The organism is Aurantimonas sp. 22II-16-19i (genome assembly GCF_002088275.1).
In the GTDB taxonomy this organism is placed as follows: Bacteria; Pseudomonadota; Alphaproteobacteria; order Rhizobiales; family Rhizobiaceae; genus Jiella.
On the sequence record NZ_AQQS01000001.1, the window covers coordinates 1 to 53,475 of the forward strand.

The 53,475-nt window shown below is 68.8% G+C and carries 57 protein-coding genes and 2 tRNA genes (1 of these 59 only partly in view); 26 read left to right on the top strand and 33 right to left on the bottom strand.

The window, feature by feature from the left end:
- Positions 1 to 306 precede the first annotated feature (306 nt).
- Entirely contained in the window at positions 307 to 534 is a 228-nt protein-coding gene (locus ATO4_RS00005) for a hypothetical protein (RefSeq protein ID WP_083589358.1), read from the top strand.
- A 106-nt stretch (positions 535 to 640) separates the two neighbouring features.
- Here ATO4_RS00005 and ATO4_RS00010 read toward each other — a convergent pair.
- Positions 641 to 714: transfer RNA gene (locus ATO4_RS00010), tRNA-Gly, on the bottom strand.
- 42 nt (positions 715 to 756) lie between these two features.
- A tRNA-Tyr gene (locus ATO4_RS00015) sits at positions 757 to 841 on the bottom strand.
- A 198-nt stretch (positions 842 to 1,039) separates the two neighbouring features.
- Between ATO4_RS00015 and ATO4_RS00020 the strand changes: the two genes are divergently transcribed.
- Positions 1,040 to 1,894: an RNA methyltransferase gene (locus tag ATO4_RS00020; protein ID WP_083589359.1), complete on the top strand. Its 855-nt coding sequence runs from the start codon at positions 1,040 to 1,042 to the stop codon at positions 1,892 to 1,894.
- 124 nt (positions 1,895 to 2,018) lie between these two features.
- Entirely contained in the window at positions 2,019 to 3,299 is a 1,281-nt protein-coding gene (locus ATO4_RS00025) for an FAD-binding oxidoreductase (RefSeq protein WP_083589360.1), read from the top strand.
- Positions 3,300 to 3,381: 82 nt separating this feature from the next.
- Here the strand turns inward: ATO4_RS00025 and ATO4_RS00030 are convergent, their stop codons facing one another.
- From ATO4_RS00030 to ATO4_RS00070, 9 genes are all read right to left on the bottom strand, one after another.
- Complete coding sequence (locus tag ATO4_RS00030) at positions 3,382 to 3,810, bottom strand: DUF2934 domain-containing protein (protein ID WP_210191000.1); 429 nt, start codon at positions 3,808 to 3,810, stop codon at positions 3,382 to 3,384.
- Between the two features lie 502 nt (positions 3,811 to 4,312).
- Positions 4,313 to 4,990, bottom strand: coding sequence for a phosphoglycolate phosphatase (gene gph, locus ATO4_RS00035; RefSeq protein WP_083589361.1), 678 nt, complete (start codon positions 4,988 to 4,990; stop codon positions 4,313 to 4,315).
- Positions 4,990 to 5,547: a thioredoxin family protein gene (locus tag ATO4_RS00040; RefSeq protein WP_083589362.1), complete on the bottom strand. Its 558-nt coding sequence runs from the start codon at positions 5,545 to 5,547 to the stop codon at positions 4,990 to 4,992. The genes gph and ATO4_RS00040 overlap by 1 nt, the downstream gene beginning before the upstream one ends.
- 128 nt (positions 5,548 to 5,675) lie before the next feature.
- Positions 5,676 to 5,882 (bottom strand): hypothetical protein, encoded by a 207-nt coding sequence (locus ATO4_RS00045; protein ID WP_083589363.1) that lies wholly within the window; start codon positions 5,880 to 5,882, stop codon positions 5,676 to 5,678.
- Between the two features lie 168 nt (positions 5,883 to 6,050).
- Positions 6,051 to 6,860 carry a formylmethanofuran dehydrogenase subunit C gene (locus ATO4_RS00050; RefSeq protein WP_083589364.1) on the bottom strand — a complete coding sequence of 270 codons (810 nt, stop codon included), beginning with the start codon at positions 6,858 to 6,860 and terminating at the stop codon, positions 6,051 to 6,053.
- Positions 6,857 to 7,756 carry a formylmethanofuran--tetrahydromethanopterin N-formyltransferase gene (gene fhcD / locus ATO4_RS00055; RefSeq protein WP_083589365.1) on the bottom strand — a complete coding sequence of 300 codons (900 nt, stop codon included), beginning with the start codon at positions 7,754 to 7,756 and terminating at the stop codon, positions 6,857 to 6,859. Before fhcD ends, ATO4_RS00050 begins: the two co-directional genes overlap by 4 nt.
- Before the next feature lie 8 nt (positions 7,757 to 7,764).
- Positions 7,765 to 9,405: a formylmethanofuran dehydrogenase subunit A gene (locus ATO4_RS00060; protein WP_083589366.1), complete on the bottom strand. Its 1,641-nt coding sequence runs from the start codon at positions 9,403 to 9,405 to the stop codon at positions 7,765 to 7,767.
- A 27-nt stretch (positions 9,406 to 9,432) separates the two neighbouring features.
- Positions 9,433 to 10,545: a hypothetical protein gene (locus ATO4_RS00065; protein ID WP_083589367.1), complete on the bottom strand. Its 1,113-nt coding sequence runs from the start codon at positions 10,543 to 10,545 to the stop codon at positions 9,433 to 9,435.
- Between the two features lie 86 nt (positions 10,546 to 10,631).
- Positions 10,632 to 11,000, bottom strand: a complete 369-nt coding sequence (locus tag ATO4_RS00070) for a 4a-hydroxytetrahydrobiopterin dehydratase (RefSeq protein WP_083589368.1) — start codon at positions 10,998 to 11,000, stop codon at positions 10,632 to 10,634.
- Between the two features lie 236 nt (positions 11,001 to 11,236).
- On the opposite strand from ATO4_RS00070, the gene ATO4_RS00075 reads away from it, so the two are divergent.
- The 8 genes from ATO4_RS00075 (at position 11,237) to ATO4_RS00110 (ending at position 19,092) form a co-directional block, all read left to right on the top strand.
- A complete protein-coding gene (locus ATO4_RS00075) occupies positions 11,237 to 12,247 on the top strand; it encodes a beta-ribofuranosylaminobenzene 5'-phosphate synthase family protein (RefSeq protein WP_083589369.1) in 1,011 nt (336 codons plus the stop codon).
- Between the two features lie 104 nt (positions 12,248 to 12,351).
- Entirely contained in the window at positions 12,352 to 13,248 is an 897-nt protein-coding gene (locus tag ATO4_RS00080) for an NAD(P)-dependent methylenetetrahydromethanopterin dehydrogenase (protein ID WP_083589370.1), read from the top strand.
- Positions 13,245 to 14,369 carry an ATP-grasp domain-containing protein gene (locus ATO4_RS00085; protein WP_083589371.1) on the top strand — a complete coding sequence of 375 codons (1,125 nt, stop codon included), beginning with the start codon at positions 13,245 to 13,247 and terminating at the stop codon, positions 14,367 to 14,369. The genes ATO4_RS00080 and ATO4_RS00085 overlap by 4 nt, the downstream gene beginning before the upstream one ends.
- Positions 14,366 to 15,337 (top strand): methenyltetrahydromethanopterin cyclohydrolase, encoded by a 972-nt coding sequence (gene mch, locus ATO4_RS00090; RefSeq protein ID WP_083589372.1) that lies wholly within the window; start codon positions 14,366 to 14,368, stop codon positions 15,335 to 15,337. Before ATO4_RS00085 ends, mch begins: the two co-directional genes overlap by 4 nt.
- Complete coding sequence (locus tag ATO4_RS00095; RefSeq protein ID WP_083589373.1) at positions 15,321 to 16,307, top strand: RimK family alpha-L-glutamate ligase; 987 nt, start codon at positions 15,321 to 15,323, stop codon at positions 16,305 to 16,307. The genes mch and ATO4_RS00095 overlap by 17 nt, the downstream gene beginning before the upstream one ends.
- A gap of 10 nt (positions 16,308 to 16,317) precedes the next feature.
- Positions 16,318 to 17,199 (top strand): triphosphoribosyl-dephospho-CoA synthase, encoded by an 882-nt coding sequence (locus tag ATO4_RS00100; RefSeq protein ID WP_083589374.1) that lies wholly within the window; start codon positions 16,318 to 16,320, stop codon positions 17,197 to 17,199.
- A gap of 239 nt (positions 17,200 to 17,438) precedes the next feature.
- Positions 17,439 to 17,948 carry a formaldehyde-activating enzyme gene (fae, locus tag ATO4_RS00105; protein ID WP_083589375.1) on the top strand — a complete coding sequence of 170 codons (510 nt, stop codon included), beginning with the start codon at positions 17,439 to 17,441 and terminating at the stop codon, positions 17,946 to 17,948.
- Positions 17,949 to 18,318: 370 nt separating this feature from the next.
- Positions 18,319 to 19,092 (top strand): NAD kinase, encoded by a 774-nt coding sequence (locus ATO4_RS00110; protein WP_083589376.1) that lies wholly within the window; start codon positions 18,319 to 18,321, stop codon positions 19,090 to 19,092.
- 28 nt (positions 19,093 to 19,120) lie between these two features.
- Here ATO4_RS00110 and ATO4_RS00115 read toward each other — a convergent pair whose 3' ends face one another.
- The 3 genes from ATO4_RS00115 to ATO4_RS00125 form a co-directional block, all read right to left on the bottom strand.
- Entirely contained in the window at positions 19,121 to 20,260 is a 1,140-nt protein-coding gene (locus ATO4_RS00115) for a DUF2336 domain-containing protein (protein WP_083589377.1), read from the bottom strand.
- A 180-nt stretch (positions 20,261 to 20,440) separates the two neighbouring features.
- A complete protein-coding gene (locus ATO4_RS00120) occupies positions 20,441 to 21,064 on the bottom strand; it encodes a flavin reductase family protein (RefSeq protein ID WP_083589378.1) in 624 nt (207 codons plus the stop codon).
- Positions 21,064 to 21,648 carry a nitroreductase gene (locus ATO4_RS00125; RefSeq protein ID WP_280940470.1) on the bottom strand — a complete coding sequence of 195 codons (585 nt, stop codon included), beginning with the start codon at positions 21,646 to 21,648 and terminating at the stop codon, positions 21,064 to 21,066. The genes ATO4_RS00120 and ATO4_RS00125 overlap by 1 nt, the downstream gene beginning before the upstream one ends.
- 176 nt (positions 21,649 to 21,824) lie before the next feature.
- Here ATO4_RS00125 and ATO4_RS28610 point away from each other — a divergent pair, with 176 nt between their 5' ends.
- On the top strand, positions 21,825 to 21,959 hold the full coding sequence (locus tag ATO4_RS28610) for a hypothetical protein (protein ID WP_280940471.1): 135 nt from the start codon (positions 21,825 to 21,827) through the stop codon (positions 21,957 to 21,959).
- Entirely contained in the window at positions 21,956 to 23,152 is a 1,197-nt protein-coding gene (locus ATO4_RS00130; protein ID WP_245308486.1) for a hypothetical protein, read from the top strand. Before ATO4_RS28610 ends, ATO4_RS00130 begins: the two co-directional genes overlap by 4 nt.
- A gap of 68 nt (positions 23,153 to 23,220) precedes the next feature.
- Here the strand turns inward: ATO4_RS00130 and thrS are convergent, their stop codons facing one another.
- The 6 genes from thrS to ATO4_RS00160 all read right to left on the bottom strand — a co-directional run bounded on the left by thrS (position 23,221) and on the right by ATO4_RS00160 (position 27,339).
- Positions 23,221 to 25,236 carry a threonine--tRNA ligase gene (gene thrS, locus ATO4_RS00135; RefSeq protein WP_083589793.1) on the bottom strand — a complete coding sequence of 672 codons (2,016 nt, stop codon included), beginning with the start codon at positions 25,234 to 25,236 and terminating at the stop codon, positions 23,221 to 23,223.
- Between the two features lie 367 nt (positions 25,237 to 25,603).
- Positions 25,604 to 25,780, bottom strand: a complete 177-nt coding sequence (locus ATO4_RS00140; RefSeq protein WP_083589380.1) for a DUF1508 domain-containing protein — start codon at positions 25,778 to 25,780, stop codon at positions 25,604 to 25,606.
- 86 nt (positions 25,781 to 25,866) lie between these two features.
- The gene (yidD, locus tag ATO4_RS00145) at positions 25,867 to 26,133 is read right to left on the bottom strand and encodes a membrane protein insertion efficiency factor YidD (protein ID WP_083589381.1); all 267 of its coding nucleotides are present in this window, start codon (positions 26,131 to 26,133) and stop codon (positions 25,867 to 25,869) included.
- Complete coding sequence (locus tag ATO4_RS00150; RefSeq protein WP_083589382.1) at positions 26,111 to 26,473, bottom strand: HepT-like ribonuclease domain-containing protein; 363 nt, start codon at positions 26,471 to 26,473, stop codon at positions 26,111 to 26,113. The genes yidD and ATO4_RS00150 overlap by 23 nt, the downstream gene beginning before the upstream one ends.
- Entirely contained in the window at positions 26,470 to 26,760 is a 291-nt protein-coding gene (locus ATO4_RS00155; RefSeq protein WP_083589383.1) for a nucleotidyltransferase family protein, read from the bottom strand. The genes ATO4_RS00150 and ATO4_RS00155 overlap by 4 nt, the downstream gene beginning before the upstream one ends.
- A gap of 132 nt (positions 26,761 to 26,892) precedes the next feature.
- Complete coding sequence (locus ATO4_RS00160) at positions 26,893 to 27,339, bottom strand: iron-sulfur cluster assembly scaffold protein (RefSeq protein ID WP_083589384.1); 447 nt, start codon at positions 27,337 to 27,339, stop codon at positions 26,893 to 26,895.
- A gap of 274 nt (positions 27,340 to 27,613) precedes the next feature.
- Here ATO4_RS00160 and folE point away from each other — a divergent pair, with 274 nt between their 5' ends.
- From folE to ATO4_RS00175, 3 genes are all read left to right on the top strand, one after another.
- A complete protein-coding gene (gene folE / locus ATO4_RS00165; protein WP_083589794.1) occupies positions 27,614 to 28,237 on the top strand; it encodes a GTP cyclohydrolase I FolE in 624 nt (207 codons plus the stop codon).
- A gap of 16 nt (positions 28,238 to 28,253) precedes the next feature.
- Positions 28,254 to 28,679 (top strand): phosphoribosyl-AMP cyclohydrolase, encoded by a 426-nt coding sequence (hisI, locus tag ATO4_RS00170; RefSeq protein ID WP_083589385.1) that lies wholly within the window; start codon positions 28,254 to 28,256, stop codon positions 28,677 to 28,679.
- Positions 28,680 to 28,784: 105 nt separating this feature from the next.
- Positions 28,785 to 29,783: a patatin-like phospholipase family protein gene (locus ATO4_RS00175; RefSeq protein WP_083589386.1), complete on the top strand. Its 999-nt coding sequence runs from the start codon at positions 28,785 to 28,787 to the stop codon at positions 29,781 to 29,783.
- Positions 29,784 to 29,946: 163 nt separating this feature from the next.
- On the opposite strand, the gene ATO4_RS00180 is transcribed toward ATO4_RS00175, so the two are convergent.
- Together ATO4_RS00180 and ATO4_RS00185 are read right to left on the bottom strand one after the other, a co-directional pair.
- Entirely contained in the window at positions 29,947 to 30,378 is a 432-nt protein-coding gene (locus ATO4_RS00180) for a CBS domain-containing protein (protein WP_083589387.1), read from the bottom strand.
- Between the two features lie 115 nt (positions 30,379 to 30,493).
- Entirely contained in the window at positions 30,494 to 31,243 is a 750-nt protein-coding gene (locus ATO4_RS00185; RefSeq protein WP_245308487.1) for a rhomboid family intramembrane serine protease, read from the bottom strand.
- Between the two features lie 589 nt (positions 31,244 to 31,832).
- Between ATO4_RS00185 and ATO4_RS00190 the strand changes: the two genes are divergently transcribed.
- Both ATO4_RS00190 and ATO4_RS00195 read left to right on the top strand, forming a co-directional pair.
- Positions 31,833 to 32,432 carry a PilZ domain-containing protein gene (locus tag ATO4_RS00190; RefSeq protein ID WP_245308488.1) on the top strand — a complete coding sequence of 200 codons (600 nt, stop codon included), beginning with the start codon at positions 31,833 to 31,835 and terminating at the stop codon, positions 32,430 to 32,432.
- Positions 32,433 to 32,512: 80 nt separating this feature from the next.
- Positions 32,513 to 33,124 carry a glutathione S-transferase family protein gene (locus ATO4_RS00195; protein ID WP_083589389.1) on the top strand — a complete coding sequence of 204 codons (612 nt, stop codon included), beginning with the start codon at positions 32,513 to 32,515 and terminating at the stop codon, positions 33,122 to 33,124.
- 163 nt (positions 33,125 to 33,287) lie between these two features.
- Here ATO4_RS00195 and ATO4_RS00200 read toward each other — a convergent pair whose 3' ends face one another.
- Both ATO4_RS00200 and ATO4_RS00205 read right to left on the bottom strand, forming a co-directional pair.
- Positions 33,288 to 33,818 (bottom strand): superoxide dismutase family protein, encoded by a 531-nt coding sequence (locus ATO4_RS00200; RefSeq protein WP_083589390.1) that lies wholly within the window; start codon positions 33,816 to 33,818, stop codon positions 33,288 to 33,290.
- 264 nt (positions 33,819 to 34,082) lie between these two features.
- Entirely contained in the window at positions 34,083 to 34,787 is a 705-nt protein-coding gene (locus ATO4_RS00205) for a GntR family transcriptional regulator (protein WP_083589391.1), read from the bottom strand.
- A gap of 186 nt (positions 34,788 to 34,973) precedes the next feature.
- Between ATO4_RS00205 and dctP the strand changes: the two genes are divergently transcribed.
- The 5 genes from dctP (at position 34,974) to ATO4_RS00230 (ending at position 40,821) form a co-directional block, all read left to right on the top strand.
- Entirely contained in the window at positions 34,974 to 35,963 is a 990-nt protein-coding gene (gene dctP / locus ATO4_RS00210) for a TRAP transporter substrate-binding protein DctP (protein ID WP_083589392.1), read from the top strand.
- Between the two features lie 112 nt (positions 35,964 to 36,075).
- Positions 36,076 to 36,618, top strand: coding sequence for a TRAP transporter small permease subunit (locus ATO4_RS00215; protein WP_083589393.1), 543 nt, complete (start codon positions 36,076 to 36,078; stop codon positions 36,616 to 36,618).
- Complete coding sequence (locus tag ATO4_RS00220; protein WP_083589394.1) at positions 36,615 to 37,943, top strand: TRAP transporter large permease; 1,329 nt, start codon at positions 36,615 to 36,617, stop codon at positions 37,941 to 37,943. Before ATO4_RS00215 ends, ATO4_RS00220 begins: the two co-directional genes overlap by 4 nt.
- Entirely contained in the window at positions 37,940 to 39,295 is a 1,356-nt protein-coding gene (locus tag ATO4_RS00225; protein WP_083589395.1) for a malonyl-CoA decarboxylase, read from the top strand. Before ATO4_RS00220 ends, ATO4_RS00225 begins: the two co-directional genes overlap by 4 nt.
- Complete coding sequence (locus ATO4_RS00230; RefSeq protein WP_083589396.1) at positions 39,292 to 40,821, top strand: malonyl-CoA synthase; 1,530 nt, start codon at positions 39,292 to 39,294, stop codon at positions 40,819 to 40,821. Before ATO4_RS00225 ends, ATO4_RS00230 begins: the two co-directional genes overlap by 4 nt.
- A gap of 36 nt (positions 40,822 to 40,857) precedes the next feature.
- Here ATO4_RS00230 and ATO4_RS00235 read toward each other — a convergent pair whose 3' ends face one another.
- From ATO4_RS00235 to ATO4_RS00275, 9 genes are all read right to left on the bottom strand, one after another.
- Positions 40,858 to 41,787 (bottom strand): FUSC family protein, encoded by a 930-nt coding sequence (locus tag ATO4_RS00235; protein ID WP_083589397.1) that lies wholly within the window; start codon positions 41,785 to 41,787, stop codon positions 40,858 to 40,860.
- 264 nt (positions 41,788 to 42,051) lie between these two features.
- The gene (locus ATO4_RS00240; protein WP_083589398.1) at positions 42,052 to 42,663 is read right to left on the bottom strand and encodes a molybdenum cofactor sulfurase; all 612 of its coding nucleotides are present in this window, start codon (positions 42,661 to 42,663) and stop codon (positions 42,052 to 42,054) included.
- A 100-nt stretch (positions 42,664 to 42,763) separates the two neighbouring features.
- Positions 42,764 to 43,402, bottom strand: coding sequence for a DedA family protein (locus tag ATO4_RS00245; RefSeq protein ID WP_083589399.1), 639 nt, complete (start codon positions 43,400 to 43,402; stop codon positions 42,764 to 42,766).
- A gap of 157 nt (positions 43,403 to 43,559) precedes the next feature.
- Positions 43,560 to 45,188: a molybdopterin-binding/glycosyltransferase family 2 protein gene (locus ATO4_RS00250; protein ID WP_083589400.1), complete on the bottom strand. Its 1,629-nt coding sequence runs from the start codon at positions 45,186 to 45,188 to the stop codon at positions 43,560 to 43,562.
- The gene (locus tag ATO4_RS00255; protein ID WP_083589401.1) at positions 45,185 to 45,901 is read right to left on the bottom strand and encodes an XdhC family protein; all 717 of its coding nucleotides are present in this window, start codon (positions 45,899 to 45,901) and stop codon (positions 45,185 to 45,187) included. Before ATO4_RS00255 ends, ATO4_RS00250 begins: the two co-directional genes overlap by 4 nt.
- A complete protein-coding gene (locus ATO4_RS00260; protein WP_083589402.1) occupies positions 45,901 to 46,230 on the bottom strand; it encodes an XdhC family protein in 330 nt (109 codons plus the stop codon). The genes ATO4_RS00255 and ATO4_RS00260 overlap by 1 nt, the downstream gene beginning before the upstream one ends.
- A gap of 292 nt (positions 46,231 to 46,522) precedes the next feature.
- Complete coding sequence (locus ATO4_RS00265) at positions 46,523 to 47,773, bottom strand: VWA domain-containing protein (protein WP_139802201.1); 1,251 nt, start codon at positions 47,771 to 47,773, stop codon at positions 46,523 to 46,525.
- Between the two features lie 13 nt (positions 47,774 to 47,786).
- A complete protein-coding gene (locus tag ATO4_RS00270; protein WP_083589403.1) occupies positions 47,787 to 48,716 on the bottom strand; it encodes a MoxR family ATPase in 930 nt (309 codons plus the stop codon).
- 26 nt (positions 48,717 to 48,742) lie between these two features.
- Positions 48,743 to 49,219 carry a flavin reductase gene (locus ATO4_RS00275; protein WP_245308489.1) on the bottom strand — a complete coding sequence of 159 codons (477 nt, stop codon included), beginning with the start codon at positions 49,217 to 49,219 and terminating at the stop codon, positions 48,743 to 48,745.
- 199 nt (positions 49,220 to 49,418) lie between these two features.
- Here ATO4_RS00275 and ATO4_RS00280 point away from each other — a divergent pair, with 199 nt between their 5' ends.
- The 3 genes from ATO4_RS00280 to ATO4_RS00290 form a co-directional block, all read left to right on the top strand.
- Positions 49,419 to 50,501 (top strand): ABC transporter substrate-binding protein, encoded by a 1,083-nt coding sequence (locus ATO4_RS00280; RefSeq protein ID WP_083589404.1) that lies wholly within the window; start codon positions 49,419 to 49,421, stop codon positions 50,499 to 50,501.
- Between the two features lie 3 nt (positions 50,502 to 50,504).
- Positions 50,505 to 51,521, top strand: coding sequence for a P1 family peptidase (locus ATO4_RS00285; protein ID WP_083589405.1), 1,017 nt, complete (start codon positions 50,505 to 50,507; stop codon positions 51,519 to 51,521).
- Between the two features lie 167 nt (positions 51,522 to 51,688).
- Positions 51,689 to 53,475 carry the 5' portion of a cation:proton antiporter gene (locus ATO4_RS00290; protein ID WP_083589406.1) on the top strand. The gene runs 760 nt beyond the window's last position, so the window shows 1,787 of its 2,547 coding nt (coding positions 1–1,787); the start codon lies at positions 51,689 to 51,691; its stop codon lies off the right edge, out of view.

Sequence of the window (53,475 nt, forward strand, 5' to 3'; positions counted from 1 at the left end):
CGTGCCGATGTTCACATGCGGCTTGTTACGCTCGAATTTGCTCTTGGCCATCGCCTGCTCCCAGTCCGGAAGTTATTTCGGGTGCGCGCCACATATTCGCTTGCGCGAAAGGACGCAAGTGCGGGGCCCGCATGGGGAACTCGAGGCCGCGGCGAACCAAAGCCGGGGCCGGATCGCGGTTCCGGTGCCGAGGCGGCGGCGACGACCAAGTGCTGCGCGGCACGGCGAAAATCCTGCGGGAACCATGACGTAGCGCCGCGACTTCAAGCTGGAACGCAACCGCAGCCAGGACAAGGAGCCATCACGATGAGCGACTTCGAAGGAAACGATGGCAGCAACAGCGACCGCAAGGGCGCTGCGATCCCGAAGCAGACGACCGACCACGGCAAGATCGAGGAGACCCGCGAGGAGCTGGAAAAGCAGGGCCGCCCGGAGGACCGCGATCTGACGACCGACCATGAGCTCGCCAGCGACGCGGAAGACGAGCGGCCGGCGGTGGACGGTCAGACGAGCGTGCCGGTCAGGACCGATTGACGCTCGACGCATCCAGCCGGACGTTCGGCAGACGTCTCCAACGGTCGTGGCGCTCGAGGTCGTGGCGCTCGAGGTCGTAGGGCGCGAGGTCGTGGCGACGGGAAGATGGAGCGGGTAGCGGGAATCGAACCCGCGTATTCAGCTTGGAAGGCTGCTGCTCTACCATTGAGCTATACCCGCGCACACACGAAGCTAGCCGAAAATGCCTGCCGTGGAAAGCGCTGGTGGAGGGGGCTGGATTCGAACCAGCGTACGCTAAGCGAACGGATTTACAGTCCGTCTCCTTTAACCACTCGGACACCCCTCCGAACCGACGATGGCGCTTTCACCCATCGTCATCCGCATGAACCGGTGGGCAAATCGCCGCCCGGCATGTCCGTGCGGCCTTATGAAAAAACTGCAGGCGTCTGTCAACGCCGCCGCGGCGATTGCCCGTCCGAATATTCCGCGCCCCCTTTCCCTCCCGCCCCTTTCCCTGGCGTCCCCGCTTCGATAAGCCGAGGTCATGAGCGACGACACATCCGGCTCCCCCAAGGACGCCCACTACGCGCGGCTTCGCCGCAACTATCGCGACGCCAAGCGCGGCGAGTCGGGCACAGCCCCGCGCCGCCAGAAAAGCGAGCCGGTGCCGGGGCGTCCGGCGGCGCCCGGCCGGATCTGGCTCTACGGCCTCCACACCGTGGCGGAGGCCCTGAAGAACCCGCGCCGAAAGCTGCACCGGCTGCTGGCGACGCGCAACGCGCTGGCCCGGCTGGAGGTGGACGAGACCGCCCTTCCCTGCCCGCTGCACCTCGTCGAGCCGAAGGCGATCGACACCGAGCTCGGTTCCGAGGCGGTGCATCAGGGCGTCGCGCTGGAGACCGAACCGCTGGCGGCGAAGCGGCTCGGCGATCTCACCGGTGCCAGCCTCGTCCTCGTCCTCGACCAGGTGACCGACCCGCACAATGTCGGCGCCATCCTGCGATCGGCGACGGCGTTTGCCGTCGATGCGGTGGTGACGACCAGCCGGCATTCGCCACAGGAGGGCGGCGTGCTGGCCAAGGCCGCCTCGGGCGCGCTGGAGCACGTCACCCAGATCGAGGTGAAGAATCTCGCCGACGCGCTCGAAGAACTGGCCGGCCAGGGCTTCCTGACCGTCGGCCTCGATTCGGAGGGGCCCGAGCCCTTCGAGGCGAGCCTTGCGGGCAGAAAACTCGCCATCGTGCTCGGCGCCGAGGGCAAGGGCCTGCGCCAGAAGACGCGGGCGACCGTGGCGCGGCTCGCCCGGCTGGACATGCCGGGGGCGATCCACTCGCTGAACGTCTCCAACGCGGCGGCGATCGCGCTCTACGCCGCGCGACGGCATCTTTCCGTCAGCTAGGCGTCACGACGCCTCGCACGGCCGCGACAATACCCTGGCCGCGGTCGCGAAACCGGTGGACGCGCGGGCCGGGACGCCGCCAAATGGGTGCCGCTGCGATGATTCGCGACGGGGCGGGAAGACGATGCTGCAGGATCCGCGATCCCACGGGTTGTGGGAGACCACCGCACCGGCGGCGCCGGAGACGCGGCCGCTCGACGGCGAGCTGCGCGTCGACGTCGCGGTGGTCGGCGCCGGCTATACCGGCCTGTCCGCCGCGCTGCACCTGGCGGAGCGGGGGGCCTCCGTCGCCGTGCTGGAGGCGGCCGGCATCGGCTTCGGCGGCTCGGGGCGCAATGTCGGCCTGGTCAATGCCGGCCTCTGGGTCATGCCGGACGACATCGTGGCGACGCTCGGCGCAGAGCGCGGCGAGCGGCTCCTCGCGCTGCTCGGCGAGGCGCCCGCCGCCGTCTTCGACCTCGTCCAGCGGCATGCCATTGCCTGCGAGGCCGAGCGGGCCGGCACGCTGCATTGCGCCGTCGGCGACAAGGGATTTGCGGAACTTGCCGAACGTGCCCGGCAGTGGCAGGCGCGGGGTGCGCCGGTCGAACTGGTCGACGCCGCGGAGGCTGCGCGCCTCACCGGCACCAGCGCCTATGCCGGCGCCCTCCTCGACCACCGCGCCGGGACGATCCAGCCGCTCGCCTATGCGAGGGGGCTCGCTTGCGCGGCGCTCGCCGCCGGCGCTGCGATCCACACCGACACGCCGGTCACGGCACTGGCCTTCGACGGAGCGGTGCATCGCCTGACGACACCACACGGCCAGGTGACGGCCAGGCAGGTGATCGCCGCGACCAATGCCTACAGCTCGGCGCCCTTTGCAGAGCTTCGCGAGGAAGTCGTCGCCCTGCCCTATTTCAACATCGCGACGCGGCCGCTCTCGTCGAACGTGCTCGGCTCGATCCTGCCGGGGCGCCAGGGTTGCTGGGACACCAATGAGGTGCTGTCCTCCTTCCGGCTCGACCGGTCCGGTCGGCTGATCATCGGCAGTGTGGGTGCCCTGCGGGGAACGGGAGCGGCGATCCACCGGCGCTGGGCGCGCCGCAGCCTTCGCCGGCTGTTTCCGCAACTGGGCGACGTCGCCTTCGATGCCGAATGGTACGGCCGCATCGGCATGACGACGGACAGCCTGCCGCGGTTTCATCGCTCCGAGAGCGGCATCGCCTCGTGCAGCGGCTACAACGGTCGGGGAATCGGCCCCGGCACGGTGTTCGGCCGCCTCCTCGCGCAGTCGGTGCTCGGCGTGGTCGCCGATGCCGATCTGCCGCTGCCGGTCATGGAGATCGAAAGCCCGCGCTGGCGGGTGCTGAAGGAAGGGTTCTACGAAGTCGGAAGCCAGTTCGCCCACGTTTCGTCGCGAATCTGAACCGGCCGTCTGACCGATTCAAATCCGTCCGAAGGGCGGGTCGCATCCCCGCCCGACGATCGATCCCTCGAACGGAGGGCTATCAGGCGCGGCGGGCGGCGACCCGGCGGCCGACGAGGTTCGCCTCGTGGGCGCCGTAGAGATCGCCGCCTGTCTGATCGCTGGCCGCCCGCCGCCGGCGCCAGGACGAGCGCTCGTCCGCGACCTCGTCGGCGAACAGCTCCCGCGAAAACGGCTCGGGCGTCCACAGCGCCTGTCTCAGCCGATCGATCTCGGTGTCCGCCGCGATGAACACCTCCCGCTCCCGCGGGTGCCGGACCCGCGACCGGCTGTCCGCCGGATGCAGTTCCGCATAGATCCGATTGGCCTGAGCCCAATGCTCATGCTCGCGACCGCTCGGGCATCCTTCCTGCTCCCATATCTGGTAAGCAAGAGCCCGAATTTCGGCCGCATCATCGCTCCTCGGCATGAAGATATCCTCCCGCCTGCCCATCGGCAGGATCCCGCGCATCGAACACAAGAAGAGGAACAACCCTGACGGCCATTGGTTGCACTGCAAAAGCGATGCATGGCCGTTATCTGTTTGGCAAACTATGCATTTTCTCCCCGAACGCAGATCGCCGCGCCGGGTGGATGTCGGACCGCGTCAACTGCCCACGGTGTAAGCGCACGCTACGATGATCAGCCAGAGACCGATGGTCGCCAGCAAGATCGCGTCCTCTGCCGTCCTGTAGTCTATCACGTCTGGCCATCCTCTCGCCGGATCTCGGCAAAATTTTGAAGCCGCATCTGAGAAAGAGTTAGACCACTGAAATAAAAAGGCAAAGTCAGTCTTGCAGACAAGCCGCGAGTGGCCGCGTCCGACGTGCGAACAGCTTTCGCGATGCCGCCATTCCCGCACCGTCTGACGCCGTTGCGGCCGGGCATGACGTCGCCTGCTTCGTTCGCCGGCGCCCTCGCTCCGCCCCCGAACGGAGCTGCCGCGGAACTGGCTGCGGCATGCGAACCGTGCTCTACCGCAGGACGGCGAACAGTCCCGGCACGTCGGCGAGGCTCCCGGCATTCGCGTCGGCGGAAAGTTCCTCCGGCGACAGGGTCGTATACCCGCCGATGACGACCACGACGGCGATGCCCGCGGCCTTGGCCGCCCGGACGTCGTTCTCGCTGTCGCCGACGAACAGGACGTCGGCGGGCGACAGGCCGAGATCGTCGCAGGCCTTGAGGAGGAGGCCCGGCTCGGGCTTCTTGGCCGGGCCGGCATCCCCGCCGACGACGACGTCCATCAGATCGAAGAGGCCGAAATGCCTGAGGATCTCGCCGGTCGCATGCCCCGGCTTGTTGGTCACGACACCGATCCTGCGACCCTCGGCCTTCAGACCCCGCGTCACCTCGCTCGCGCCGGCATAGAGGGTGGTGAGCTCGGTGCTGCGCGGCTCGTAGATCTTGAGGAAGCGGTCGACGATCCTGTCGCGCGTCGCCGGATCCAGGTCCTTGTCGAGGGCGGCATAGGCGCGCTCGATCAGCTTCGGCACCCCGGCGCCGATCATCCGCGTCACCGCCTCGAGGGTGAAGGGCGGCTCGCCGTAGCTCTCCAGCGTCTCGTTCAGCGCCGCGTGGAGATCGGGCGCGGAATCGATCAGCGTCCCGTCGAGATCGAAGAGCACCGCCTTCGGCCAGTCCTGCGCGGTCATCAGGCGGCATCCTTCCATTTGATCGAACAGCCGATGGAGGGGATCTGCTCGCGCGGCCCCTCACCCGTCTCGGCGACCTGCCGCATCGCCTCGAAGAGATCGCGCGTCGTGCCTTCCGGGGCCTGCTCCTTGCGGGAGGCGTCGATGCGGCCGCGATATTGCAGCGTCAGATCCCGGTTGAAGCCGAAGAAGTCCGGCGTGCAGACCGCGCCGTAGTCCCGCGCCACGTGCTGTTCCTCGTCGTAGAGATAGGGGAACGGAAAGCCGTGCGCCTCGGCAAAGCGCTTCATGTTGTCGAAGGAGTCCTGCGGATAGGCCTCGACGTCGTTGGAGGAGATCGCCACCGTGCCGATGCCGATGGCGGCGAGATCGCGGGCGTCGCGGACCAGCCGGTCGATCACAGCCTTCACATAGGGGCAGTGATTGCAGATGAAGGCGACGAGCAGCCCGTTCTCGCCGCGGCACTCGAGGATCCGGTGCGCCTTGCCGTCGACGCCGGGAAGTTCGGCGTCGCGCGCCGGCCAGCCGAAGTCGCAGACGGGTGGTTGTGCTGCCATGTCAGAGCTCCCAATCTCGTCTGGTGCCGTCTCTCATTATGGCGCATCGGCGCCGCCGGGAAAGCTCCCGGGGCGCCGGATGCGCCGGAGGCCGGCGTCCTGCCGGGGCCGGGCCCGCGGTTGCGGCCTCAGGCCGGGTCGAGGCGCTGCTCCGGCCATTCGCAGCGCCACTTCGTCACCTTCCATTTCGGATGCTCGCCCGCCCATTGTGCGACATAGGGCGAGGAGATCATCATGCATTGCGCGCTGGTCGAGCGGGCCTGATAGGTCAGGCGTTCTTCCTTGCAGCTCGCAGGATTGGCGACGAGACAGACGGTCATGACGAGATCGATCATCGGATCGTGTCCTCCCAGAAGACGACGGTGCCCACCGGCCTTGCGGACATTCGCGCAGCGTCGAGGAGGATAGGGCGGCGGATGCGGGCCGGCAGGAGGTGCGACCCCGCGACAAATCCGCCCTCGGCCCCGGCCCGTTCCGCCTCGGCCGCGTTCCGCCCTGGCACGTCAGCACGGCAGGAAGATCTCGCCGAGCCCCAGCACCGCCGTGTCGCCGCCGAGCCGGCGCATGGCCATGCCCTCGAAGGCCACCGGCCCGACTTCGCCTGCCGCAAAATCCCGCGCCATGACAGTGAGGATCAGGAGATCCGCCGGCCCGTTGTCGAGGAAGGTCGGCGCCAGGGTCTCGGCGCCGTTGCACAGGAGCAGCGTGCCGCGCTTCATCAGCCGGCCGGGCGTGCCGGCCGCGGTGCCTGACACGATGATGGTTCCGGCGATCATCCGGCTGCCGACGTCCGTGCCGGCATTGCCATCGATCGAGATGACGCCGCGCCGCATCCGGTCGCCCGCCCGCGGGCCCGCGCTGCCGGAGACGACGATGGTGCCGCCCTTCATGCCGGTCATCTCGCCCGCCAGCGGACCGCCGAGACGCTCGCCGGCGTCGCCGCCGATGCGGATGACGCCGCCGGACATTCCCGATCCGGCATGGCCGCCGACGGAGCCCTCGACGCTGATCCGCCCGCCGGACATCGCCCGGCCGAGCCGGGCGCCGGCATCGCCTTCGACGACGATTCCGCCGGCCTGCATCGCCTCGCCGATGCGGTCGAAGCGCGTCGAGCCGCCCGCAAAGCGGATCGAGGAGGGATCGTCTCCGACGACCTCGAAGACGTCGCCGACGGTCAGGCCGAAGCGGCTGGTTCCGACGGGGATCGCCGCGATCTGAAGCTCCGAGAGGCCGGCCAGACGCGCCGGCACCAGCGGCGAGAGATCGAGCCGCTCCTCCGGCTCCGCCCGCTTGCGAAAGGTCAGCCCGGTCATGGCAGGAGATCCTTCAGATGGAAGTGATGGGGGCCGAGATTGCCGCCATAGTTGCCGGCGCCGATCCGCACCGCCCCCTCCTGCGGCCCGAGATCGGTCACCGCCTTGATCCCCACCCGCATGGCATCGGCCACCGCCGCGGAGGTGAGCCCGTCGATGACGATCTCGAGCACCGACCCGATCTCCGGCGTCAGCTCCGATTTCGTCACGCCCTTCAGCGTCGGGCAGTAGGCGTCGTTGGTGGAGGCCATCATGCCCTTGTACTTGCCGCCGACCTTCGAGCCCGAGCGCACGATGCCGCCGGGAAACGGCATGATCACGTCCGGCACCTTGCGCATCGCGGCGACCGCCGCCTCCGAGGCCGCCAGGGCCTGGGGCGTGCTGCGCGCCATCAGGAGAAGGTTGCCGCCGCCGACGCCGTCCGTCGTCACGCCGGTGCGGGCCTCGCAGAGGAACTCGCCCTCCATCACCGGCATGCGCCAGAAATGCCGGCCCTCGAACTTCTTGGAGATCTGCCAGCCATCGGCGAAGTAGCGGATCGCCGAGCCGAGATCGATCTCCTTTTCGCCCGCAAGGTCGGCATAGCAGGCCGAGGTGGGGCTGGTCAGGATGCACTGGCCGAGGCGCGTGGTGACCTGCTTCTCCAGCCCGCCGGCGTCGAAGGAGAAGAACAGGACGCGCACGCCCGGCCGCCCGTCGCGGGTCTCCTGCGGCGACAGCACCCTGTCGATGCCGCCCTCGCAGCCGCAGGCGATCACCGAGGTGGCGAAACCGGTCATCGAGCGCGCGGCCTCGAGCGCCCACTTCTCGTTGATCGCGGTGATCTGGATCGCCGTGCCGGCCATCGGGAAGGCCTCGGCGAAGCCGTCGTCGATCGCAACGCCGTTGACGACCATGGCTTCCTCTACGCCCGACATGGCACCACCTTGAACGGATCCTCACGTCCGAGCGCGCCGTCCGGCACCTCGAACCAGCGGGACGACAGCCCGTATCTGTCGTCGAAGTAACGGTCGAGGCGGGTCTTCATCGCCTTGTCCGGTTCCGGGCGAAGCGTCAGGGCGCGGCCGAAGCGGTGCCTGACCACTGTCCCGTCCCTGACCACCAGATCGCCGTCCTTCAGCACATAGGCGGCCTTGCCGAACATCGCGGCCTTGTCCTCGCCGGGCCGGTAGACGGCGATATCGGCGACCGCGCCGGCGCCGAGATGGCCGCGATCCGGCGTGCCGAGCAGCCTTGCCGGCGCCGCGCGGGTCATGGTGGCGATTTCCGTGAGGGTGTATTCGCGCTCGATCTCCGGCAGCGACGTCATCTTCACCACCGATTTCGGCAGCGCATCGAGCCACTTCGCCCTGACGCCGCGGTCCATCAGCAGGGCGAAGATGTCCGGATAGGTGGTGAAGGGCGCGCCGTTCGGGTGGTCGGTGGTGAAGAAGACCCGGGACGGGTCCTCGATCAGCAGGAACAGCTCCAGCCCGATCGCCCATTGCAGGGCGTTGTAGAAGCTCTTGCGCCTGTAATCCATCGGGACCACGCCGCCGCCATTGGCCTCGTGGTCGAAGATGATGCTCTTCTTCGGACTCGCCTGCTTCGAGCCGGCGAACTGGCGCAGCTCGTCGGAGGAGATCGTCACCGTCTGGCCGAACATCACCTGGCCGATGTCGACGGTGATCTCGCTCGTCGCGTTGACGAGTTCGGCGAGTTCCCGGCCGCGGGAGGAGAACCGCCGCTTGCCCTCGGTGCCGTAGCCGTAGAACTGGATGTGGGCGAGGTGGAGCGGATCGCCCTCGGCCGCCTTGATCGTCGCCGCGATGGAGTCCGACGAGGCGCCGGGAACGCCGAGATTGTTGCAATGGACGTGCAGCGGATGCGGGATGCCGAGATCGCGCACCGCCGTCTGCAGCGTCTTGACGATCTGGCGCGAGGAGACGCCGTAATCCGGCACGACGTCGTCGAAGTCGAACTGGCGGACGTTCTCCTTGAAGGCCGCCGAGCCGCCGGCATTGATGCACTTGACGCCCAGCGCACGGCTGGAAGAGACCGTCCAGGCGACGTAGTCGGCAATCGCGTCGGCGCTTTCGCCCTCGCGGATCATCGACATCAGAAGATCGTCATTGCCGAGGACGACGAGGGTCGCCTTGTCGATGATCGGCGTGTCGGCGAGTTCCAGATGGGCATGCAGCGCCGAGGACGGCGCCATGGCCGGCTCGACGACCGTGGTAAACCCCATCTCGGCATAGCGCAGGCCGGTCTCCTCGGTGGTCCAGCCGACCTTGGAGAGCGCCGTCTCGCCGGGACGGGACGAGAACGCCCAGTGCCATTCCGGCAGCAGCAGCCGCGCGGTGTTCACATGGCCGCCGGCGATGTGGGAATGGATGTCGATCGCGCCGGCCATCACCACGAGGCCGGTGCAGTCGATCGTCTCGTCGGCTTCGCGCCCCGCCTGCGGGGCATCGACGACGACGCCATCCTCGACGAAGACGTCGCCCGCCGCGTCCCGGCCATTCGCCGGATCGACGACATGGCCGCCCTTCAGCCGTGTCAGCATGTCGGATTTCCTCCCGGCTGCGATCGGTCAGGCCGCTTCCGCGCCGCGCCCGGCCCGTTGATCGGCCAGCGCGTCGAGGATGGCGGCCGCCGTCGGCAGCTCGCTTGTCGTTTCGGCGGGTTTGGCGACGAAGCTGCCGAACCGCGCATCGTAGAGAACGCCGTCGTGGTCGCGGCCGGCTGCGGCCACCTTGAAGACCACCCGCGCCGCATTCGGAGCCGCCGGATCGGCGGAAATCAGGATCGCCGGCATGGCGAAGGCCGGCACCTGCGACGCCGCGCCGGCGAGCGCGTCGACGAAGACGACGACGTCGGCCTCGCCGTCGCCCGACAGCTGGCGGTCGCTGGCATGAAGGGTGGCATCGTGCTCGGCGGGGCCGCGGCCGTAGGAGACACGAAGCGGGAAGCCGCTGGTCCAGGTGGCGAGCAGCGCCGCCCCCATCGCGTCGGCATGGCCGAGCACCGGCAGGGTGCTCGCCCGCGTCGTCTCGTTGAGATCGCGCACCAGTCCGAAGATCTGCTCGGTGCCGAGTTCGCCGAATTCGGCCGGTGCGAAGACGACAGCGGCAAAGCCGGCCTCTGAGAGGAAGGTCGCGATGGTGGAGACCGCGGCGTCGCCGAGCGCGCCCTCACCCGCCCGGCGACCGGCGAGCTTCGCCCGGACCATGCCGACGACGTCGGTAATGGCGTCGCTGGCGCAGTCGAGATGGGTGACCTCGGCACTGCCCGGCAGCGAGATCGCCCGGCGCCCGAGGGTCATCAGGCGGCGGCCGGCACCCCTGGTGCGCACGCCGAGATCGGGCGCGGTGGCAGCCAGCATCTTCAGGAGGGCGACGTCGCACTCGCCCACGGCATCGCCGACGATCAGCACCCGGTCCGCCCGCCGCCGCATCTCGGCGGGCGAGGCCAGAAACGCGCCGCCGTCCCGCGCGGCGGCGATGAAGGGATAGAGGCTGGCGGATTCGCTATGGTCGATCACGGCACCGACCTGCCGTGCCAGCGAGAACGCGGCCCGCAGTCCCGCGACGTCGGTCCGCAGCCCGGTGACCAGCGGCAGGCGCCCGGCATCCAGCAGCTCGCCCGCCGCGCGCAGGGCATCCTCAGGCGACGCCGGCTTTCCGTCGATCCACGCAGTCTCCAAGACGTCTCGCTTTCTGTGCCCGGCGGGAAGGTACATCCTTCGCCGCGAAGGTCAATCGACCGCGTGGGTCGCCGCGTCGAGGGATCTCACTTGTCGTATTTGATGTAGGTGAAACGCGGATCGTCCGGCGTCCCCTGCAGCGGGCCCTCGTCCCGGCCCGGCTGCCACATGACCACCTCCTCGATCTTCTTCGCCAAAGCGAAGTCCGAATCGGTGATGCCCTTGGCGGCATGGTTCATCAGCCGGACCTCGACCCACGCATAGGAGGCGGTCAGGTCCGGATGGTGGAACGCGGCCTCGGCCAGATGGCCGACGGTGTTGATCACCATCAGCGTGCCTTTCCAGCCGCTGGTCTTGTAGGTCCGGCGGATCCAGCCGTCCTCGAGGCGCCAGGTCGGCAGCTCCGTCTTCAGCCTTTCCTCGACCTCGGCATCCGAATAGGTCTTGGCTGCCATCGCATTTCTCCCTTGCCCCGGTATCCACGGCCACAATAATAGGACACGGGCACCTGGTGTAGGGGATTTGGCGTTCGTTTTATTTTCGGTGGCAGGCGCAGAGCCGGAATCCCGACCGCGGGACCATGACAAGTCACTGACTTGTCGATGGATCTGGCGAGGGGGAAACGCTTCTGCCGTCAGTTCCGAATGTCGACGAGCGCCAGAATCGGGACACTGGAAGGCAGGATAGTTTCTTGAGCGAAGACGTCGTCACCGTCTCGGCGCCCGCCCGGCTGCATCTGGGGTTCCTCGACCCCGGCGGCTCGCTCGGCCGGCGATTCGGCGGGATCGGGCTCGCCCTCGAGGCGCCGTGCACGACCGTGGAGATCAGTCGCGGCGAGCGCGACATGCCCGAAGTCGAGGGTGCGGCAAGGGGTGGCGGACGTGCGGGCGCGTATCTCGCAAGGCTGCGCGATGCGCTCCGCCTCGATGCCGCCTACCGGCTCGCCGTCACCACCGAAATGCCCGCCCATTCCGGCCTCGGCTCGGGGACCCAGCTGGCGCTGGCGGTCGCCTGCGGCCTGCGGCGCCTGGAGGGCCTCGATCTCGACCCGGAGGCCGATGCCGCCCTTCTCGGCCGCGGCAACCGCTCCGGCCTCGGCGTCGCCTTCGTCACCGGCGGCGGTGTCGCCGTCGATGGCGGCAAGGGCGAGACGGAGCTGCCGCCGCCGCTGATCGCGCGGCTGCCGTTCCCCGAAGGGTGGCGGGTGATCCTCGTGATGGATCCGCGCGTCGAAGGGTTCCACGGCGAGGCCGAACTCGAGGCCTTCGCCGACCTGCCGCCCTTTGCCGAGAGCGACGCGGCGCGGATCTGCCAGCTCGTCCTGATGCGCGCCCTTCCCGGTCTCATGGAACGCGACCTCGCGGCCTTCGGCGGAGCGATCAGCGAGATCCAGGAAAAGGTCGGGGCGCACTTCGCCGCCGCCCAGGGCGGCGTCTTCACCAGCGCGAAGGTCTCCGCCGCCTGCCGATGGCTGGAGCGACACGGCGCCCACGGAATCGGCCAGAGTTCCTGGGGACCGACGGGCTTCGCCTTCGCGCCGGATCAGGACAGCGCCGAGCGGCTGCTCGCCGGGCTGAACGCCGCAGGTCTCTGCGAGGGACTCGACATCCGCATCGTCAAGGGCCGCAACCGCGGCATCGAAATCAACCGCAGGAGCGAGGCCGGCACGGGAGCCGTGACCCGGCGCCTCGGCACCGGCTGATTTCCTTCCCCTTCCCGCCCCGGTCGCCAGTCCAGCCCTGGCGCCTTCGCCCAAGCGGACGTCCCAGCGAACGTCAACGACCAGAGATCGACGGAGTAACCCCGATGGCAGCCAAGAACATTCTCCACATGCTGACGCCGCACAAGCATGTCAGCCCCTTCGACGTGAACATGGCCCTCGACGCCGGCTACGATTCGGTGACGCCCTACGAGGCGGTGACGATGGAGGAGGTCGCCGACCTCGTCCAGGACGTGATCTTCTCGCGTCCGCCGGATCGCGGCGTGAACTCGGCGGTGTTCTTCGGCGGCGACGACGCGGTCCTCGCCCTCGACATGATCGAGGCCGCGAAGAACGCGCTGGTGCCGCCCTTCGGCTGCAACATCATGGCCGATCCGGCCGGCTCCTTCACCACCGCCGCCGCGATGGTCGCCTGCGTCGAGCGGACGTTGAAGAACGAGAAGGGCAAGGCGCTGTCGGACGTCACCATCGCCGTGTTCGGGGCGACCGGCGTCGTCGGCTACTGCTCCGCGGTGATCGCCGCCCTCGAAGGCGCCAGGGTGAAGGTCGTCGGCTATAACGGCATCGAGCGGGTGCGCCAGCGCGCCGACGAGATGAAGGAGCGCTTCGGCGTCGAGGTCGAGCCGGTGGACGGCTCGAGCGACGACAAGAACACCGCCATCGTCAGGGAGGTCGAGGTGATCTTCGCCGCCGCGAAAGCCGGCGTGCAGGTCCTGAGCCTGAAGCAGCTGCAGGCGGCGGAGAAGCTGCTCGTCGCCGCGGACGTCAACGCCGTGCCGCCGCTCGGCCTCGAAGGCGTCGACGTGATGGCCGACGGCGAGCCGATCGAGGGCACCTCGGCCTTCGGGATCGGCGCCCTCGCCGTCGGGCCGATCAAGTCGAACACCGAGCAGGGCCTCCTGAAGCGCATGATCGAGGCCGAGGAGCCGCAGTTCCTCGACTTCCGCGACGCCTTCCAGCTCGCGCGCACGCTGGTGTCATGAGCGTCACCAAGCCCCGGGCCATCCTTGCGGCGGCCTTTTCGGCGAGGCAGATCGCCGCGAGCGCGAGGCTTGCGGGCATCGCTTGCCTCGCCGTCGACTTCTTCGGCGATGAGGATCTGCGCGACCACGCAGCGCGGTGCGAGGTGTTGCGCGGGCACTATCCCGACGGCTTTTCCGGCGACAAGCTGATCGCCGCCCTGACGAGACTTGCGGCAGGCGACCAGCCCCTCGGCTTCGTCTATGGGGCGGGCTTCGAGGACCGGCCGGAGCTTCTGGAGGCGATCGCCGAGCGCTGGCCTATCCTCGGCACGGATCCGGCGACGGCCCGCCGGCTGAAGGACCCTGAGCGTTTTGAAGAGATCTGCCGCGAGGCAGGCGTCGCCCATCCCGAGATCCGCCGGGGCGCGCCTGCCGATCCGGCGGGCTGGGTGTCGAAGAAGGTCGGCGGCTGCGGCGGCAGCCATGTGCTCCTCGGGGACGCGGCGCCGGCCGCGGACCGCTACTACCAGCGCTTCGTTTCCGGAGACCGGGTCTCGATGGCCTTCGTCGCATCGGCCGGGCGCACGGCCTTCCTCGGCTATTCCAGCCAGTGGGCCGATCCGAGCCCGCAGGAGCCGTTCCGCTACGGCGGCGCCGTCGGGCCCATCGCGGTCGATGCGGATCTCGACGCGGCCATGCGGCGGGCGGTGGCGGGGATTGCCGCGCGGCTGCCGCTCGCCGGCCTCTGCAGCGCCGACTTCGTGCTTGGGACAGCCGGGGCGGTTCTCCTCGAGATCAACGCCCGGGCCGGCGCGACGATGGACGTCTTCGACGACCCGGCGCGGCCGCTGATCGAACTCCATCTCGCCGCGCTTCGGGGAGAGCTGCCGGAGACCGAGCGCCAAGCACCCGCCGAAATCCGCGCGAGCGGCCTTGCCTGGGCGGAGCGTCCGCTGCGGGTTCCCGCCGGCTTTACCTGGCCGGACTGGACCCGCGACCGGACCGCGCCGCCGGCAGAATTTGCAGCGGGAGAGCCGATCTGCACCGTCGTTGCCGCGGCGCCGGGCGCGGCGGCGGCGCAGGCTCTCTTCCATACCAGAACGCGGCGGATCAACGAAATACTTGGGAGTATGGCCGCATGAGCCAGACGAGGATCTTATCGGTGAATGCCGGCGCCCTGCCGCTCGTCGCCGAATTGCGGGCGCGGGCGCAGGAGCTGAAGGTGGCGGTCTCGACCGGCGCGGCCGGCGAGACGCTGATCGATGCCGGGGCGAGCGTCACCGGCAGCCTCGAGGCGGGCCGCCTCGTCACGGAGATCTGCCTCGGCGGCTATGGCACGGTCGCCATCCACCCGTCCGAGCGGCTGCCGCGCTGGCCCTTCGCGCTGACCGTGCGGACGTCCAACCCGGTCATCGCCTGCATGGGCAGCCAGTATGCCGGGTGGCAGCTGACCAGCGCCGAGGACGAGGAGAGCTACTTCGCCATGGGCTCCGGCCCGGCCCGTGCGCTCGCCGGCAAGGAGGGGCTGTTCAAGGACATCGCCTATGCCGACCAGAGCGAGACGGCGACGCTGGTCCTCGAAGCCGCGAGCCCGCCGCCCGAGGCCCTGGTGCGCCGCATCGCCCATGACTGCGACATCGCGCCGGAACAGCTGACCATCGTCTTCACGCCGACCCAGTCGCTGGCCGGCAGCGTCCAGATCGTCGGGCGGGTGGTCGAGGTGGCGCTCCACAAGGCGCATGAGCTGCATTTCGACATGAGCGCCATCGTCGAGGGCATCGGCACGGCGCCCCTCGCCCCGCCGCATCCGGACTTCCTCACCGCCATGGGCCGCACCAACGACGCGGTGATCTATGGCGGCCGGGTGCTGCTCGCCGTCACCGGACCGGCAGAGGCGGCTCGAGCGCTGGCCGAGAAGCTGCCGAGCAGCACCTCGGCGGATTACGGCAAGCCCTTCAAGGAGATCTTCAGCCGCTACGACGGCGACTTCTACAAGATCGACGGCACGCTGTTCTCGCCGGCCGAGGTGCAGGTGGTGGCGCTGGAGACCGGCGAGACGTTCTCGGCCGGCAAGGTCGATGCGGAGCTGATCGATGCCTCCTTCGGCTGAGCCCGGCAAGGCCGGCGCGCCGCGCATCCTGCTCGTCACGGCGAGCCTCGACCGGCACGCCAGGGAGCTGCGCGCCGCCTTCGAGGGCTTGGGGGCGAGGGTCGTCGTCAGCGGTCTCGCCGATGTCGGCTTCGACACCGGCGCAAGTGACGGCCTTGCCTTCCCGACGCTCGGGGAAACGCTTCCCGACGCGGTCTGCGTTCGCACGATGGACGGCGGCAGCTTCGAGGCGGTGACCCGGCGGCTGTCGATCCTCCACGCGCTGGGGCGGCTCGGCATTCTCGTCTCGAACGACGCGCGGGCGATCGAGGCCTGCGTCGACAAGGCGATGACCAGCTTCCTCGTCGCGCAGGCGGGCCTGCCGACGCCGCGCGGCTGGGCGGTGGAATCGCGCAAGGAGGCCGAGCGGATCGTTGCGGGTGAGAACCGCGCCCTCGTCCTGAAGCCGCTGTTCGGGGCGCAGGGCAAGGGCCTGAAGCTCATCGGCAGCGTCGACGACCTGCCGCCCGCGGGCGAGATCGCCGGCGGGGTCTACTACCTCCAGCGCTTCATCGGCCATTCCACTGCCGGCCGCTGGTCGGACTACCGGGTGCTGGTCTCGCGCGGCCGGGTCGTCGCGGCCATGCGCCGGGAGGCGGCATGCTGGATCACCAACATCAAGCAGGGCGCGGCGGCCCATCCGGTCGAGCCGGACGCCGAGCTGGAAGAACTCGCCATCAACGCCACGGCAGCGGTCGGCGGCGACTTCTGCGGCGTCGACATCCTCAAGGACGCCAGCGGCCGGGCGCATGTGCTCGAGGTCAATTCGATGCCGGCCTGGACCGGGCTGAAGAAGGCGAGCGGGCTCGACATTGCGGCGATCCGGGCGGGCGACCTTCTGGCCGCCCTCGCCGAGCGCCGTCGGGAGGGCGATGCGCGATCCTCACCCGCGCCGGCGCTTGTCCCGGCCCTCGCCCCGGCAGCGTCATGATCGCCCGCCCATGAGCCTCGATGCGGCGGCGATCGAAGCGGCGTTCCTGGCCGCCTGCCATGCCGAGATCGATACGCTGAAGCCCGGCAACGTCCATCGCTTCGCGCCCGGCCACGGCATGACGGCCGAGACGTTCCGGGTGGCCGCGGCGGCCGCGGCGCCCGCCATCGCACGGCCCGGCACTGCCGTGGGCACGCGGATCCTGGAGGCGACCAAAGCCAGCTTTTCCGAGGTCGGCGTGAACGCCAATCTCGGGATCCTCCTCCTCTGCGGGCCCCTCGCGGCGGCGGCCGAAGGGATCGATCCGGCGGCTCGCAAGTCAGATCCGGTCCCAGCGCTTCGCCAAGCCGTCGGGCAGGTCCTGGCAGGTCTCGACGACGCCGATGCGCGCCAGGCCTTCGCGGCCATCGCGCTCGCCAGCCCCGGCGGCCTCGGCACCCGGCCCGACAACGACGTCCGCACCGCCCCGACCATCGGGCTCGTCGCAGCGATGGCGCTGGCGCCCGAGGCCGATCTCGTCGCCCGGCAGTATGCCGACGGTTTTCGCGAGGTCTTCGAAGTCGGTCTTGTCGCTTACGATTCGCCGGCCTGGCCGCCGCGGGACGACCTCGGCACCGGCCCGGCGCTCTGCGTATACCTTGCCTTCGCCGGCGGATTTCCCGACGGCCACATCGCCCGCAAATTCGGCGCGGGGGCAGCCGAGGACTGTCGCCGGCGCTTTGCAAATTTCAGTAACGCTCTGAAGCACTTGAGCAATCCGCAGGAACGTGTTGCAGCTGCCGCGGTGTTCGATGCCGAACTGAAGGCCGAGGGGCTCAATCCCGGCACCTCGGCCGACCTGACCGTCGCGACGCTCTTTGCCAAGAAACTTGCGGAAGCGCTCGCGGGGTGATTGACTGTTCGTCGCAGGGGGCCATCTGGCCCCAAGCTATCTGGCAAACCGGTCCCGAGCGGACGCCGCGAACAAGGATAGTCTTGTAGCCGGGTCCTGCCCGGCGAACAGGAGGAGGACCGTCCGACGCAGCGCCATTGGCCTGTGCCCGGATAGCAAGTCCTTCCTTCGGATCGGAACTTCTTCACGCGGCCGGGACCCCGGGCGCATCTACTGACACCAGTTTGGAGGAACTGCTCATGGCGACAATCAACAAGGTGATGGTCGGCGAATCGCTCGTCGGCGAAGGCAACGAGGTCGCCCACATCGATCTCATCATCGGACCCCGCGGCTCGGCCGCCGAGGCCGCGTTCTGCAACTCGCTGACCAACAACAAGGACGGCTTCACCACCCTCCTCGCGGTCGTCGCGCCGAACCTGCCGACCAAGCCGAACACGGTGATGTTCAACAAGGTCACCATCAAGGGCGCCAAGCAGGCCGTCCAGATGTTCGGCCCGGCCCAGACCGCCGTCGCGCGCGCTGTCGCCGACTCGGTCGAGAAGGGCATCATCCCGGCTGCCGAGGCCGACGACCTGTTCATCTGCGTCGGCGTCTTCATCCACTGGGAAGCCGAGGACGACGCGAAGATCCGCGAATACAACTACCAGGCCACGATGGAATCCATCGAGCGCGCCATCAAGGGCACGCCGACGGCTGCCGAAGTCGTGTCGAAGAAGGGTTCCGCCGCGCATCCGTTCGCCGGCGCCTAGACAAGAAACCATCCCGGGGAAGAGGAAAAGCCGGCGATGCCCGCCGGCCTTCTCCGGCGATTGGCCGCCAAGCTCGGTTTCCAGTAGGAAGCGCTTTCTCGAGACACTCGACCGGAAGGGGCCGCAAGGCCCCTTCTCCACGTCCGGGACACGACCGACCGCCACGAGCAGCCGCATCGCGTGATCCCGTCGAGCCATCCCGTCGCGACGGGTATTCCGCCACCCCCGGCGCATCGTCGCGGCGCCGCCCGCGAGCCGTGTCAGCCACCGGCAGTGCCGCGCTTCGCCGCCTTCGCCCGTTTCGATCGTCGCCTCGATGCTGTAGGCAGGGCGCGACCTCACGTCCATGGGATGATCCAGGCCGCCCCCGATGCCCCGACAGTTTCACTCCATCGCCTTCGTCGCCAGCGACACCGAGCCCGCCCAGGAGGCGGCGCGCCGGCTTTCGGCGCTCTATGGCAACGCCGCGAGCGAGACCGCCGACGTGGTCGTGGCGCTCGGCGGCGACGGCTTCATGCTGCAGACGCTGCACCGCTTCATGGACACCGCCCAGCCGATCTACGGCATGAACAAGGGCACCGTCGGCTTCCTGATGAACCACTACCGCGAGCACGGGCTGCGCGAACGGCTGGCGGCGGCGGTCGAGAATGCCGTGCGGCCGCTGGAAATGACCGCCGTCGATTCCGACGGGATCGAGCACAAGGCGCTGGCGATCAACGAGGTCTCGATCTTCCGCCAGTCCTTCCAGGCGGCCCGGCTGCAGATCTCGATCGACGGCAAGGTGCGGCTCGACGAACTGGTCTGCGACGGCGTGATGGTGGCGACGCCCACCGGCTCGACCGCCTACAACCTGTCGGCCCAGGGCCCGATCCTGCCGATCGACGCGCCGCTCCTGGCGCTGACGCCGGTCAGCCCGTTCCGGCCCAGGCGCTGGCGGGGAGCGCTGCTGCGCAACCATCAGGAAGTGACGATCACCGCGCTCGAGGCGGCGAAGCGGCCGGTCAACGCCGTTGCCGACGCGACGGAGGTGAAGTCGGTGGCAAGGGTGACGATCCGCGAATCCGGCGCCGACGTCTGCACCATCCTGTTCGACCAGGACCATTCCTGGGACGAGCGCATCCTGACCGAACAGTTCCGCTACTGACAAGCCGGCACCGGCTGAAGGAGATCGCTCAGGCCGCCGCCCGCGCCGCCTCGCGGGCCGCGTCGCGCTGCGCCTCGCCGGCGAGCTGGCGCAGCAGCGTCAGCGCCTCGGGCATCACCTGGCCGCCATGACCGCCATGACTGGCGCCGGCGCTGGCCCGCGCGAGAAGCAGGGCCGGCACGGCGGCAGGTCGGATCGTCGTATCGCCACGGGCGATCTGGCGCCAGAGCGACACGGCCTCGCCGAACAGCGTGGCCAGACCCTCCGGCAGGCCGCAGCCGAGGACCAGCGCCCGCAGCGCCGAGGACGGCCCTCCGGAGACGATGGCGGCCACACGCCGTTCGGTACGGCCCGACAGGCTGGCGAGGAGCGTCGTGAAGAGTTCGATGTTGCCGGCCACCACGACCCGCAGCATCAGCGACGGGGTGACGGCTCCGGAGCTGCGCAGATACTCGCCGAAATCGGGCGTCTGGCCGCTGGGAAGCGTCTCGGCAAGAACGTTCGTGCCTCGCTCGGCGGCAGCGAATGCCATCGCGCCGGCGCGCTTCTGGCCGAACAGGCTGGTGACGAGCGCCGAACCGGCGAGGACGTCCCGCACCTTGAGCATCAGCTTGTGGCGCACCTCCGGCGGCAGGTCGCCGCGCTGCAGCAGCGCCTCGCGGATCGCCGCGTCGTCGCCGAAGCGCCCCGCCAGATCGTGGAAGCTGCGCCCGGCGATCGCCGCGCCGTCATTGCGGCAGAGCGCGAGGGCCGCATCGGCCTCGCCCACCTCGGCGATCACCGCCGAGACGGGCAGCGGCACGACGGGGCGCTCGGCGATGGCCCGGCGCGCCGCGGGCGAGCCGATGGCGGCGACATCGACCAGATCGGCGCAGGAGAGATGCAGCGAGCGACCGGCGATCTCGGTGGCGACCCGGTCGACGTCGGCGGCAAGGGCGAAGAGCAGCGTGCGCGGCACGTGACGGCCGCCGGACAGCGCCTTCGCCATGGCGAGGCGCACCGCCACCGCCGGATCCTCCAGAAGCAGCGTAAGGGAGGCGAGGATCGTCTCGCGGTCGGAGCCTTCGGCTCCACCATGCACGAGCGCCTCGGCAAGCATCGTCGCCGCTTCGGCACGCTCCCGCGTCGTCGCCTCTCCGGCCCATTTGGCAAATCGCTGCACGATCATGAACGCTTCCCCCAGCCCTCGGCTCGCTTGGTCGGCCGATCATCGCGCGAAAAGGTTTAGCTTTCGTTCACCATGTTCGTTGACGCAGCGATAACCAGCGGCCTGCCGCCCCCTCAGGCGGCGCGCCGGCCGTGCGGGGCGCCGGCAGTGGGCCGAGCAGGCGCGATCGGCAGGCGCCGCTCAGACGTCGGAGCCGTCGGCGGCCCGCGGCCGGCGCATCTGGAAGACCTCGTCGCTGACGGAGTAGTCGAGATAGCCGAGGCGGGCGAGCGGCGCGGCGAGCGCCATGTCGATCATGCCGTCCGTCAGGATCGCCTCGTCGATGTGGATCGCGACGACCTGGCCGATCACCACGGTGTTCTCCGACACGGTGCCGTTCAGCCCTTCCGGCTGGAACCACTGGGTGACCTTGCACTCGAGGGCGGCGGGGCTCTCGGCGACGCGCGGCGCGGCGACGATCCGGCAAGGCGCCTCGGTCAGCCCCGAAAAGGCGAATTCGCTGACGCCGCGGGGCGCCGGGGCGGAACTCCGGTTGAGCTCGGCAGCGAGCGTGCGGGTCGCGAGATTGGCGACGAACTCGCCGCTCTCGATGGCGAAGCTCGCCGTATCCTTCATGCCGGCGGAGGAGAACATGAGCAGCTTGGGACGGTCGCTGATCGCATTGAAGAAGCTGTAGGGCGCGAGATTGACCGCACCGTCCTTGGAACGGGTCGAGATCCAGCCGATCGGGCGCGGCGAGACGATCGCCTTGAACGGATCGTGGGGCAGGCCGTGGTCGTTGGTGTCGGTCGTATAGAAGAGCATCAACCTGCCTCCGGTGCCCGGGCTTCCGTGACGATCGTCGCAAGCTCCGGCCGGGGCCGCTCGGAGGGCGGTTCGGTGGGGGTGCCGACATGGACGAAGCCCGCCACCCGCTCCTGTGGCGCGATGCCGAGAATGGCCTTCGCCTCGTCGTCATAGGCGACCCACTCGGTTACCCAGTTCGCCGCATAGCCATGGGCGTGGACGGCGTTGACGAGGTTCATCGTCGCCGCCCCGGCGGAGAGCTGCTGCTCCCAGACCGGGATCTTGACGTGTTCGCTTGCCGTCGAGACGACGCCGATGACGAGCGGCGCGCGGGTGAAGCGTTCGGCCTCGACCTTGTGGCGGGTCTCGGTCATCCGCTCGCCCTCGCGGTCGGCGACGAGCCTGGCGAGCGCCGCGCCGATCGCCCGCGCCGCATCGCCGCGATAAAGGATGAAGCGCCAGGGGGCCAGCTTGCCGTGATCGGGCACGCGCGATGCGATCGCAAGGATCCGGTCGAGTTCCTCGCCTGCGGGAGCCGGCGCTGCCAGCATCGGGATCGGGATCGAACGACGGGTGGAGAGAAGGGTCGCAGCTTCGGTCAAGGCTTGGTCTCCGAGGGCTCGTGCGGCAGAGCTAGGCGGGAAGGACGACCTTGGCAATCGCGTCGGCGCTGAACGGGGCGTTTTCCCCGCCCATGCCCCGGCTCGTTCCCCCCGGCCTGTCATCGCGGCTGGCGGCTGCCTTGAATTCGTCGATGATTTGCGGTCAAGGATATCCCATGGGGGAAGCATTCCAGACCGCCGCGCGCCAGCGCGCGGGCGTTCCAGTCATCGATGTGCAGAAGTCGCGCGCGGACGACGACCGTCCGGCCGACGCGACGTGCTGCGCGCCCGCCGCGGAGCTGTCGCGATGACGGGGCCGAGGTGCCGGCCCCTGGGGCGGCGGATCACGGCGGGGCTAACCGCTCTCGCTCTGTTCGCCGCCGCATCCACACCAACCGCTTTCGCGCAGGATGGCGGCGGCGGTAGCGGCGGCTTCCTCGGCGATCTCGGCGGGATCTTCGGCGGCGAGCCGGACCGGCCGGGGCCTTACGTCTCGCCGTCGGCGAACGACCTCCTGCCGAAGGGCGACGAGGTCGGGGCGCCGCAGGCGATGCCGCTGCGCCGATTCGATCCGATCGCCCTGCCGAACCTGCCCGGCAAGCCGCAGGCGCCGGCGATCGATCTTCCCGGGCTTCCAGCCTATGCGCCGCAGACCGGGCCGAACATCAACTTCTTGCGCCGGCGCGAGACGCTGTCCCTGCGAGCCGTGCTCTCGGAGGGTGGCGCGCCGATCCCCAACGGGCTGGTCTGGCGGCTGTTCTCGGCGGTTCCCTCCTTCGACGGCAGCCCCTCGCTGGTGGCCTCGTCGGAGAGCGCGACGCCCGATTTCGAGGTGGCGCCCGGCACCTACATCCTGCATGTCGCCTTCGGCCGGGCCGGGATCGTCAAGCGCGTCGACTTTGCCGGCATCAAGATCCAGGAGACCGTCATCCTCAATGCCGGCGGCCTGAAGCTCAACGCCGTCGTCGGCGACGAGGGCAAGCCCGCGGCCTCGCGGCTCAGCTTCGACATCTACGCCAAGGAGGACGACGAGGAAGAGAACCACAAGCTCGTCGCCAGCGACGTGCCGCCGGAACGGGTGGTGCGGCTGAATGCCGGCGCCTACCAGATCGTTTCCCATTACGGCTCGGCCAATGCGGTGGTGCGTGCCGACATCCGCGTCGAGGCCGGCAAACTGACCGAGGCGACGCTGACCCAGCGCGCCGCCCTCCTGACCATGAAGCTCGTGCGCGAGCATGGCGGCGAGGCGATCGCCGACACCGCCTGGACGATCACGACGGCCTCGGGCGACCTCGTGCGCCAGAGCGTCGGCGCCTTCCCGACCATGGTGCTGGCGGAAGGCGACTACGTCATCGTCGCCAAGAACAACGACCGCGTCTATCAGCGGCCCTTCACCGTCGCGGCGGGCGAGAACACCGACGTCGAGGTGCTGACCTCGGAGATCGCCCAGCCGGAGGATCCCGCCGAGGATCCCTTGGACACGGCGGCGGGCTCGGGCGACTGACACGAAAAAGCCGCACGCCCGGCGGACGTGCGGCTTTTCCTGGTTCGATCAGCCGGTGTGAGCGAAAGTCAGGCGGCGGGCGCCTGTGTGGCCCTTGCGGCCCGGTCGCGCTTCAGGTCCGGCGGCACGGCCTCTTCGGACAGGGCGGCGAGCGCCGCGTCGAGGGACAGCGAGGTCTGGTCCTTCGAGCCGAGCCGGCGGATGTTGACCGTCCGCTCTTCGGCTTCCCGCTTGCCGCAGACCAGCATCACCGGAACCTTGGCGAGCGAGTGCTCGCGGACCTTGTAGTTGATCTTCTCGTTGCGCAGGTCGACGCTCGCCCTGAGGCCCGCCGCCTTCAGCGCCGCGACGACCTCCATGGCGTAGTCGTCGGCCTCCGAGGTGATGGTCGCGACGACCACCTGCTCGGGCGCGAACCACAGCGGCATGTGGCCGGCGAAGTTCTCGATCAGGATGCCGAGGAAGCGCTCCATCGAGCCGCAGATCGCCCGGTGGATCATCACCGGCTGCTTCTTTTCGGAGTTCTGGTCGATGTAGAAGGCGCCGAAGCGCTCCGGCAGGTTGAAGTCGACCTGGGTGGTGCCGCACTGCCATTCCCGGCCGATGGCATCGCGCAGGGTGTATTCGAACTTCGGCCCGTAGAACGCGCCCTCGCCCGGCAGGATGCCGGTCTTGATCCTGCCGCCGGATCTGGCGGCGATCTCTTCGAGGACCTTCGTCATGATCGTCTCGGCGCGGTCCCAGCTCTCGTCGGAGCCGACGCGCTTTTCCGGCCGGGTCGAGAGCTTCACGACGACTTCCTCGAAGCCGAAGTCCTCGTAGACCGAGAGGATCAGGTCGTTGATCCGCAGGCACTCCGCCGCCATCTGCTCCTCGGTGCAGAAGACATGGGCGTCGTCCTGGGTGAAGCCGCGCACACGCAACAGGCCATGCAGCGCGCCGGACGGCTCGTAGCGGTGGACGTTACCGAATTCCGCAAGCCTGATAGGCAGTTCGCGGTAGGACTTCAGACCGTGCTTGAAGATCTGCACGTGGCCGGGACAGTTCATCGGCTTGATCGCGAAGACCCGGTGGTCGGCCTCCTCGTCGTCCGGATGGGTGAAGGCGTGGGCCGACTTCACCGCGAACATGTTCTCCTGGTACCAGCCCCAGTGGCCGGAGGTCTCCCATAGCGACTTGTCGAGGATCTGCGGCGCGTTGACCTCGTCATAGACGCCGTCGAGCCGGCGGCGCATGTAGGAGACGAGGGTCTGGAACATCTTCCAGCCCTTGCCGTGCCAGAACACGACGCCCGGCCCCTCTTCCTGGAAGTGGAACAGATCCATCTCGCGGCCGAGCCGGCGATGATCGCGCTTTTCCGCCTCCTCGAGCATGTGGAGGTAGTTCGCCAGCTGCTCCTTGGTGGCCCAGGCGGTGCCGTAGATGCGGCTGAGCATCGCGTTGTTCGAATCGCCGCGCCAATAGGCGCCGGCAACCTTCATCAATTTGAAGTTCTCGCCGATGTGGCCGGTCGAGACCATGTGCGGCCCGCGGCAGAGATCGAACCACTCGCCTTGGCTGTAGATCTTGAGATCCTGCCCCTCGGGGATCGCGTCGACCAGCTCGACCTTGTAGTTCTCGCCCTTGTCGCGGAAGACCTGCTTAGCCTTCTCGCGCGACCAGACTTCCTTCGAGAAGGGCGCATTGCGGCGGATGATCTCGGCCATCTTCTTCTCGATGACCGGCAGGTCCTCGGGCGTGAAGGGCTCGTTCTTGGCAAAATCGTAATAGAAGCCGTTCTCGATCACCGGGCCGATGGTCACCTGGGTGCCGGGCCACAGCTCCTGCACGGCCTCGGCCATCACATGGGCCGCGTCGTGGCGGATCAGTTCCAGCGCGCGCGGATCGTCGCGGGTGAGGATTTCGAGGCCGCCCGAACGGCCGACCGGGTCGGCGAGATCGCGCACCTCGCCGTCGAGGGCGTAGGCGACGGCCTTCTTGGCCAGCGACTTGGAAATGCCGGCGGCGATCTCCGCGCCGCTGATCGCGGCGTCGAAGGAGCGTTCGGAACCATCGGGAAATGTGAGGGAAACGGCTTGCGTCATGGTCATGTCTCCTGGGGTCCAGTCCCGCCTACGAGCGCGGGTGGGGTGTGATTTGTCGGCGCGGCGAGCCCTCGCCGCCCTTGCCCTGATGCTGCCCATGCCGCGAGGTTGGATGCGGCGTCGTTTCGGGTGCGGCAGCGCCGTTCCTATAAGCGGCGCAAACTGTCCACTCAAGTGGGAACCGGACGATGCCATCGCCAGTCGGCTGCCCGGCCGGCCGATCGGACCCGCCGAAGCCGAGCCGGCGGGCCACCGTCGGTCCCAGCGTCGAGACTGGTCGAATCGCGTCAATCAAGGTGCGCGGCGGGCGCGGCGACCTTGCGTGGCACAGACCGCCGCGTTGCGGTCGCGGAGCAGGCCGTGGAGGCTACTCCACCTCCTCGGTCGGAGCCTCCGGCACAAACTTCTTGATCGATTCGATGGCCCGGTGAGCGCCCGATTTCGAGGCGTAGCCCTCGGTCGAGAAGATGATTTCGCTGTTGTACTTGAAGCGGACGCGGTACTCGCCCGCCTTGTCCTTGTAGACCTCGAACCTGTGGGCCATGGTCACCCCCCTCTCCGAACGGAAGACGACGGTCCGACACAGCCTTGCGGAAGTCAATCGCCGCGGCGTTGCGGCAAATCGCGCCGTCAGGCATCCGGGACGTTGTCGATGCCGGAGGTCCCGAACGGTCCGCATTTGGCGACGCGCCGCGCCGCGAGCCAGCCGCCGCGCATCAGCCCGTGGCGGGCGACCGCCTCATAGGCATATTCGGAACAGGTGGGAATGTGGCGGCAATGGCTGCCGACCAGCGGCGAGAACGTCAGCTGGTACAGCCGCACGAAACCGACCCCGAGCAGGCGGCCGGGGGTCTTTCGCCAGGGGCCGGTATAGTTACGAGAGAGGTTCGCCGACATCGATGAGAATCGGTTCGAGTTGTCGCCGCAGCTTCGGAACGGAAGTTGTCGCAGTCAGCCAGAGCCGCCTGGGGTCGAGGGTGTCGTAACTGTGCACGAGGCGATGGCGCATCGTTGCAGCCTCCACGAAAGGAATGTCGGGATGCGCGGCAACGAAGTCCGGGAAGCCGCCGCGAAGCTGGTAGGCCATCTCGCCGACAAGTTCGATCGCTTTTGCAAGCGCCAATTCATGAACCTCGTCGTCGCGCACGCTCTCCCACGACATCCTGCCACTGAGGCGGGCGACCCTGGCGCAAGCCTCATGCAGAGCAGACAGGACTTCGCGCAGCTCCTTATTCATAGCGATCGAAATTCTCGCTGGATCCGCCGAAGAACGCGCGGCGAGAACTCTCCCTCAAGGCGAATGTCGATCCGGGCTCCGGTTCTTGCGGCGAGATCGAGTTCCAGCCTGGCAAGTTGAAAATAGTCGAGCGGGTCGTGCCCCTCCACGATGATGTCGAGATCGCTCGCCTCCGTATCCTCGCCTCGTGCCACCGAGCCGAAGATGCGGGGATTGCTGACCGGGTAGCGTGACAGGATTTCGCGGATCGTCTCGCGATGCTTTTCGAGCGCTTCGGAAGGCTTCATCGCTGCTTCTCCGTCCTAACCCAAGCTCTTCGCCGCAGCGCCGACTCGCATTGCGGGCCAGTTTATCGCAGGCTTCGCAGATCCGCGTCATTGTGGCCGGCTCGGTCGCACATGCCGCCTCCGGCCGCCGCCTCAGGCCGCCTCGCCGCGCCGTTCCGCCTCGATCTTGTCCAGCGCCTCGACGACGGCGTCGAAGGTCAGCATGGTCGAGGCATGGCGCGCCTTGTGATCGCGGACCGGCTCCAGATATTTCAGGTCCTCGAAGCGGCCCTCCGGCGGCGCGGCATTCTCCTTCAGCATCGCCCGCATCGCCTCGCGCACCCGGCGAAGCTCGTCCGGTGTCGAGCCGACGATGTGGCGGGCCATCACCGAGGACGAGGCCTGGCCGAGGGCGCAGGCCTTCACCTCGTGGGCGAAGTCCGACACGAGGCCGTCCTCCACCTTGAGGTCGATCGTCACGGTGGACCCACACAGTCGTGAATGCGCCGTGGCGCTGGCATCGGCATCGGCAAGCCTGCCGATGCGCGGAATATTGCCCGCGAATTCGAGAATGCGGGCATTATAGACGTCGTCGATCACAGTATTTTTCCCAGGTCGAGGTTTTTCCCTGCGGCCCTGTCAAAGGGCTATCTGCCCAATTATATAGGGGCCCGGTCGCCGCTTCGATAGGTTGCCAGAACAGCGGCCGCTTCGGGCCTCCATCGGTCGCTTCCAACGGCCGTCACTCCGCGAGGAACAAGACGCCTTGAAGAAGCCCGTCAATGCCGCCAGCGAAGGCCGTTCCGGCGGCGCCCCCGACGTCCATTCCCTGTGGGTGGCAGCACGGATTCCGACCTTTCCGGAGCATGAGAACATGGAAGCAGTGGTCAAGAAATTCCCGGAAAAGCCGGAAGACGACGATCTCCAGCGGCCGAGCCGTGCCGAAGCCGAAGCTGCGGTGGCGACGCTCCTGCGCTGGATCGGCGAGAACCCGAAGCGCGAAGGGCTGAAGGAAACGCCGAAGCGGGTCGTCAAGGCCTATGAGGAGCTGTTCGGCGGCTACGGGCACGAGCCGAGCGAGGTTCTCGGTCGCGTCTTCGAGGAAGTTGCCGGCTACAACGACATCGTGCTCGTCAAGGATATCTCCTTCCACACGCACTGCGAGCACCACATGGTGCCCGTCCTCGGCAAGGCGCACGTCGCCTATCTGCCCGACGGAAAGGTACTGGGACTGTCGAAGATCGCACGGCTGGTCGACATGTTCGGACGGCGGCTGCAGACGCAGGAAGCGATGACGGCCCAGATCGCCGATGCCCTCGACCGGACCCTGAAGCCGCGGGGCGTGGCGGTGATCCTGGAAGCCGAGCACCTGTGCATGTCCATGCGCGGCATCCGCAGCCACGGCTCCTCCACCTATACCGGCACCTATCGCGGCGTCTTCGCCGACGATCAGGTGCAGCAGGACCGGATCCTGCGCCTCATCGGCCTTAGCGCCTGAGGCGCAGCGAGACGCCATGACGCAATCCGCCTTCTCTGCCCCTTCCACTGACAAGAGCGAACAGGAAGAGGGAGCGTCGCTTCGCCCGCGCTTCGACGCGAACGGCCTGATCACGGCCGTCACGACCGATCACGCGAGCGGCGATCTCCTGATGGTCGCTCACATGAACGCCGAGGCGTTCGACCGGACGCTCGCCACCGGCTACGCCCACTACTGGTCGCGCTCGCGCGGCACGCTCTGGAAGAAGGGCGAGAGTTCCGGGGCGCTGCAGGTCGTCAGGGAGATCCGCGTCGACTGCGACCAGGACGCCGTCTGGCTGAAGGTCGAGTGCGAACGGCGCGAGGACACCTGTCACACGGGCAGGACGTCCTGCTTCTACAGGGTGGTGCGAACCGAGGATCGCCGTCTCGAAACGGTGATCGATCCGCAACCGCCGAGATGACACTCCATGCCCCGCTCGCGCTCCCTGGGCCTTCGATCCTTAACACGATGGTCAAGAGTTCGGCCTAGGCTGGTCTATCTCGAGGACCGAGACCGGAGGGCAGCCATGCTCGAGCGTGTATTCGGTTGGCGCGACGAACCCATCGGCCAGCCACAGCCTGCGTCGCGCCCCGTGCCGACGCCACCCAAGCCATCCGCGGGCATCGCGCTCGCCCTTGGCGGCGGCGCGGCACGCGGCTGGGCCCATATCGGGGTTCTGAAGGCTCTCGACGAATATCAGGTGCCGATCTCGATGATCGCCGGCACGTCGATCGGCGCGCTGGTGGGCGGCTGCTACCTCGCCGGAAAGCTGCCTGAGCTGGAAGACTTCGCCCGGTCGCTGACCCGGCGCGGCCTCATCCGCTATCTGGACTTCCGCATCGGCGGCGCCGGCCTGATCGGCGGCCTGAGGCTGTCGCGCCGGCTCGCCGAGGCGCTGCACGACACCCGGATCGAGGATCTCGACCGACCGCTGATCTGCGTTGCGACGGACGCCCAGACAGGCCACGAGGTCTGGCTCGATTCCGGCCTCTTGGTTCTCGCCATGCGTGCGTCCTATGCCCTGCCCGGCGTCTTCGAGCCGGTCATGTGCGGCGGGCGGCGGCTGATGGACGGGGCGCTCGTCAATCCCGTTCCCGCCAATGTCTGCCGGGTCTTCGAGCAGCAGAACGTCATGGCGGTCAACCTGCACTACGACCTGTTCGGCCGCGCCGCCGTCCTGAGGATGCGGGCGAGCGACGATGCGCCGGTCGGCGAAGACGCCTTCCGGGCGGTCGCGCCGCAGGACGACGACGAACGCGACGCGGCGACCCAGCGGCGCAAGAAGCTCGGCCTCACCCGGACCATGGTCGACGCCTTCAACATCATCCAGGACCGCATCTCGCGCGCCCGCCTCGCCGGCGACCCGCCGGACCTGTCGCTGCAGCCGCGGGTTCGCGACATCGGGCTGTGGGAATTCTTCCGAGCCGCCGAAGCCATCGAGATCGGCTACAGCGCGACCAAGAGCCGCATGTCGGAGATCCAGCGCCTCGCCGAAAGCTATCCCCCCGAGCCGCTACGGCTCTGAGCCTTGCGGCGGCACCACGTGCGGCGAATGGCGAGATATCGCTGCAGGCGAGCGGACGCCAGCCGGCTTGCCTCGGCCCGCCGGGGGGCGACCGCGAACCTCATCGACGGGCGGCGTCGACACTGGTCCCCCGCCGGGCCAGCATCGGCGCCTATGGCGAAGGTCAGCCGGCGGCGATGTATTCGCGCATCTGCTCGGCTTCCCGCTCCGCCTCCTCGATCTTCGTCTTGACCACGTCGCCGATCGACACGATCCCGGACAGACGCCCGCCGTCGATCACCGGAAGGTGGCGGAAGCGCCCCTTCGTCATGATCGCCAGCACCTCCTCGATGGCCGTCTCGCTGCTGCAGGTCTTCACCTTGACGGTCATCGCCTCGCCGATGGGCTTTTCGAGGACGCCGGCGCCGAACTTCGCCAGCACCCGCACCACGTCGCGTTCGGAGACGATGCCCGCGACGCGGCCCGCCTCGTCGACCAGCACGATCGCGCCGATCCGCCGTTCGGCGAGCACCTGCACCACCTCCGCCAGAGAAACCTCCGGCCGAAGGGTGAAGACGTCGGCTCCCTTCGCCTTCAGTATGTGACCGACATTCATCGTGGCCTCCCTTTGTCGTAGTCTCCAAAGGTGAGACAGCCGCGGCCCGAGGGCAAGCCCCCTGATGAAGGGCATCGATCACCGGGGGGCGGCGGGGCCCGAAGGTGCCAGCCGCTTACGCGCCTCGCCCGCCCCGCCGGTCGAACAGCGGCAGGCAGAAGAAGCCGAAGGCGAAGCCGCCGAGATGCGCCTCCCAGGCCACCTCGCCGCCGCCCGTGAAGGCGCCGCCGACGCCGCTGCCGACGAAGAAGTTGGTGGCGAAGAAGGCGATGATGAACACCAGCACCGTGCGGTCGGACAGCGCCGCGGCGACCGAGATCGCCGGCGGCTGGCGGCCGGGCAGCATGCGGTACGGTCCCGAGCGGACGAAGGCGAAGCGGCAGGCGCCGCCCATCAGCGCCGAGACGATTCCCGACGCGCCGATCACCGGTACCTCGAGCCCGACATTGGCCAGGTAGAACGCGGCGGCTCCGGCGATCGATCCGGCGGCGCAGAACGCCAGGAAGCGGGCGAGCCCGAGCCGTCGCGCCACCGGCGTTCCGAAGGCGAGGAACCAGATGGTGTTCATGCCGAGATGGGCCCAGCTGCCATGCAGGAAGGCGTAGGTGATGGGCGACCAGAGGTCGGCACCGGCCGGTCGCAGCTGGCAGAGCGAGTCCGCGGCGCCATAGCAGCTCGGAATGAAGGAGAAGTCCAGGATGATCCGGGCGTCGGCGATCTGGCCGATCGCCAGCGTCCGATAGGCGTGAACGAGGGCCATAAAGGCCAGGAGGACGAGGATGACGCCCGGGACGTTGAAGGCCGGCGGCGGCCGCCGCGCCGGACCGCGAGGATCGACGGCGCTCGAAACTTCAGGCTCGGACACGACTTCTCCATCAGCGTTCTGCGATCCGGGCGGACCGGGCGGCCAGGACGAGCGAGGCGCAAGCGCCTGAAGACCGCCGACCGCAACCGCATTCGCATATCCGTCGCCGCGTGGAAACGGCATGCGCGTCGATCACACCCCAGCCGGCGCACGAGCCGCGCCGCCATCGTTGCAGAGGGCCGCCGTCCAGCGACGCCGCAGGGCCGCATTTCCGGGCCGAGGGAGAGCAGTCGTCGCCCTGCCAGTCGAGAAACGTCCCGGCCTCCGACGCGCGGCTGCGGCACGCAAAAAAAACCGCCAAGTCCAAAGGGACCCGGCGGCTCGAAAAAAGTCGGCCACGGCGATTGTGGCGAATCTGCGCTACGGAGCCCGAAGGTGTCCGCAGGCTTCAGGTATCTCCCGAGCCGGCTGGCGGCAAACGAATCTTGCCAAATTCGTTAACGTTTCGAACTTTCCGGAATCTGCGACACTCCGCCGCAGATGCCGCGAAAATGCCATGGACCCGGTACCCTTCCTTAACCGTTTTCCCGGTATCTTCGGCGCCGTGGCGTGACGAAGAATCCGACCGAGGGGGCGGAGCGAGATGAACATGATGGCTCATGCCGTGAGACACGAAGCGCCGGATCGTCGCCGGTTCAGCCGCGTCGATCTCGACCTTCTCGGCCGCTTCATGCGCGAGGACTTCCAGGAATTCCCCTGCCGGGTGGAGAACATGTCGCCGGGCGGCATCGCCGTGGCGACGACGGTCGAACCGCGCACGGGCGAACGGATCATCTTCTACATCGACCATATCGGCCGCCTCGAGGGCAGCGTCGCGCGTCTCTATCCGGGCGGCTTTGCCGTCGATCTCGTCAATTCCGAGCGCAAGCGGGAAAAACTCGCCGCTCAGCTGACCTGGTTCGCCAATCGCAGCGAACTGGACCTGCCGGAAGATCGCCGGCATCAGCGCCTCCAGCCGAAGGACCCGCGCGTCGAGATCGGCCTCGACGACGGCCGCCGCTACACCGTCAAGATCATCGACCTGTCGCTGTCCGGCGCGGCGGTGCAGTCCTCGGTCCGCCCGGCGCTCAACTCGCGGGTCACGCTCGGCCTGATGCAGGGCCGCGTCGTTCGTCACCTGGAAGAGGGCTTCGCGATCGAATTCGCCTCCATCCAGACGGAACAGGCGCTGACGAGCATGTTCGGCTGATCGCTGACTTCACCGGAATGAATTGGCCAATCGCCGCGTGATGGCGCTAGAACCCACCAGCTTCGGTGGAGACCTGCAGCATGATCACGATCTACGGCATGCCGGATTCGGGCAATTGCTACAAGCCGCGCCTGATCTGCGCGCTCACCGGTCGCCGTTTCCGGCATGTCGAGGTCTCGACCCATGACGGCGGGACGAAGCGGGCCGACTATCTCGCGAGGAACGCCAACGGCAAGGTGCCGCTGCTCGAGACGGAGGACGGGCGTTACCTGCCCGAATCGAACGCCATGCTCTGGTATCTCGGCGAAGGCACGCCGTTCATCCCGGCGGATCCGTTCGAGCGGGCGGAGATGCTGTCCTGGATGTTCTTCGAGCAGTACAGCCACGAACCGACCATCGCCGTCCGCCGCTCGCTGACGATCTACCCGCAACTGGCGCAAGTCGCGACCAGGGAGCGTCTCGCAGAAACGATGGAGGGCGGCCTGAAGGCCCTTCGCGTGATGGAGAAGCGCCTCGCCGGCAGCGATTGGCTTGCCGGCCAGACCGCCAGCCTCGCCGACATCGCGCTCTATGCCTATACGCATGTCGCCGAGGAAGGCGGCTTCGAACTTCCGGCATTTACGGCCATCGAAGCGTGGTTGCGACGCGTCGAGGCTCTGCCGGGATATCGACCGATGGGCTGGCTGCCCTGAGGGACCTGCGCCGTCGGCCGAGCGCTGCTCAGACGCCACGGGCTGTCAGTTAGAGGCCTCCGGCGGCAGCGTGTGCCGCCGGGGGCCTGGGTGTTTCGGGCGTTCCTGCGGATGAGGCGGCAGGGCGCGACGTCCCTGCCCGGCCATCACGCCGCCGGCAACGTCACTTCGCCGGGAAGATGACGCCGCAGGCGATCCGGCTGCCGGCATCGCCCGCCGGCTGCGAGGCGTAGTCGTCCGCGCCGGAATGGATCATCAGCGCCGAGCCGTCCTCGTCGTCGAGCGGAGCGTCGCCGCCGGTCATCGAAACATTCGGATTGAAGACGGAGACCTTCACCGCGCCGTCGGTCGCCACGACGTTCGGCATGTCGCCGGCATGGGGTCCGGTCTCACCCATGTAGCCGTGGTCGACATCGCCCGGGTTGTAATGGCCGCCGGCGGAGCTGAAGTCGCCCTCGCAGACGCCCGTCTCGTGGATGTGGAAGCCATGGGTCCCGCCCGGCAGATTCTGCAGGTCCGCCTCGATCAGCACGCCATGCGGCGTCGGCACGAAGGAGGCCGTTCCCATCGAGGCGCCGTCGGAGCCCTTCAATTCGACGTTCCTGGCGTCCTGCATGTCGGTCTTGTCCTGGGCAACGGCGGCGGTCGACGCCAGCAGCACCGGGATCAGGGCGGCGAAAGCAAGTCTCGTCATCGGCGATCTCCTCTTGAATGGTCGAGCGGCCGAGGGGCCGCTTGGTCCGATGGGGACATAGCCTAGGCATCGGCGATACCAACCGGGGCCCCGGCCTCACAAAGCAGTGACCCGGCCCACGTCCGACGGACGTCTCGATGCACCCGAGCGAGCGGCCATGGCAGGCCGGCGCCCCTCGTCCGCCCTTCGCCCAGCCGGTCGTTGCCGCGGCTCGCAATGGCAGACGGCTCGCGCCGAAGCATGGTTCATGCGCAATTCTGAAGATCAGCCGCGCGGCTTCAGGCTGGCGACGAGGTCGGCGAAGCGCTCGCCCTGGACCATGATGTGGACCTTCAGCTCGGCCTCGGCACGCTCGCCGTCCCCGGCGTTTATCGCGGCGACGATCCGGCGGTGCTCGGCCAGCGACTGATGCATGCGCTGGGGCACCCGCAGCTGCAGCCGGCGAAAGGCCTTCAGCCGCTGGTGCAGGCGCCGCGCCTCGCCGGCGAGGAAGCCGTTGCCGCAGGCGCCGTAGATCGCATCGTGGAACCGCTCGTTCTCGTAATAGTAGTCGTCGGGCGCGTTGCGGGCCGCGGCGGCTTCGCAGGCGGCGAGCGCTCCCTCAAGCCGCGCCCGGCCGGCCGCATCGATGCGCCGCGCGGCCAGCCGCCCGGCCATCGCCTCGAGTTCCGCCATCACCTCGAACATCTCGACGAGATCGGCGAGCCCGGTCTCGCGCACGAAGGCGCCGCGATTGGGGATCTGCTCGACGAGCCCGGCCGATGCCAGCTGGTTGATCGCCTCGCGGACCGGGGTGCGCGAGACGCCGAAGCGCTTCGCCACCGCCTGCTCGTCGAGGCGCTCGCCGGCGCCCCGCTCGCCGGTGACGATCTCCTGCTCGAGAATGTCGCGGATGTCGCCGGACCTCGCCCGCCTCTCGGCCTGCCGGCGCGCGCCGGCCACGGATTGCCTCTCGGCCGTTTCGGTCATCTCGCCGCCTGTCCCGGCGCCTGCCGACCATCTGACGGTCGGGCTGTGGCTTTTGCGGTTTCCATCGGGTTATCGTATACAATCTCCTTGACACGGTGTGCAAGCCGATGTTGGCTCCGATCAAGGCTTGGAGGAGCCTGGGGCTGTCTTGCGACACGTCTCCAACGAAAACGGGAGGAATGACAGATGAAGAGATTGCTGCTTTCGACGATCTGCGGGCTCGCGCTCTGCGGCACCGCCCTCGCCCAGGACGTCACCCTACGCGCGTCGCACCAGTGGCCCGGCGGCAAGGGCGACGTGCGCGACGAGATGGTCCAGCTGATCGGCAAGGAACTCGAAAAGGCCAATGTCGGGGTCAAGCTGCAGGTGTTTCCGGGCGAGTCGCTGTTCAAGGCCAAGGACCAGTGGGGTGCCGTCACCAAGGGCCAGATCGACATGACGGCCTTCCCGCTGGATTACGCCTCCGGCCGCCATCCGGCCTTCTCGGCGACGCTGATGCCGGGCCTCGTCGGCAGCCACGAGCGCGCCCAGCGCCTGAACGATTCCGATTTCATGAAGGCGATCAAGGCCGAGGTCGAAGAGGCTGGGGCGATCGTCCTGTCCGACGCCTGGCTCGCCGGCGGCTTCGTCTCGTCGACGGAATGCATCACCTCGCCGGAGACCGCCAAGGGGCAGGTGCTGCGCGCCGCGGGTCCGGCCTTCGAAGAGATGCTGGTCGGTGCCGGATCGTCGATCTCGTCGATGCCGTCCTCGGAAATCTACACCGGCATGCAGCAGAACGTTCTGACCGGGGCCAACACCTCGTCGGGCTCGCTCATCTCCTATCGCATCTACGAGCTGGCCAAGTGCCTGACCGCGCCGGGCGAGAACGCGCTGTGGTTCATGTACGAGCCGATCCTGATGTCGAAGCGCTCCTTCGACCGGCTGAACGAAGAGCAGCAGAAGGCCGTCATGGCCGCCGGCCAGGCCGCCGAGGACTATTTCGCCGGGGAGGCCGAGAAGCTCGATAGCGAACTCGTCGACGTCTACAAGGAGAACGGCGTCGAGGTGACGACGATGTCGAAGGAGAACTACGACGCCTGGCTGAAGATCGCCAAGGAGACCTCCTACAAGAACTTCGCCGAGAAGGTGCCGAACGGCCAGAAGCTGATCGACGACGCCCTCGCCGTCGAGTGAACGGCATGATCCTGCCGGGGTCGCGCATTGCGCGCGATCCCGGCGACATCGGTTCGAGGGCCTCTTGCCCCTCCCGTGCGGCGACGCCGCATCCTTTCGGTCAGAATCCCTCATGCGACTTTACATCTCGGTGATCTCGGCGATTTCGCGCGGCCTCGGCGTCCTCGCCGCCGCGCTGCTGTTTTCGGCCGTCCTCTCGGTCAGCCACATGGTGTTCGTGCGCTACGCGCTCGGCTGGTCGACGGTCTGGCAGACCGAATACACCGCCTACGCCATCGTCGCCGCCACCTTCCTCGGCGCCCCGTGGGTGCTGATCGTGCGCGGCCACGTCAATGTCGACATCCTGCAGCTCGCCGCCTCGGGGCCGGTGCGCCTCGTCATGCAGGTGCTCGCCGCGCTGTTTTCGCTGCTCTTCGTCGTGCTCCTCGCCTATGCTGGCTGGATCCATTTCGAGGAGGCCTGGAGCGGCGGCTGGACCAGCGAGACCGTCTGGGCGGTGCCGCTGTGGATGCCGCTTCTGCCGATGCCGGTCGGCACGGTGATGCTGGCGCTCCAGTATGTCGCCGAAATCATGCGGCTGGTCATCGACGGCGCCGATCCGGTCGACCACGAGCCGGTTCTCTTTTCCGACACCACCGACGAGGCCCGCCCGTGACGCCGCTTTTCTCTGGCCTGGTGATGCTGGCCGCGCTGCTCGGCCTGCTCGCCATCGGCACGCCCATCGCCTTCTCCCTCGGCCTCGTCGCCATGGGAGCGCTCTACACCGTCTATGGCGGGTTCTTCCTGGAGACGATCGGCGAGCAGTTCTTCGGCTATCTCTCGCCCTTCAGCCTCGTCGCCGTGCCGATGTTCATCCTGATGGGCGCCGCCGTCGCCTCCTCGCCCGCCGGCAAGGACCTCTACGAGGCGCTCGACCGCTGGCTCAACCGGGTGCCGGGCGGCCTCGTCCTGTCCAATCTCGGCGCCTGCTCGATCTTCGCGGCTTTGTCCGGCTCCTCGCCCGCCACCTGCGCGGCGATCGGCAAGATGGGCATCCCGGAGATGCGCCAGCGCGGCTATCCGGCGGAGATCGCCGCCGGCTCCATCGCCGCGGGCGGCACCCTCGGCATCCTGATCCCGCCCTCGGTGACGATGATCGTCTACGGCATCGCGACCGAAACCTCGATCGGCCGCCTGTTCCTCGCGGGGCTGCTGCCGGGCCTGATGCTGACGATCTTCTTCATGGCCTGGACGATCATCGCCTGCAAACGGCGCGGCCTCGGCCTGTCGGAGCTCACCCAGAGCTTCACGATGCGCGAGCGCTTCTCGGCGCTGCCCCGGGTCCTTCCCTTCCTCGCCATCATCGTCGGCGTCCTCTGGGTGCTCTATGGCGGCGTCGCGACGCCGTCGGAGGCCGCCGGCGTCGGCGCGCTGTTCTGTCTGGTCCTCGTCGCGGTGGTCTACGGCGTGTTCTCGCGGGCCTGGAAGTTCTCCTCGATGAACGTGATCTTCCGCGACACGCTCAAGGAGAGCGTGATGATCATGCTGATCATCGGCGCGGCGGATCTCTTCGCCTTCGCCCTCTCCTCGATGTTCATCACCCAGTCCATCGCCGAGGCCATCGCCTCGATGGACGTGAACCGCTGGGTGCTGATGGCGGTGATCAACCTGTTCCTGCTGGTCGCCGGCTTCTTCCTGCCGCCGGTGGGCGTCATCCTGATGACCGCGCCGATCCTCCTGCCGATCATCACCAATGCCGGCTTCGACCCCTACTGGTTCGCGGTGATCCTGACGATCAACATGGAGATCGGCCTGATCACCCCGCCGGTCGGCCTCAACCTCTACGTCATCAACGGCATCGCGCCGGACATCTCGCTCGCCCAAATTCTGCGCGGATCGCTGCCTTATGTCCTGTGCATGATGCTGGGCATCGTCGTGCTCTGCCTGTTTCCGCAGATCGCGCTGTTCCTGCCGGACTATGTGATGGGAGCTGCCAGATGAGCCGTGTATCCCTGTTATCCGACCTGTTGAGTTCCATCGGCGCCAGGTCCTGGTTCGCCGGCGACGAGGCGCCGCGCAGCGTCGAGGTGCCGGAGATCGCCGCCTCGTGCCATCGGCTCGTGTCCTCGCGGGGCGAGGCGACCGGCGTCAGGATGGCGGCCGACATCATCAACGGCGTGCGGGCCCTCGACGACAAGGGCATCAAGCGCTTCTTCCACATGCTGGCCGAGGAGTTCTCGCCCGATCCCGCCGACCTCGCCGCCGCCGCCACGGCCTATGCCGCCGATCCGACGCCGCAGGCCCTCGCCCGGCTGCAGCACGTCGCCGAGCCGCCGCGCCAGGAGCTGTTCCGGCGGCTCAATCTCGCCCCCGGCGGCACTGCCGAGCTGGTCAAGCTGCGCGAGCGGCTGCTGCCGCTCTGCCGCAAGGATCCGGCCCGCCTCGGCCCGGTCGACACCGACCTGAAGCATCTGTTCCAGTCGTGGTTCAACCGCGGCTTCCTGATGCTGCGGCCGATCGACTGGAACACGCCGGCCTCGATCCTCGAGAGGATCATCCACTACGAGGCCGTCCACGCCATCGGCAACTGGGACGAGCTGCGCCAGCGCCTCGCCCCCGCCGACCGGCGCTGCTTCGCCTTCTTCCATCCCTCGATCCCGGACGACCCGCTGATCTTCGTCGAGGTGGCGCTGACCGGCGAGATCCCGGCCTCGATCGCCACCGTGCTCGATCCCGACCGGCCGCAGATCGCCGCCGAAGACGCGGACACGGCGGTGTTCTATTCGATCTCCAACTGCCACAAGGGCCTCGCCAGCGTCTCCTTCGGCTCGTTCCTGATCAAGCAGGTGGCCGAGGATCTGAAGGAGCACTTCCCGAACCTGAAGACCTTCGTGACCCTGTCGCCCGCTCCCGGCTTCGCCGCCTGGGTCGAGGCGCTGCCGGCGGAGCTGCGCGACCGCCTGGAGCCGGCGGAGAAGCGCGCGATCGAGGTGATCGCAACGCCCGACTGGCAGGCCGATCCCACGGCCGTCGAGGAGATCCGGGCCGGCATGCTGTCGCTTGCCGCGCGCTACTTCCTGCGGGCCAAGCGCGGCGACGGCCAGCCGCAGGATCCGGTCGCCCGCTTCCATCTCGGCAACGGCGCGATCCTCAACCGGATCATGCATCTCGGGGATCCGTCGCGGCGCGGCCTCTCCCAGGCGCATGGGCTGATGGTGAACTATCTCTACGACCTGCCGAGGGTCGAGCAGCGCCACGAGGCCTATGCGGCCGAGGGCGAGATCGCCGCCAGCCGGGCGGTGACGAACCTCCTGCCCGGCCGCAGCGGACATACATTGAAGGACGTCGCATGACCAACACGCTTTTCGACGGGCTGCTGGCGGCCGGACGCAGCGACCCGGACCGCCGCTTCGCGCTCCTGCCGGACGGCCGCCACTACACCTATGGCGACGTCGAGGCCGTCTCGGCGCGCTTCGCCAACGTCCTTGCCGGGCTCGATCTGAAGCCGGGCGACCGGGTCGCCGTCCAGGTCGAGAAGTCCATCGAGGCGCTGATGCTGTATCTCGCCACGGTGCGCGCCGGCGGCGTGTTCCTGCCGCTGAACACCGCCTACACGCCCGCCGAGATCGAGTATTTCCTCACCGACGCCAGACCCGCCGTCTTCGTCTGCGATCCGAGGAAACGCGAGCAGCTGGAGCCGATCGCCGCCGCCGCCGGGGCGGCCATCGAGACGCTCGGCGTCTGGCGCTCGCCGGACGAGAGCGCCGGCTCGCTCAGCGACAAGGCCCTGTCCGCCAGCGAACGGTTCGCCACGGTGGAACGCGGTCCGGACGATCTCGCCGCGATCCTCTACACCTCGGGCACGACGGGGCGCTCCAAGGGCGCCATGCTGACCCATGCGAACCTCCTCTCCAACGCCGAGGTGCTGCGCGACACCTGGCGCTTCACCTCCGACGACGTGCTGCTGCACGTCCTGCCGATCTTCCACACCCACGGTCTGTTCGTCGCCTCCAACACGGCGATGATCGCCGGCGCCGGTCTGATCTTCCTCGGCAAGTTCGATCCGGACATCGTGTTCGAATATCTGCCCCAGTCAACGTCGATGATGGGCGTGCCGACCTTCTACACCCGGCTTCTCGCCGACGAGCGGCTGAACCGGGAGGCGACCGCCCACATGCGGCTGTTCACCTCGGGCTCGGCGCCGCTCCTCGCCGAGACGCACCGCGCTTTCGAGGCGGCGACCGGCCAGCGCATCCTCGAGCGCTACGGCATGACCGAGACCAACATGAACACGTCCAACCCCTATGACGGCGACCGGCGCGCCGGGACGGTGGGCTTCCCGCTCGAGGGCACGGAGCTGCGCATTGCCGATCCGGACACGGGCAGGATCCTGGCCGAGGGCGAGATCGGCGTCATCGAGGTGAAGGGGCCGAACGTCTTTGCCGGCTACTGGCAGATGCCGGAGAAGACCGCCTCGGAGTTCCGCGCCGACGGCTTCTTCATCACCGGCGACCTCGGCTTCGTCGACAGGGACGGCTACGTCACCATCGTCGGCCGGGGCAAGGACCTCGTCATCACCGGCGGCTACAACGTCTATCCGAAGGAAGTCGAGCTGGTCATCGACGAGCTTCCGGGCGTCGTCGAGAGCGCCGTGATCGGCGTGCCGCACAAGGATTTCGGCGAGGGCGTGGTCGCCTGCGTGGTGGCCAAGGAGCGGCTTGAGGAAGAGGCGGTGATCGGCGCGCTGCAGGACAGGCTGGCGCGGTTCAAGCAGCCCAAGCGCATCGTCTTCCTCGACGAACTGCCGCGCAACACCATGGGCAAGGTGCAGAAGAACGTCCTGCGCGAGGCATACAAGGACCTCCTCGGCGGGGCCTGACGCGCTCCCGCGTGGCGGGAGCGGCGACGGGCGTCGTCACCCCTGCAGCGCCTTCAGCGCCTCCGGCTTGACGAACCACAGGACGAGGGCGCCGAGGGCGGCGAGGATGCCGGTCATCACCGCCGCCGCGCCCATCGTCGCCAGCCGCTCGAAGGCGAGCGTGTCGAGGTCGGTCGCGAGGTTGAGGAAGGCGAGGACGGTGATCGTCAGGCAGGTGATGAAGCCGGCGTAGCTCTGGGGCAGGATGCGGAAGCCGATCGGCAGCGCGACGACGCCGAGCGGCGCGATCCACCAGGGATCCGGGGCGACGAGCCCCATCAGGAACACCACCAGGGTTCCGACGACGGTGCCGACGCCGCGCTGAAAGGTGCGCGAGAACAGCTGGCCGTGGGGCGGCAGGCAGAGCGCCACGAAGGTCAGCGGGAACCAGAAGCCGTGGGCGCCGAAATAGCGGCTGCCGACATAGACCGAGATGGCGAGGCCGGTGGCGAAGACCACCCCGAAGACCGTCGAATACTGGCCGGACTCGGCTTCTTCCGCTCCCATCGTCGCCGACAGGCCGGCGAGCCGGGTCACCCCGAGGCTCCACGCCATCGACAGGCAGTAGACGACGAAGAGCGCCTCGGGCCGGTCCGCCGGCATGAGGGCGCTGGTAAAGATCGTCCAGAAGATCAGGCCCCGGATCACCGGTCTCGCAAAGCCGTAATGGCCGGCGGCCGCGGCGGCGAGCCCGACCGTCGGCGCGACGAGGAGCGCCATGTCGGGGTTGCCGAGGCAGACGAAGCCGGCAAGGCCGGTGGAGAAGACGATGAGCCCGGCGCTGCCGGTCCGCACGTCCTTGGCGGCGAGATAGGCCGACATCGCAGCGATCAGCGCGGCGATGGCGAGCTTGCCGAACAGGATGCCGGCGACCACCGGCGGCAGCGCCGCCGCGAGCAGCGTCGCGCCGACGGCCTTCCACGGCATCGGGTCGCCGGAGAGGCTGACGAGATCCAGGACATGGCGCTTGGCTCGGGTCGCCAGTGACAGCTGACGTCCTCCTTCTCATGGCGGGCGCTTCCCCAACGCATTGCAGGCAAGGGAGTTGCCGGGAGCCGATTGACGAGCCTCCCCGGGTTCACGACGAAGAGCGGGTGCGCGCCGCACGACGCGCGCCGGGGCCGTCCGTCACCTCACCATGCGGCTGCGCGGCCGGAGCGCCAAGTACACAGCGCCGCCCGTGGGGGGCGCTCAGCCGGGATAGATCCACTGTTCCGGGACACGGGCCTCGAAGCGCTCGCCGGCCGCGATCGTTCCGGGTTTCTCGACCCAGGCGACGAGGCCGCGCCGCTTCCTCGCCGCCTGGACGAAGCCGAGCTCGACATCCATGCCGCCGCCGGCCCGTTCGGCGACGGCCCGGCCGGCAATGCGGCACGGGCCGTTGTCGCCGTCGATCTTCAGCGTCACGCCGTTCTCGAAGAACAGAAGCGTGCGCGGCGGCAGCCAGGTCAGCTGGGGAATGCCTTCGACGAGGATATTGCCGCCGATCCATTCGGGCTCGAGCCGCGCGATGCCGAGGGTTGCGGCGATGGCGGCCAGTTCGTCGGGAGCCAGGATCGAAAGCTGGCGCTCGTTGCGCATCTCGGTGCCGCGTTCATACCAGGGCTCGCGCCCGCCGCTCCTGCGCGTCAGCCCGCCGTGGCGGTCCCCTGCGATGCCCTCGTAGCCGAGTTCGAGCTGCGTCACCGCGCTGGTCTCGAAGCCTTCGCCGGGGGTCCGGTAGAGGCCGGCGACCCGGCCGTCCAGCCGGCGCGCCTTGGTGATGTCCGGCAGATGGAAGACGGGCAGCGTCGCCTGGCTCATGATCGGGTTCCCTCGAATGCGGATCGAAGGTTTGTCGCCCATCGGCCCGTTCGGGACAAGTCCGGCGTCACGCTGCGAGAGGACCAATCGGCGCCCCGGCTCAGTGGTTTTCCCGTTCCCCGGCCGCGTCCTTGCCGCCGCCCCGACCGGGATCGAAGGTGACGACCCGGTAGATGTAGAAGAGGACGATGGCGACGATGACGGCATTCGATACCGGGCCGACATAGCCCTCGACCATTTCGTATTGCTGGCCGAGCAGGAAGCCGAGCATGGCGAGGAAGGCGGTCCACAGGGCGCCGCCGATCGTCGAATAGATCAGGAAGGTCGGCATCGGCATGTGGGCGATACCCGCAGGCACGGAGATCAGCGTGCGCACCGTCGGCACCAGGCGGCCGAAGAGCACGGCCCGCGCGCCCTTGCGGCGGAACCAGTGGTTCGCCTTGTCGACGTCCTCGGGCGACAGCGTCAGCCAGCGCCCGTGGCGGGCGGCGAGGCGCTTCATCCGCCGTTCGCCGAGATAGTGGCCGGCATAGTACCAGGGGATGACGCCGAGCAGCGAGCCGATCGTGCCGGAGACGATGACCGCGACGATCGACATGTTGCCCTGGGTCGCCTGGTAGCCGGCGAGCGGCATGATCAGCTCGGACGGGATCGGCGGGAAGATGTTCTCGAGGAACATCAGGAAGCCGATGCCGAAGACGCCGTACGTGTCCATGATGTGGCGGACGAAGTCGTCCATGAGGTCGGTTCCTGCTTTCGTGGGCTATGGTTCGGGGTGTGTCGGCTCGCCGGGCCAAGGCCGGCAGTGCCGATTTCGTTCCGTTGGAGCGAACCCGGGACCGGCGCTTTCCGCTCCGGCCGGCGGCTCGCCGTCGTCGAGCGTGACCTGGTCCGTTTCAGACTGCGGCGAGGCGTCCTCCTGCGGCTTCGAGCGCCTCGGGTGTGTCTACGTCGACGCTCGCCGCGGCACCGATCTCGACTTCCGTCAGCGCATCCGGATGGGCGGCGATGATCCGCGCCGCGCCGACGTCGCCGGAGAGGACCTCGATCGCCGCGGCAAAATCCCGCGACAGGATCACCGGATTGCGCCGCTCGCCCCGGTCGCTGGCGGCGACGATCGCGCCCTTGCCCCGGCCGGTGAAGGCGGCGATCAGTCGGTCGAGATCGGGCGCGGTCAGATGCGGCTGGTCGGCCAGCATCACGAGGACGCCGTCGGCCTCGCGCGCCGCCGCGAAGCCCGCCTTCAGCGACGTAGAGAGGCCATCGGCGAAGGCCGGGTTGTGGACGATCTCGACGCCGAGCCCCGCCAGCGCCGCGGCGATCTCGTCACGCATGTGACCGGTGACGACGCGGACGCTCTCGGCGTTACGCGCCGAAAGGGCGGTCTCGACGCTGCGGCGGATCAGCGGGACGCCGTCGAATTTTGCCAGAAGCTTGTTCGGCCCGCCCATGCGGCTGGATCGACCCGCCGCGAGGACGACGATGTCGACCCGGGGATCGTCGGGCTCCGCCCCGTCGCGGTCGTCGCGCTCGCCCTCGCGTGGCCGGGGCCGCGAGGCGATCTCCATCAGCAAGCCGCCGACGCCCATCGCCCGAATGGCTTCGCCCGACACCGGAAGATCCGCCAGCAAGCGATTGAGAATCCAGTCGAAACCATTCTCCTTCGGACTTCTCGCGCAGCCGGGCGCGCCGAGCACCGGATGCCCCCCGAGGCTGCCCAGCAGCAGGAGATTGCCCGGGTCGACGGGCATGCCGAGATGCTCGACGGTGCCGCCGGCGAGCCGGATCGCCGCCGGGATGACGTCGCCCTCATCGATCACCGCCGAGGCGCCGAAGACGAGAACCAGATCGGCCTCGCCGACCTGCCGCAGGCTCTCGGCGAGGGCGGCGGCATCATGGGGGCAGCGGACCTCGCTGGCGACCACCGAGCCGGACGGCGCCAGACGCGCCTCGGTGACCCGGCGGGTCTTGTCCAGCATCTTCGCCCTCGTGCCGGCGAGTTCGGTCTGGATCAGCGCGACCTTCTGCGAGCGGTAGGGCGCGAGGCGGAAGGCGGGCGTCGCGGCGAGAATCGCCAGCACCCGCTCCACCGATGCACCTGACACGGCGAGCGGGATGATCTTCACCGTGGCGACCATCCGGCCGCCGGCGACCGGCTCGTATTCGCCAAGCGTCGCAAGCGTGATGGCCGGATCGACCGCATTGACCCGGTCGACCGTCGCACGATCCGGCACGAACAGGCCGGCGGCACCGGCATGGACGTTGACGCGGCCGGTCGCGGCGTCTGCGACGGACAGATGCGAGCCGCCGAGGGCGGCGCCGATCCGCGCGGCCGCCTCGTCCTCTGTGAGGTCGCCCTCGCCCAGCCTGGCGACGATCAGGCTGTCGACGCCGGCCTCGGCGAGCGCCGCGACGTCATCGCGCGACAGCCGCGTGCCCTTGGCGATCTTGCCGCTGGCGAGGCTGCGGGAATGGGCGAGCAGCGCCCCTTCCGCCTCATGCACGGGAACCGGCCCGAACCTCATGCTGCCGCGGTCTCGCCGCGCCGCTCGGCGAACATCTTGCGCTTGCGGAAGGCGGCGATCACCGACGACAGGATCGCGACGGCGATCTCGCCGGGATTGGCCGCGCCGATGTCGGCGCCGATGGGCGCCTCGATGCGGTCGATGGAGGATTGCGGGATGCCGGCGGCGAGCAGCCGCTCGGTCCGGCGGGCGTGGGTCTTCCGGCTGCCGAGCGCGCCGATGTAGAAGCAGCCGGTGTTCAGGGCCGACATCAGCGGAAAATCGTCGATCTTCGGGTCGTGGGTGATGACGCAGACCGCCGTATAGGGATCGAAGGGCCGGGTCTTCAGGACATCCTCGGGCCATTCGGCATGGAGCGTCGCGCCGGGAAATCGGTCCTCGCTGGCAAAGGCCGTGCGCGGGTCGATGATCTCCATGTCGAAGCCGGCGATCCTCGCCATCGGCGCCAAAGCCTGGCTGATGTGGACGGCGCCGATCGCGACGATGCGGGCCGGCGGCAGATGGGCGTTGAGGAAGACCTCGCCCTCCGGCGTCTGGACGATCCCCGACTTGCCCGAGCGGATCACCGCCTCGATCTGGTCCGCCAGGGGATCTGCGGCGACGTCCGCCTCGCGGACCAGCCGCTGGCGGCCGCCGGCAAACTCCGTGACGACGACCGCGGCGCGGCGGGCGGCGCGCTCCTGGTTGAGGGCGGCGAGAAGCGCTGTGTCCATCAGTTCACCTTCTCGACATAGACCCGGATGCGGCCGCCGCAGGAGAGGCCCACGCGCCAGGCGGTCTCGTCGGCGACACCGAATTCGAGCATGCGCGGCTCGCCGGCCTCGATGACGTCGATCGCCTCGGAGACGACGGCGCCCTCGACGCAGCCGCCCGAGACCGAGCCCTCGAAATTGCCCTCGGCATCGATGACGAGATGACTGCCGGTCGGCCGCGGCGCCGAACCCCAGGTCTCGATGACGGTCGCGAGGGCCAGCGCTCGGCCCTCGCCGGCCCAGCGCTCGGCGGTCTTCAGGACGTCGAGTTCGGCGATGGGTTCTGACATTTCAAACCTCGCTGTCGGGTCGCGGCGTGTTTCACGGCGGGGTGGCGCCCACGTTGCCCCCCTCTGCCCTGCCGGGCATCTCCCCCACAAGGGGGGAGATCGACCCTGCGCGAACGCGCTATCCCACCGGAGAGGATCCACCCCTGCACGATCGGTAGAGACAAGGATCGGATCACCGCCGCTGCCGATCTCCCCCCCTTGTGGGGGAGATGTCCGGCAGGACAGAGGGGGGTCGACGCGTCACCTGGCATTGCAAGGCATATGTCGATCCTCCCCCGCGTCTCGGCAAGGGTCAGGCGGCCGCGACGATGCGTTCGTCCTTCAGCCACAGCCGGGGGTCGGTCTCGGCGGCCGGGCGGGCGCTCGACAGTGCCTCGCAGAGCGCCCGCATGGCATCCAGCGAATGGACGGAGCGGAACTCGTCGACATGCGGCAGCATCGCCCGCACGCCGCGCGCCTTGGCGGCGAAGCCGTCGTAGCGCAGCAGCGGGTTGAGCCAGACCAGCCGGCGGCAGGACTTGTGCAGCCGCTCCATCTGCCGCTCGAGTTCCTCGACGCTGTCACGCTCGAGCCCGTCGGTGATGAGGATGCAGATCGCCCCCTGGCCGAGCACCCGGCGCGACCAGTCCCGGTTGAAGGCGCCGATCGCCTCGGCGATGCGGGTGCCGCCCGACCAGTCCTTCACGGCTCCGGCGCATTCCTCCAGCGCCTCGTCGGGGTCCTTGCGGCGCATCTGGCGGGTGACGTTGGTCAGCCGGGTGCCGAACAGAAACGTGTGGACCCGCCGCCGCTCGTCGGTCAGCGCGTGCAGGAACTGCAGGAAGACCCGCGTGTACTGGCTCATCGAGCCCGAGATGTCGGCGATCACCACCACCGGCGGATGCCGGGTGCGGCGCGAGGCGAATTTCGGCAGCACGAGGTCGCCGCCGGTCTTCATCGAGGCCCGCAGCGTCGCCCGGGCGTCGATCTTCCGTCCGCGCGCGTCCAGCCGGAAGCGGCGCGTCCTCACCTCGTCGTCGGGCAGCCGCAGGGCCGCGATGGCCCGCCTCGCCTCGTTCAGCTCGGCCACCGACATCTGGGCGAAGTCCTTCTTGCGCAGGACCTCGTCGCCGGAGACGGTCAGGCTCGCGTCGATCTCGACGATCGGCCGATCCTGTTTGGTGACGCGCTTCTCGGCGCCCTCGAACAGCCCCTCGGCCGCCCGGTCCTCGCCGGCGCGCTTCTTCTCGGGTTCCCGCTCGCGCGGCGGCGCGGTCGGCGAGAACATCGCGATCATCTTCTCGATCAATTCGCGCGAGCGCCAGAACAGCCGGAACGCCTCGGCGAACACCGCCTCGTCCTCGCGCCGCGAGACCAGCGTCGCGTGGAGCGTCCAGTAGAAGTCGTCGCGGGACTGGATGCCCGCGGCCCTCACCGCCGCGATCGCGTCGAGGGTCGCGGCCGGGCCGAGCTTCAGCCCGGCGCGGCGCAGCGCCCTCGCAAAATAGGCGATGTTGTCGGCCAGCCGCCCGTCCGGATCGGCCTTCGCCGCCGTCAAGGCCATGCCGCCGACCGGTTCAGGATCCTGCCTGGAGTTCACGCCGGACCTCGTCGAGGATCTTCTTGCTCTCGCCGCTCTCCAGCCGCTGGATGTCGTCCTGATACTTCAAGAGGACGCCGAGCGTGTCCGAGATGTGGGCCGGGTCGAGGGCGACGGCATTGAGTTCGGTCAGGGCGTTGGCCCAGTCGATGGTCTCGGCGACGCCGGGCGCCTTGAACAGGTCGATCGCCCGCAGCTTCTGGACGAAGGCGACGAGCTGGGCGGCGAGGTCGGCGTTGGCGCGCGGTGCCTTGCGGCGGACGATCTCCAGCTCCCGCTCGGCCTTCGGATAGTCCACCCAGTGGTAGAGGCAGCGGCGCTTCAGCGCATCGTGGATCTCGCGGGTGCGGTTGGTGGTGATGATGACGATCGGCGGCTCCTCGGCCCGGATCGTGCCGAGCTCGGGGATGGTCACCTGGTTGTCGGAGAGGATTTCGAGGAGGAAGGCCTCGAAGGCCTCGTCGGTGCGGTCGAGCTCGTCGATCAGCAGCACCGGCGCGCGGCCGGGCACCGCCTCGAGGGCCTGGAGGATCGGCCGGCGGATCAGGAAGCGCTCGGAGAAGATCTCCGATCGCATCGCGTCGCGGCCGATGTCGCCGCTCGCCTCGGCGAGGCGGATCTCGATCATCTGCGCGGCGTAGTTCCACTCGTAGAGAGCCGAGGAGACGTCGAGCCCCTCGTAGCACTGCAGCCGGATCAGCGGCCGGTCGAGGGCGCTGGCCAGAACCTTGGCGATCTCGGTCTTGCCGACCCCCGCCTCGCCTTCGAGGAACAGCGGCCGGCCCATCTTCAGGGCGAGGAACAGGACCGTCGCCAGCGGTCGGTCGGCCAGGTAATCGGCCTTGTCGAGCAGCGCCGCGGTCTCGTCGATCGAGGCAGGAAGTTTCGTCACGGTCGTCCTTTCCATGCTGGGCCGCGTCGTCCGACCATGCGTCAGCGCCGGATGTCGAGGGCGTGAAAGCCCCGGTCGAGATAGACCAGCGACGGCGCCGGCTCGCCCGTGCGCAGCCCCGCCACCTCGCCGATCAGAACCTTGTGTGTGGCGATCACCTTCGCCTCGATCAGCCGGCAGTCGAAGCTCGCCAGCGCGGTTTCGAGCAGCGGCGCGCCGGTGGAGCCCACCGACCACCGGCCGCGGGCGAAGCGTTCGGGCTGGGTCAGCTTGCCCTCGCCGGCAAACACCCGTGCAACTCCATCGTCCTTCGCCGACAGGACATTGACGGCGAAGACGCCATTGGTCTCGAACCAGTCGTTGTCCGGGCTCGACATGTTCAGGCAGACCAGCAGCGTCGCGGGGTCGTCTGACACCGAACAGGCGGACGAGACGGTGACGCCCCGCCGCCCGGATGCGCCGTCGGTGGTCACGACGTGAACTGCCGCGGCGAACCGGGTCATCGCTTCGCGGAACATCCGCGGGTCGCTCCGCATCGAATTCAGCAACCGTTCGTCCTCGTTCATCGGCTGGGCAGCGGTGAAAACACGTGAGACTACATAGGGTGGGCGCGACGGGAGCGCATCCTTTGCAGCAAGCGACGGATTCGCCACGTCCCGACAGTGGCATGTCGGACCGACGATTTCCAAGCCGGCACGAAACCGCTATGACGATTTCATGCGTGCTCCCGCAACCCTCGCCGCTCTGTTTTTCTTCGCGACGTCCGCCCTGGCGCAGGTCGACGCGCCGATCGTTCTCGGCGTTGCGGCGCCCCTGTCGGACGCCCAGGAGATCCTCGGCCGGCAGCTCACCGACGGGGTCGACGCGGCGGTCGCGGCACGCGGCAGTCCGGCGCGGCTCGTCGTTGCGGACACGTCCTGCTCGGCCAGCGGCGGCGAGAGCGCCGCGAAGAGCTTCGTCGAGCAGAAGGTTGCGATCGTCGTCGGCTTCCTCTGCACCGAGGCGATCGAGGCGGCCCTGCCGATCCTCAAAGAGGCCGGCATTCCCACCATCGATGTCGGCGTTCGGGCCAACCGCCTGACCGACGACAAGGATCGCAGCGGCAATCTCGTCTACCGGATCGCGCCCCGGTCCGACGCGGAGGATGCCGCGATCGCCCGCTACATCGCCGCGCGGTGGGCCGACCAGCCCTTCGGGCTGATCGACGACGGCTCCATCGCCGCCCGCGGCCTCGTCGATTCGGTCCGCCGCCGGCTCGGCGACCAGGGGCTGCAGCCGCAGGCCGTCGACAATTACCGCCCGGCCGAGGAGAAGCAGTTCGGGCTCGCCCGCCGCCTTCAGCGCACCGGCATCACCCGCTTCTTCATCGCCGGCGATCGGCCGGACGTCGCCATCATCGCCCGCGACGCCAAGGAGACCGGCCTCGACCTGACGATCCTCGGCGCCGAGGGTCTGTTCGACGAGGCGAGTGTCGACGCGCCGCTGCCGGCGGGGATCGTCGCGATCGGCCCGAAGACGAGCTTTCCCGACCTGCGGCCGCAGGACGAGGCAGCGGCGGATGCGCCCGGACAGCTGCCGCCGCAGGGCTATTTCGGTCCCGCCTTCGCCGCGACGGAAATCGCTCTCGAGGCCGCCGCCAATCGCGAGCCGGGCCAGACGCTCGAAACGGTGCTCGGCTCGAGGACCTTCACCACCGGTCTCGGACCGATCCGCTTCGACGCCAAAGGCGACGCCGACCTCGATCTCTTCCGGGTCTATGAATGGCGGGGCGATGGCTTCGTCGAAGAGACCGGCGGCTGAGCGATGACGGCCTGGCAACGGGGACCGCGCAACCTGATCACCGACGTCGGCGGGCTGACGGTCGGCAATGCCGGCGACGCGGCACTCAAGAGCGGCACGACGGTGGTGATCTTCGACGCGGCGGCGGCCGCGTCGGTGGAGATCCTCGGCGGCGCGCCGGGTACCCGCGACACCGAGCTGCTGGCGCCGGACAAGCTCGTGTCCGGCATCGACGCGCTGGTGCTCTCGGGAGGTTCGGCCTTCGGGCTGGATGCGGCGGGCGGCGTGCAGTCCGTCCTGCGCCAGAGGGGCCGCGGCTTCAAGGTCGCCGGTTTCGCCGTCCCGCTGGTTCCGGCGGCGATCCTCTTCGACCTCGCCAATGGCGGCGACAAGGACTGGGGGCTTCATGCGCCCTACCGCGACTTCGGCTTGGCCGCGGCCGAGGCCGCCGGAGAAGATTTCGCCATCGGCACCGCCGGCGCCGGCATCGGCTGCACGACGGCGACGGTGAAGGGCGGCCTCGGCTCGGCGTCGATCCGGCTCGACAACGGCGTCACCGTCGGCGCGCTCGTGGCAGTCAACGCCGTCGGCTCGGCGACGATCGGCGCCAGCCGGCATTTCTTCGCCGCGCCCTTCGAGATCGGCGACGAGTTCGGCGGCCTCGGCCTGCCTTCGCCACTCCCCGCCGACGCCGTCCTGCCGCGGACGAAGTTCGATCCCGCACCCGGCACCAACACCACGATCGGCATCGTCGCCACCGACGCGATCCTCGACAAGGCTGCCGCCAAGCGTCTCGCCATCGCCGGCCAGGCCGGCTTCGCCCGGGCGATCTGGCCGTCCCACACGAATTTCGACGGCGATCTCGTCTTTGCCGCCGCCACCGGCCGCTCGGGCGTCCGGATCGATCCGGCAGGTCCGGACGCGATCATGCTCGGCGCCGCGGCGGCGGCCGTCATGGCGCGGGCGATCGCCCGGGGCGTCCATTCGGCCGATCCGGCCTCCGGCGACCGTCTTCCCGCCTGGCGCGGACTTCCCGTCTGAGGCGCCTCTGGCCGCGGCGCGCCGCCCTTGCGGCGCTCCATGGTCCGGGTCGAGCCCTGCAGGGCCGCGTGGAGCCCCACAGAACATTGTCTTTCCCACAGAGCATTGTCTTTCGGATGCGTTGACGGCAAAGCAGGTGACCCGTGTGCGCCTGAAGTGTCGTTGCCATGTCGATCACCACCGCCGTCGCCCTCGTCGCCATCGTCGTCGCGCTCGGCTCGCTGGCGCGACCGGTGGCGCGCTGGCTGCGGCTTCCCGTGTCGATCGTGCTGGCAACGGGCGGCACGGCGCTCGGCGCCCTCTGCCTCTACTCCCTCGCCAATCCCGGCTCGCTGCTGCCGGCGGAATTCTCGGCCCAGGTCCTCGATCTGCCGGTGGGCTCGCACCTGTTCCTCTACGTCTTCCTGCCGACGCTGATCTTCCAGGGCGCGCTCGGCATGGACATGCACCGGATCCGCGAGGACTTCCTGCCGATCATCATCCTCGCTCTCGTCGCCGTCGTGGTCGCCACCTTCGGCGCCGGGCTGGCGCTCTGGCCGCTGGCGGGGCAGTCGCTCGTCGCCTGCCTGCTGGTGGCGGCGCTGATCGCCACGACCGATCCGGTGGCGGTGATCGCGATCTTCCGCGAGGTCGGCGCGCCGGAACGGCTGACCCGCCTCGTCGAGGGCGAGAGCCTCTTCAACGACGCCGCGGCGATCTCGCTCTTCCTGATCTTCACCACCGCCATCACCGCCTCCGGCTCGCTCACGGCGCTGTCGGTCGCCTCCAGCCTGATCGTCCTGCCGCTCGGCGGCGCGGTGCTCGGCTGGGCCGTGGCGCAGGCCTTCCTCGTCCTGTCGCGCTCCCTCGCCGACGACCGCATCGCCTTCGTCTCGCTCAGCCTCGCCGTGCCCTATCTCGCCTACTGGATCGGCGAGGAGGTGCTGGAAGTCTCCGGCATCATCGCCGTCGTCTCGGCGGGCGTGACGCTCGCCACCTTCGCGCCGGGACGCATTGCCGGAGACACCTGGCGCCATCTCTCCGATACCTGGGAACAGCTCGCCTCCTGGTCGGCGATCCTGATCTTCGTCATGACCTCGCTGCTGGTGCCGAGCCTCGTCAGCGACGCGACGCCCTACGATCTCTTCCTCCTCGTCGTCGTCTTCCTGGCGACGCTCGCAGCGCGGGCCGTGGTGATCTTCGGCTGCTTCCCGCTGCTGGCGCGCTTCGGCCTCTATGACGGCGTGTCGCGCTCCTATGCCATCGTGATGATCTGGGGCGGCCTGCGCGGCTCGATGACGCTGGCGCTCGCCCTCGCCGTCACCGAGAACCCGGCGATCCCCCGCCCGGTCGCCGCCTTCGTCGCGACCATCGCCACGGGCTACACGCTGATGACGCTGTTCGTGCAGGGCACGACGCTGCGCTTCCTCATCCAGCGGCTCAGGCTCGACATGCTGTCGCGCATCGACCAGGCGATCCGGGACCTCGCCCTCGCGGCGACGTCGGAAAAGGTGCGGATCCTGGCGCGCTCGATGGTGCGGCGGTTTCGCTCGACCCGCTCCTCCACCGGGACGGAGGACGAGGTCGAGGATGGCGCCGGGGACGAGCTTCCGGACGGGCTCGACGGCGTCGTCGCCCCGGCCGCCTCGACGGCCAGCCTTTCCGCCGAGGAGAAGCTGCGCCTCGCGCTGATCACCCTGTCGGACCGGCAGCGGGAGATCGTGCTGCGGCATTTCAACGAGGGCAAGATCGCCCCCGCCATCGCCCGGGAACTCGCGGCGGAGGCGCGGCGGCGGCTCGACCTGATCCGGATCTCCGGGCGGGCCGGCTATGCCGAGGCCGACGAGGCCGAAGTCGGCTTCGACCGGCTGGACCGCCTCGCCGGCATCCTGCAGCGGCGGCTCGGCTACAGCCAGCTCCTGTCGCAGCGCCTCGCCGACCGGTTCGAGCGGCTGGCGGAGATCTCTCTCGTCAT

What these genes read in the sequence shown, in the direction of transcription:
- ATO4_RS00130 (WP_245308486.1), top strand. Translation starts at nt 21,956, where the DNA reads ATGACGGGGCCGAGGTGCCGGCCCCTGGGGCGGCGGATCACGGCGGGG.
- ATO4_RS00150 (WP_083589382.1), bottom strand. Translation starts at nt 26,473, where the DNA reads ATGAATAAGGAGCTGCGCGAAGTCCTGTCTGCTCTGCATGAGGCTTGC.
- ATO4_RS00275 (WP_245308489.1), bottom strand. Translation starts at nt 49,219, where the DNA reads ATGTTCCGCGAAGCGATGACCCGGTTCGCCGCGGCAGTTCACGTCGTG.
- ATO4_RS00265 (WP_139802201.1), bottom strand. Translation starts at nt 47,773, where the DNA reads ATGGCCTTGACGGCGGCGAAGGCCGATCCGGACGGGCGGCTGGCCGAC.
- ATO4_RS00040 (WP_083589362.1), bottom strand. Translation starts at nt 5,547, where the DNA reads ATGGCAGCACAACCACCCGTCTGCGACTTCGGCTGGCCGGCGCGCGAC.
- fae (WP_083589375.1), top strand. Translation starts at nt 17,439, where the DNA reads ATGGCGACAATCAACAAGGTGATGGTCGGCGAATCGCTCGTCGGCGAA.
- ATO4_RS00140 (WP_083589380.1), bottom strand. Translation starts at nt 25,780, where the DNA reads ATGGCCCACAGGTTCGAGGTCTACAAGGACAAGGCGGGCGAGTACCGC.
- ATO4_RS00190 (WP_245308488.1), top strand. Translation starts at nt 31,833, where the DNA reads ATGATGGCTCATGCCGTGAGACACGAAGCGCCGGATCGTCGCCGGTTC.
- ATO4_RS00070 (WP_083589368.1), bottom strand. Translation starts at nt 11,000, where the DNA reads ATGGCAGCCAAGACCTATTCGGATGCCGAGGTCGAGGAAAGGCTGAAG.
- ATO4_RS00280 (WP_083589404.1), top strand. Translation starts at nt 49,419, where the DNA reads ATGCGTGCTCCCGCAACCCTCGCCGCTCTGTTTTTCTTCGCGACGTCC.
- ATO4_RS00095 (WP_083589373.1), top strand. Translation starts at nt 15,321, where the DNA reads ATGCCTCCTTCGGCTGAGCCCGGCAAGGCCGGCGCGCCGCGCATCCTG.
- ATO4_RS00230 (WP_083589396.1), top strand. Translation starts at nt 39,292, where the DNA reads ATGACCAACACGCTTTTCGACGGGCTGCTGGCGGCCGGACGCAGCGAC.
- ATO4_RS00100 (WP_083589374.1), top strand. Translation starts at nt 16,318, where the DNA reads ATGAGCCTCGATGCGGCGGCGATCGAAGCGGCGTTCCTGGCCGCCTGC.
- ATO4_RS00225 (WP_083589395.1), top strand. Translation starts at nt 37,940, where the DNA reads ATGAGCCGTGTATCCCTGTTATCCGACCTGTTGAGTTCCATCGGCGCC.
- ATO4_RS00195 (WP_083589389.1), top strand. Translation starts at nt 32,513, where the DNA reads ATGATCACGATCTACGGCATGCCGGATTCGGGCAATTGCTACAAGCCG.
- ATO4_RS28610 (WP_280940471.1), top strand. Translation starts at nt 21,825, where the DNA reads ATGGGGGAAGCATTCCAGACCGCCGCGCGCCAGCGCGCGGGCGTTCCA.
- ATO4_RS00200 (WP_083589390.1), bottom strand. Translation starts at nt 33,818, where the DNA reads ATGACGAGACTTGCTTTCGCCGCCCTGATCCCGGTGCTGCTGGCGTCG.
- ATO4_RS00245 (WP_083589399.1), bottom strand. Translation starts at nt 43,402, where the DNA reads ATGGACGACTTCGTCCGCCACATCATGGACACGTACGGCGTCTTCGGC.
- ATO4_RS00005 (WP_083589358.1), top strand. Translation starts at nt 307, where the DNA reads ATGAGCGACTTCGAAGGAAACGATGGCAGCAACAGCGACCGCAAGGGC.
- mch (WP_083589372.1), top strand. Translation starts at nt 14,366, where the DNA reads ATGAGCCAGACGAGGATCTTATCGGTGAATGCCGGCGCCCTGCCGCTC.
- hisI (WP_083589385.1), top strand. Translation starts at nt 28,254, where the DNA reads ATGACGCAATCCGCCTTCTCTGCCCCTTCCACTGACAAGAGCGAACAG.
- ATO4_RS00025 (WP_083589360.1), top strand. Translation starts at nt 2,019, where the DNA reads ATGCTGCAGGATCCGCGATCCCACGGGTTGTGGGAGACCACCGCACCG.
- ATO4_RS00060 (WP_083589366.1), bottom strand. Translation starts at nt 9,405, where the DNA reads ATGCTGACACGGCTGAAGGGCGGCCATGTCGTCGATCCGGCGAATGGC.
- ATO4_RS00120 (WP_083589378.1), bottom strand. Translation starts at nt 21,064, where the DNA reads ATGCTCTTCTATACGACCGACACCAACGACCACGGCCTGCCCCACGAT.
- gph (WP_083589361.1), bottom strand. Translation starts at nt 4,990, where the DNA reads ATGACCGCGCAGGACTGGCCGAAGGCGGTGCTCTTCGATCTCGACGGG.
- ATO4_RS00175 (WP_083589386.1), top strand. Translation starts at nt 28,785, where the DNA reads ATGCTCGAGCGTGTATTCGGTTGGCGCGACGAACCCATCGGCCAGCCA.
- ATO4_RS00050 (WP_083589364.1), bottom strand. Translation starts at nt 6,860, where the DNA reads ATGACCGGGCTGACCTTTCGCAAGCGGGCGGAGCCGGAGGAGCGGCTC.
- ATO4_RS00030 (WP_210191000.1), bottom strand. Translation starts at nt 3,810, where the DNA reads ATGCGCGGGATCCTGCCGATGGGCAGGCGGGAGGATATCTTCATGCCG.
- ATO4_RS00240 (WP_083589398.1), bottom strand. Translation starts at nt 42,663, where the DNA reads ATGAGCCAGGCGACGCTGCCCGTCTTCCATCTGCCGGACATCACCAAG.
- ATO4_RS00255 (WP_083589401.1), bottom strand. Translation starts at nt 45,901, where the DNA reads ATGGACACAGCGCTTCTCGCCGCCCTCAACCAGGAGCGCGCCGCCCGC.
- ATO4_RS00045 (WP_083589363.1), bottom strand. Translation starts at nt 5,882, where the DNA reads ATGATCGATCTCGTCATGACCGTCTGTCTCGTCGCCAATCCTGCGAGC.
- ATO4_RS00250 (WP_083589400.1), bottom strand. Translation starts at nt 45,188, where the DNA reads ATGAGGTTCGGGCCGGTTCCCGTGCATGAGGCGGAAGGGGCGCTGCTC.
- ATO4_RS00215 (WP_083589393.1), top strand. Translation starts at nt 36,076, where the DNA reads ATGCGACTTTACATCTCGGTGATCTCGGCGATTTCGCGCGGCCTCGGC.
- ATO4_RS00085 (WP_083589371.1), top strand. Translation starts at nt 13,245, where the DNA reads ATGAGCGTCACCAAGCCCCGGGCCATCCTTGCGGCGGCCTTTTCGGCG.
- ATO4_RS00285 (WP_083589405.1), top strand. Translation starts at nt 50,505, where the DNA reads ATGACGGCCTGGCAACGGGGACCGCGCAACCTGATCACCGACGTCGGC.
- ATO4_RS00270 (WP_083589403.1), bottom strand. Translation starts at nt 48,716, where the DNA reads ATGGAAAGGACGACCGTGACGAAACTTCCTGCCTCGATCGACGAGACC.
- thrS (WP_083589793.1), bottom strand. Translation starts at nt 25,236, where the DNA reads ATGACGCAAGCCGTTTCCCTCACATTTCCCGATGGTTCCGAACGCTCC.
- ATO4_RS00180 (WP_083589387.1), bottom strand. Translation starts at nt 30,378, where the DNA reads ATGAATGTCGGTCACATACTGAAGGCGAAGGGAGCCGACGTCTTCACC.
- ATO4_RS00110 (WP_083589376.1), top strand. Translation starts at nt 18,319, where the DNA reads ATGCCCCGACAGTTTCACTCCATCGCCTTCGTCGCCAGCGACACCGAG.
- dctP (WP_083589392.1), top strand. Translation starts at nt 34,974, where the DNA reads ATGAAGAGATTGCTGCTTTCGACGATCTGCGGGCTCGCGCTCTGCGGC.
- folE (WP_083589794.1), top strand. Translation starts at nt 27,614, where the DNA reads ATGGAAGCAGTGGTCAAGAAATTCCCGGAAAAGCCGGAAGACGACGAT.
- ATO4_RS00205 (WP_083589391.1), bottom strand. Translation starts at nt 34,787, where the DNA reads ATGACCGAAACGGCCGAGAGGCAATCCGTGGCCGGCGCGCGCCGGCAG.
- ATO4_RS00260 (WP_083589402.1), bottom strand. Translation starts at nt 46,230, where the DNA reads ATGTCAGAACCCATCGCCGAACTCGACGTCCTGAAGACCGCCGAGCGC.
- ATO4_RS00155 (WP_083589383.1), bottom strand. Translation starts at nt 26,760, where the DNA reads ATGAAGCCTTCCGAAGCGCTCGAAAAGCATCGCGAGACGATCCGCGAA.
- ATO4_RS00115 (WP_083589377.1), bottom strand. Translation starts at nt 20,260, where the DNA reads ATGATCGTGCAGCGATTTGCCAAATGGGCCGGAGAGGCGACGACGCGG.
- fhcD (WP_083589365.1), bottom strand. Translation starts at nt 7,756, where the DNA reads ATGGTCGTCAACGGCGTTGCGATCGACGACGGCTTCGCCGAGGCCTTC.
- ATO4_RS00235 (WP_083589397.1), bottom strand. Translation starts at nt 41,787, where the DNA reads ATGCCGTGGAAGGCCGTCGGCGCGACGCTGCTCGCGGCGGCGCTGCCG.
- yidD (WP_083589381.1), bottom strand. Translation starts at nt 26,133, where the DNA reads ATGTCGGCGAACCTCTCTCGTAACTATACCGGCCCCTGGCGAAAGACC.
- ATO4_RS00020 (WP_083589359.1), top strand. Translation starts at nt 1,040, where the DNA reads ATGAGCGACGACACATCCGGCTCCCCCAAGGACGCCCACTACGCGCGG.
- ATO4_RS00080 (WP_083589370.1), top strand. Translation starts at nt 12,352, where the DNA reads ATGGCAGCCAAGAACATTCTCCACATGCTGACGCCGCACAAGCATGTC.